Annotated in this window: 53 protein-coding genes, 1 tRNA gene and 3 rRNA genes (1 of these 57 running past the window's edge); 36 read left to right on the top strand and 21 right to left on the bottom strand. The window is 63.5% G+C overall.

Translation table 11 applies throughout. The annotated features are described in order from the left end of the window. The 4 genes in view from A5634_RS06870 to A5634_RS06855 are tightly spaced (each overlapping or abutting the next) and all read right to left on the bottom strand, a layout consistent with a single transcriptional unit that may run on beyond the window. Positions 1–1,278 carry the 5' portion of an ABC transporter family substrate-binding protein gene (locus tag A5634_RS06870; protein ID WP_065143305.1) on the bottom strand. The gene continues 393 nt to the left of window position 1, outside the view, so the window shows 1,278 of its 1,671 coding nt (coding positions 1–1,278); it begins with the start codon at positions 1,276–1,278; the stop codon falls past the left edge of the window. Further along, positions 1,271–3,106 (bottom strand): dipeptide ABC transporter ATP-binding protein, encoded by a 1,836-nt coding sequence (locus tag A5634_RS06865; RefSeq protein WP_065143304.1) that lies wholly within the window; start codon positions 3,104–3,106, stop codon positions 1,271–1,273. Before A5634_RS06865 ends, A5634_RS06870 begins: the two co-directional genes overlap by 8 nt. Continuing rightward, positions 3,103–4,002, bottom strand: coding sequence for an ABC transporter permease (locus A5634_RS06860; RefSeq protein ID WP_065143303.1), 900 nt, complete (start codon positions 4,000–4,002; stop codon positions 3,103–3,105). The genes A5634_RS06865 and A5634_RS06860 overlap by 4 nt, the downstream gene beginning before the upstream one ends. Continuing rightward, positions 3,999–4,976 (bottom strand): ABC transporter permease, encoded by a 978-nt coding sequence (locus A5634_RS06855; protein WP_065143302.1) that lies wholly within the window; start codon positions 4,974–4,976, stop codon positions 3,999–4,001. The genes A5634_RS06860 and A5634_RS06855 overlap by 4 nt, the downstream gene beginning before the upstream one ends. A 243-nt stretch (positions 4,977–5,219) precedes the next feature. On the opposite strand from A5634_RS06855, the gene A5634_RS06850 reads away from it, so the two are divergent. The 4 genes from A5634_RS06850 (at position 5,220) to A5634_RS06835 (ending at position 9,311) form a co-directional block, all read left to right on the top strand. Beyond that, complete coding sequence (locus tag A5634_RS06850; RefSeq protein WP_065143301.1) at positions 5,220–5,711, top strand: beta-class carbonic anhydrase; 492 nt, start codon at positions 5,220–5,222, stop codon at positions 5,709–5,711. Between the two features lie 310 nt (positions 5,712–6,021). Continuing rightward, positions 6,022–6,951, top strand: a complete 930-nt coding sequence (cysD, locus tag A5634_RS06845) for a sulfate adenylyltransferase subunit CysD (RefSeq protein ID WP_065143300.1) — start codon at positions 6,022–6,024, stop codon at positions 6,949–6,951. Then, on the top strand, positions 6,951–8,795 hold the full coding sequence (gene cysC / locus A5634_RS06840; protein WP_065143299.1) for an adenylyl-sulfate kinase: 1,845 nt from the start codon (positions 6,951–6,953) through the stop codon (positions 8,793–8,795). The genes cysD and cysC overlap by 1 nt, the downstream gene beginning before the upstream one ends. Positions 8,796–8,831: 36 nt before the next feature. Then, positions 8,832–9,311 (top strand): Rrf2 family transcriptional regulator, encoded by a 480-nt coding sequence (locus A5634_RS06835; RefSeq protein ID WP_065143327.1) that lies wholly within the window; start codon positions 8,832–8,834, stop codon positions 9,309–9,311. On the opposite strand, the gene A5634_RS06830 is transcribed toward A5634_RS06835, so the two are convergent. Together A5634_RS06830 and A5634_RS06825 are read right to left on the bottom strand one after the other, a co-directional pair. Continuing rightward, on the bottom strand, positions 9,308–9,697 hold the full coding sequence (locus tag A5634_RS06830; RefSeq protein WP_065143298.1) for a VOC family protein: 390 nt from the start codon (positions 9,695–9,697) through the stop codon (positions 9,308–9,310). The two genes, A5634_RS06835 and A5634_RS06830, sit on opposite strands and share 4 nt — an antisense overlap. Positions 9,698–9,862: 165 nt before the next feature. After that, positions 9,863–10,276, bottom strand: coding sequence for a VOC family protein (locus A5634_RS06825; protein ID WP_065143297.1), 414 nt, complete (start codon positions 10,274–10,276; stop codon positions 9,863–9,865). Positions 10,277–10,314: 38 nt separating this feature from the next. Here A5634_RS06825 and A5634_RS06820 point away from each other — a divergent pair, with 38 nt between their 5' ends. Further along, positions 10,315–11,193, top strand: coding sequence for an LLM class flavin-dependent oxidoreductase (locus A5634_RS06820; protein ID WP_065143296.1), 879 nt, complete (start codon positions 10,315–10,317; stop codon positions 11,191–11,193). A 7-nt stretch (positions 11,194–11,200) separates the two neighbouring features. Here the strand turns inward: A5634_RS06820 and A5634_RS06815 are convergent, their stop codons facing one another. Beyond that, positions 11,201–12,658 carry a DUF6777 domain-containing protein gene (locus A5634_RS06815; protein WP_065143295.1) on the bottom strand — a complete coding sequence of 486 codons (1,458 nt, stop codon included), beginning with the start codon at positions 12,656–12,658 and terminating at the stop codon, positions 11,201–11,203. A gap of 55 nt (positions 12,659–12,713) precedes the next feature. Further along, positions 12,714–14,213, bottom strand: coding sequence for an ArnT family glycosyltransferase (locus tag A5634_RS06810; RefSeq protein WP_065143294.1), 1,500 nt, complete (start codon positions 14,211–14,213; stop codon positions 12,714–12,716). Between the two features lie 101 nt (positions 14,214–14,314). Between A5634_RS06810 and A5634_RS06805 the strand changes: the two genes are divergently transcribed. Both A5634_RS06805 and A5634_RS06800 read left to right on the top strand, forming a co-directional pair. Next, entirely contained in the window at positions 14,315–14,800 is a 486-nt protein-coding gene (locus A5634_RS06805) for an NUDIX domain-containing protein (protein ID WP_065143326.1), read from the top strand. 57 nt (positions 14,801–14,857) lie between these two features. Next, positions 14,858–15,361 (top strand): hypothetical protein, encoded by a 504-nt coding sequence (locus A5634_RS06800; protein WP_216638716.1) that lies wholly within the window; start codon positions 14,858–14,860, stop codon positions 15,359–15,361. A gap of 77 nt (positions 15,362–15,438) precedes the next feature. Here the strand turns inward: A5634_RS06800 and A5634_RS06795 are convergent, their stop codons facing one another. Further along, positions 15,439–15,774, bottom strand: coding sequence for a DUF732 domain-containing protein (locus A5634_RS06795; RefSeq protein WP_065143293.1), 336 nt, complete (start codon positions 15,772–15,774; stop codon positions 15,439–15,441). 206 nt (positions 15,775–15,980) lie between these two features. Between A5634_RS06795 and A5634_RS06790 the strand changes: the two genes are divergently transcribed. After that, a complete protein-coding gene (locus tag A5634_RS06790) occupies positions 15,981–16,814 on the top strand; it encodes an alpha/beta hydrolase (protein WP_065143292.1) in 834 nt (277 codons plus the stop codon). Here the strand turns inward: A5634_RS06790 and A5634_RS06785 are convergent. From A5634_RS06785 to A5634_RS06775, 3 genes are read right to left on the bottom strand one after another with little or no spacing between them, the layout of a single operon-like run. Next, on the bottom strand, positions 16,769–17,353 hold the full coding sequence (locus A5634_RS06785) for a M15 family metallopeptidase (protein ID WP_065143291.1): 585 nt from the start codon (positions 17,351–17,353) through the stop codon (positions 16,769–16,771). The two genes, A5634_RS06790 and A5634_RS06785, sit on opposite strands and share 46 nt — an antisense overlap. Before the next feature lie 33 nt (positions 17,354–17,386). Then, positions 17,387–18,115: a thioesterase II family protein gene (locus A5634_RS06780; RefSeq protein WP_081290241.1), complete on the bottom strand. Its 729-nt coding sequence runs from the start codon at positions 18,113–18,115 to the stop codon at positions 17,387–17,389. Positions 18,116–18,126: 11 nt separating this feature from the next. After that, positions 18,127–18,699: a hypothetical protein gene (locus tag A5634_RS06775; RefSeq protein ID WP_065143290.1), complete on the bottom strand. Its 573-nt coding sequence runs from the start codon at positions 18,697–18,699 to the stop codon at positions 18,127–18,129. A 114-nt stretch (positions 18,700–18,813) separates the two neighbouring features. Here A5634_RS06775 and A5634_RS06770 point away from each other — a divergent pair, with 114 nt between their 5' ends. Beyond that, positions 18,814–19,791, top strand: coding sequence for a 2-hydroxyacid dehydrogenase (locus tag A5634_RS06770; protein ID WP_065143323.1), 978 nt, complete (start codon positions 18,814–18,816; stop codon positions 19,789–19,791). Here the strand turns inward: A5634_RS06770 and A5634_RS06765 are convergent. The 5 genes from A5634_RS06765 to A5634_RS06745 all read right to left on the bottom strand — a co-directional run bounded on the left by A5634_RS06765 (position 19,772) and on the right by A5634_RS06745 (position 23,596). Beyond that, positions 19,772–20,611: an alpha/beta fold hydrolase gene (locus A5634_RS06765; protein WP_065143289.1), complete on the bottom strand. Its 840-nt coding sequence runs from the start codon at positions 20,609–20,611 to the stop codon at positions 19,772–19,774. The genes A5634_RS06770 and A5634_RS06765 overlap by 20 nt on opposite strands. After that, complete coding sequence (locus A5634_RS06760) at positions 20,608–21,318, bottom strand: DUF998 domain-containing protein (RefSeq protein ID WP_172831642.1); 711 nt, start codon at positions 21,316–21,318, stop codon at positions 20,608–20,610. The genes A5634_RS06765 and A5634_RS06760 overlap by 4 nt, the downstream gene beginning before the upstream one ends. A 91-nt stretch (positions 21,319–21,409) precedes the next feature. Then, complete coding sequence (locus A5634_RS06755) at positions 21,410–22,399, bottom strand: alpha/beta fold hydrolase (RefSeq protein ID WP_065143287.1); 990 nt, start codon at positions 22,397–22,399, stop codon at positions 21,410–21,412. A 135-nt stretch (positions 22,400–22,534) separates the two neighbouring features. Continuing rightward, positions 22,535–23,098, bottom strand: a complete 564-nt coding sequence (locus tag A5634_RS06750; protein ID WP_155769390.1) for a hypothetical protein — start codon at positions 23,096–23,098, stop codon at positions 22,535–22,537. A gap of 117 nt (positions 23,099–23,215) precedes the next feature. Further along, positions 23,216–23,596, bottom strand: a complete 381-nt coding sequence (locus A5634_RS06745; protein ID WP_065143285.1) for a hypothetical protein — start codon at positions 23,594–23,596, stop codon at positions 23,216–23,218. A gap of 466 nt (positions 23,597–24,062) precedes the next feature. On the opposite strand from A5634_RS06745, the gene A5634_RS06740 reads away from it, so the two are divergent. Continuing rightward, a complete protein-coding gene (locus tag A5634_RS06740) occupies positions 24,063–25,460 on the top strand; it encodes an FAD-binding oxidoreductase (RefSeq protein WP_065143322.1) in 1,398 nt (465 codons plus the stop codon). Between the two features lie 18 nt (positions 25,461–25,478). Here the strand turns inward: A5634_RS06740 and A5634_RS06735 are convergent, their stop codons facing one another. After that, positions 25,479–26,003: a hypothetical protein gene (locus A5634_RS06735; protein ID WP_065143284.1), complete on the bottom strand. Its 525-nt coding sequence runs from the start codon at positions 26,001–26,003 to the stop codon at positions 25,479–25,481. A gap of 184 nt (positions 26,004–26,187) precedes the next feature. On the opposite strand from A5634_RS06735, the gene A5634_RS06730 reads away from it, so the two are divergent. Further along, a complete protein-coding gene (locus A5634_RS06730; RefSeq protein ID WP_081290239.1) occupies positions 26,188–27,576 on the top strand; it encodes a PPE family protein in 1,389 nt (462 codons plus the stop codon). Between the two features lie 110 nt (positions 27,577–27,686). On the opposite strand, the gene A5634_RS06725 is transcribed toward A5634_RS06730, so the two are convergent. Continuing rightward, entirely contained in the window at positions 27,687–28,082 is a 396-nt protein-coding gene (locus tag A5634_RS06725) for a nuclear transport factor 2 family protein (protein ID WP_065143282.1), read from the bottom strand. Positions 28,083–28,312: 230 nt separating this feature from the next. Next, positions 28,313–28,385, bottom strand: a tRNA-Arg gene (locus tag A5634_RS06720). 124 nt (positions 28,386–28,509) lie between these two features. On the opposite strand from A5634_RS06720, the gene argS reads away from it, so the two are divergent. The 21 genes from argS to A5634_RS06615 all read left to right on the top strand — a co-directional run bounded on the left by argS (position 28,510) and on the right by A5634_RS06615 (position 50,275). Further along, positions 28,510–30,162, top strand: a complete 1,653-nt coding sequence (gene argS / locus A5634_RS06715) for an arginine--tRNA ligase (protein ID WP_065143281.1) — start codon at positions 28,510–28,512, stop codon at positions 30,160–30,162. 80 nt (positions 30,163–30,242) lie between these two features. Continuing rightward, entirely contained in the window at positions 30,243–31,577 is a 1,335-nt protein-coding gene (lysA, locus tag A5634_RS06710; RefSeq protein WP_253861502.1) for a diaminopimelate decarboxylase, read from the top strand. Between the two features lie 2 nt (positions 31,578–31,579). Beyond that, a complete protein-coding gene (locus A5634_RS06705) occupies positions 31,580–32,914 on the top strand; it encodes a homoserine dehydrogenase (protein WP_065143321.1) in 1,335 nt (444 codons plus the stop codon). Continuing rightward, positions 32,911–33,993: a threonine synthase gene (thrC, locus tag A5634_RS06700; protein WP_065143279.1), complete on the top strand. Its 1,083-nt coding sequence runs from the start codon at positions 32,911–32,913 to the stop codon at positions 33,991–33,993. Before A5634_RS06705 ends, thrC begins: the two co-directional genes overlap by 4 nt. 83 nt (positions 33,994–34,076) lie before the next feature. After that, positions 34,077–35,009 carry a homoserine kinase gene (gene thrB / locus A5634_RS06695; protein WP_065143320.1) on the top strand — a complete coding sequence of 311 codons (933 nt, stop codon included), beginning with the start codon at positions 34,077–34,079 and terminating at the stop codon, positions 35,007–35,009. A gap of 274 nt (positions 35,010–35,283) precedes the next feature. Then, positions 35,284–37,218 carry a transcription termination factor Rho gene (gene rho, locus A5634_RS06690; protein ID WP_065143278.1) on the top strand — a complete coding sequence of 645 codons (1,935 nt, stop codon included), beginning with the start codon at positions 35,284–35,286 and terminating at the stop codon, positions 37,216–37,218. Between the two features lie 88 nt (positions 37,219–37,306). After that, positions 37,307–37,543, top strand: coding sequence for a 50S ribosomal protein L31 (gene rpmE, locus A5634_RS06685; protein ID WP_065143277.1), 237 nt, complete (start codon positions 37,307–37,309; stop codon positions 37,541–37,543). A gap of 92 nt (positions 37,544–37,635) precedes the next feature. Then, on the top strand, positions 37,636–38,712 hold the full coding sequence (prfA, locus tag A5634_RS06680) for a peptide chain release factor 1 (RefSeq protein ID WP_065143276.1): 1,077 nt from the start codon (positions 37,636–37,638) through the stop codon (positions 38,710–38,712). After that, positions 38,709–39,554 (top strand): peptide chain release factor N(5)-glutamine methyltransferase, encoded by an 846-nt coding sequence (gene prmC / locus A5634_RS06675; protein WP_065143275.1) that lies wholly within the window; start codon positions 38,709–38,711, stop codon positions 39,552–39,554. The genes prfA and prmC overlap by 4 nt, the downstream gene beginning before the upstream one ends. Then, positions 39,547–40,212 (top strand): L-threonylcarbamoyladenylate synthase, encoded by a 666-nt coding sequence (locus tag A5634_RS06670; RefSeq protein WP_065143319.1) that lies wholly within the window; start codon positions 39,547–39,549, stop codon positions 40,210–40,212. Before prmC ends, A5634_RS06670 begins: the two co-directional genes overlap by 8 nt. A 239-nt stretch (positions 40,213–40,451) precedes the next feature. Beyond that, positions 40,452–41,645 carry a UDP-N-acetylglucosamine--decaprenyl-phosphate N-acetylglucosaminephosphotransferase gene (rfe, locus tag A5634_RS06665; protein ID WP_172831641.1) on the top strand — a complete coding sequence of 398 codons (1,194 nt, stop codon included), beginning with the start codon at positions 40,452–40,454 and terminating at the stop codon, positions 41,643–41,645. A 227-nt stretch (positions 41,646–41,872) separates the two neighbouring features. Then, positions 41,873–42,352, top strand: a complete 480-nt coding sequence (locus A5634_RS06660; protein ID WP_065143274.1) for an ATP synthase subunit I — start codon at positions 41,873–41,875, stop codon at positions 42,350–42,352. Further along, entirely contained in the window at positions 42,345–43,100 is a 756-nt protein-coding gene (gene atpB / locus A5634_RS06655) for a F0F1 ATP synthase subunit A (protein WP_065143273.1), read from the top strand. The genes A5634_RS06660 and atpB overlap by 8 nt, the downstream gene beginning before the upstream one ends. Before the next feature lie 45 nt (positions 43,101–43,145). Next, positions 43,146–43,391, top strand: coding sequence for a F0F1 ATP synthase subunit C (locus A5634_RS06650; protein WP_003406686.1), 246 nt, complete (start codon positions 43,146–43,148; stop codon positions 43,389–43,391). Between the two features lie 19 nt (positions 43,392–43,410). Further along, positions 43,411–43,947: a F0F1 ATP synthase subunit B gene (locus A5634_RS06645; RefSeq protein WP_065143272.1), complete on the top strand. Its 537-nt coding sequence runs from the start codon at positions 43,411–43,413 to the stop codon at positions 43,945–43,947. A 7-nt stretch (positions 43,948–43,954) separates the two neighbouring features. After that, positions 43,955–45,295 carry a F0F1 ATP synthase subunit B/delta gene (locus A5634_RS06640; protein WP_065143271.1) on the top strand — a complete coding sequence of 447 codons (1,341 nt, stop codon included), beginning with the start codon at positions 43,955–43,957 and terminating at the stop codon, positions 45,293–45,295. 47 nt (positions 45,296–45,342) lie between these two features. Beyond that, complete coding sequence (gene atpA, locus A5634_RS06635) at positions 45,343–47,004, top strand: F0F1 ATP synthase subunit alpha (protein ID WP_065143270.1); 1,662 nt, start codon at positions 45,343–45,345, stop codon at positions 47,002–47,004. Positions 47,005–47,010: 6 nt separating this feature from the next. Then, positions 47,011–47,940 (top strand): F0F1 ATP synthase subunit gamma, encoded by a 930-nt coding sequence (locus A5634_RS06630; protein WP_065143269.1) that lies wholly within the window; start codon positions 47,011–47,013, stop codon positions 47,938–47,940. A 24-nt stretch (positions 47,941–47,964) separates the two neighbouring features. Then, the gene (atpD, locus tag A5634_RS06625; protein ID WP_065143268.1) at positions 47,965–49,428 is read left to right on the top strand and encodes a F0F1 ATP synthase subunit beta; all 1,464 of its coding nucleotides are present in this window, start codon (positions 47,965–47,967) and stop codon (positions 49,426–49,428) included. Between the two features lie 29 nt (positions 49,429–49,457). Further along, positions 49,458–49,823, top strand: a complete 366-nt coding sequence (locus A5634_RS06620) for a F0F1 ATP synthase subunit epsilon (protein WP_065143267.1) — start codon at positions 49,458–49,460, stop codon at positions 49,821–49,823. A gap of 8 nt (positions 49,824–49,831) precedes the next feature. Further along, positions 49,832–50,275 (top strand): DUF2550 domain-containing protein, encoded by a 444-nt coding sequence (locus tag A5634_RS06615; protein WP_065143266.1) that lies wholly within the window; start codon positions 49,832–49,834, stop codon positions 50,273–50,275. Here the strand turns inward: A5634_RS06615 and A5634_RS06610 are convergent. Beyond that, positions 50,272–50,856, bottom strand: a complete 585-nt coding sequence (locus tag A5634_RS06610; RefSeq protein ID WP_065143265.1) for a cob(I)yrinic acid a,c-diamide adenosyltransferase — start codon at positions 50,854–50,856, stop codon at positions 50,272–50,274. The two genes, A5634_RS06615 and A5634_RS06610, sit on opposite strands and share 4 nt — an antisense overlap. Positions 50,857–50,926: 70 nt before the next feature. On the opposite strand from A5634_RS06610, the gene murA reads away from it, so the two are divergent. The 4 genes from murA to rrf all read left to right on the top strand — a co-directional run bounded on the left by murA (position 50,927) and on the right by rrf (position 57,589). Then, on the top strand, positions 50,927–52,180 hold the full coding sequence (murA, locus tag A5634_RS06605) for a UDP-N-acetylglucosamine 1-carboxyvinyltransferase (RefSeq protein WP_065143264.1): 1,254 nt from the start codon (positions 50,927–50,929) through the stop codon (positions 52,178–52,180). A gap of 305 nt (positions 52,181–52,485) precedes the next feature. Then, positions 52,486–54,003 (top strand): 16S ribosomal RNA (locus tag A5634_RS06600). A gap of 281 nt (positions 54,004–54,284) precedes the next feature. Then, positions 54,285–57,394: ribosomal RNA gene (locus tag A5634_RS06595) — 23S ribosomal RNA — on the top strand. Positions 57,395–57,475: 81 nt separating this feature from the next. After that, positions 57,476–57,589: ribosomal RNA gene (gene rrf, locus A5634_RS06590) — 5S ribosomal RNA — on the top strand. The 16S, 23S and 5S rRNA genes sit together here, the layout of an rRNA operon. Positions 57,590–57,671: the final 82 nt, after the last annotated feature.

Below are 57,671 nucleotides of genomic sequence, written 5' to 3'. Positions count from 1 at the left end.
GATCTCGGCCAGACTGTGCTGTGCGGTTTGGGTGAATACCTTGGCGTTCGGCGATTCGTAGAACAGCAGCCGGACCGCGAGTTGTCGGCCGTCCTTCTCGCGGAACTGGCCGTTCAGTTTCCAGCCCAGCGAGTCGAGCTCTCGCCGTGCCTGTTCGGGGTCATAAGGCAGGCTGTTGTCTTGATAGCCTTCCTGCCCGGCCACGAAGATGTGGTTGTTCAGCGGTACCGGGTCGGCGGTCAAGCCGTTCAAGGCGACCTTGGCGATCGTCTTGCGATCAATCCCTTTACAGATGGCCAGGCGCAGCGCCGGATCGGCGAGAATCGACCCGTTTGCGCCGTTCATCGTGAAGTGCGTCCAGCTCGGCGCGGGCGCCCGCCGGATCGCTATGCCCTTGGTGTGCTCGGCGATGACCAGCTGATCCAGCGAGCCCGTTCCGGCGGCGTCGATGGTGTTGTTCTGTAGCGCGGGCAACCGGGCCATGTCATCGAGTACCAGGTAGGTGATCGATTCCAGGCGCGGCTTTCGGCCCCACCAGCTGGGGTTGCGGCTCAACGTGATTCGCTGCTTGGCCCGGTCGATCTTGGTCAGTATGAACGGGCCCGCGGACAAACCCGGCGCGTTCAGCCAGCCGGTGTTGAACGCTTCGGGGGTGCCGGTCACGCTGGCCGGCAACAGCATGCCGTTGCCGGCGAACATGCCCTGCCATTCGGCATAGGGCTTGGCGAAGGTCATGATGGCTTGCCGGTCGTCGACACCACGGGTCACCGACTCGACCCGCTCGGCACCGCCGGTCGATGCGATTTCGAACGCTTTGTCGGTGCCGCTCATGGCATGGATCTGACTGGCGATGTCTCGCCAGGTAATTGGCGTACCGTCGGACCACACCGCTTTGGGATTGATGGTGTAGGTAGCCACCTGCGGATTGGTCCCGGTGAGTTCGACGCTGGTGAAGTAATCGGTGTTGACCCTGGTGGAACCGTCCGGCCCGATAATGAACGCGCTCGGCAGGGTGGCCTTGAGCATGTTCGCGGTCTCGGCGCTGTTGCCGTCGATGTGCAGGATGTTGAAGTTCGGCGGTAGGTCGCTCAGCGAGAGTCGCAGATTGCCCCCGTCGCGCAGCGTTGCGGGATCCTGCGGGTTGATGTCGCTACTGGTGCCCACCATGGTGTTTCCGGAAATCGGCGGGGTGGTTTGGGTCTGCGCGGAACATCCGGACAACACCAGCGCGCCAATGAGCAGCGCATGGCCCAGCGCCCGCACCGCGCGGCTACGCATTACCAGGCTCCGGTTGAGGCACTGCGCTCAGCAACCGTCGGGTGTACTCGTGTCGTGGATTGCTGAACACCTCTTGACTGTCACCCTGCTCGACCACCTCGCCGCGAAACATCACCACCACCTGGTGGGCCAGGTGTTTGACCACCGAAAGATCATGGGACACAAACAGATACGACAAGCTGAACTCATCTTGCAGGTCGAGCAGCAGGTTGATGATGCCGGCTTGGATGGAGACGTCGAGCGCGGACACCGGTTCGTCCAGGGCGAGAATCTTGGGCCGTAGGGCCAGCGCACGTGCGACGCCGATGCGTTGCCGTTGGCCGCCGGAGAACTCGGCCGGGTAACGGTCGGCGTCGGCGCGGCGCAGTCCGACGATGTCGAGTAGTTCGGCGACTCGCGCGTTGGTGTCGCCCTTGCTGTACCCGTCGGCCAGCAACGGTTCTGCGATTAGATCGAAGACCGGAAGTCGCGGATCCAGCGACGCGGCCGGATCCTGGAACACCAACTGGATGTCGCGCCGCAACGATCGTCGACTCACCTTGGTCAGGGTAGCGAGGTCGCAGCCGAGCACCTCGATCGAACCTGATTGCGGCGCTGCAAGTTCCATGATCTGGTACAAAGTGGTCGACTTGCCCGAGCCGGATTCGCCGACGATGCCCAACGTGCGGCCTTGCGGCAGTTCGAAGCTCACGCCGTCGACCGCCCGAACCTCGCCGACCTTGCGGCGCAACACCACACCCTTGGTCAGCGGATAGGTCTTGACCAGATCGCGGACCCGCACGACGACGGCAGAGTCGTCAAATGCCGTACTGCCACGGCCGATGTCAACTCCGTAGATGTCGGCGGCAGTGCGCCCGACGACTTTTTCGGTGCGAATGCACGCCGCCCGGTGGCCGGGGGCGACTTCGATCAAAGCCGGTTCGGCGGTTCGGCATTCGTCGATAGCCAGCGGGCAGCGCGGCGCGAACGGGCAACCCGGCTCCAGGCCGGCCGCCGACGGGGGAGCGCCCGGTATGGGCACCAGTCGGGTGCCCTGGGCGGCGGACAATCGCGGAACCGACCCCAATAACCCTATGGTGTAAGGCATCTGACGATCATGGTAGAGATCGCCCACCGAAGCGGACTCGACGACCCGCCCGGCGTACATCACCAACGCCCGATCGGCGAACTCGGCCACCACGCCGAGGTCGTGGGTGATGATCAGCACCCCGGCGCCGGTGACGTCGCGAGCTTTCTTCAGCACTTCCAGTATCTGCGCCTGCACAGTCACGTCCAGGGCGGTGGTGGGCTCGTCACAGATCAACAGGTCCGGGTCGTTGGCGATCGCGATCGCGATCACCACGCGTTGTCGCTCACCGCCGGACAGCTCGTGCGGAAAGGCGCGGGCCCGCTGCTGCGGCTGTGAGAGACCAACCAGCTCAAGCAGTTCCACCGCGCGCTGCGCGGCGGCCTTCTTGCTCACACCGCGCTGGTGCACTCGGATCGCCTCCGCGATCTGATCACCGACGGTGTAGACCGGGGTCAGCGCCGACATCGGGTCCTGAAACACCGTGCCGATGGATTTGCCGCGGAACCGCGACATCGCGTCGTCGCCAAGGTCCAACAGTTCGTTGCCGTGCAACCGCACAGAACCGCCTACCTCGGCGTACTCCGGCAGCAGGCCCGCCACTGCCATCGCCGCAGCCGACTTACCCGAACCGGATTCGCCGACCATGGCGACCACTTCGCCGGAGTTGACGTGATAACTGATGCCGCGTACCGCAGCTATTCGCGCACCGTCGGTGGGGAATGTGACGGCCAGGTCAGTCACCTCGAGCAGCGGAGTCACGCGCCACCACGCCGCAAGGTTCTGGCGCCCGGATCGAACGCGTCCCGCAATGCGTCGCCGGTGAGGTTGGTGCACAACACAATCAGCACCAGCACCCCGGCAGGGAATAGGAATACCCAGGGGAAGGTGGTCGCGGACTGGCTGCTGTCGGCGATCAGGGTGCCCAGTGACACGTCCGGCGGCTGGACGCCGAAGCCGAGGAAGCTCAACCCGGTTTCGGACAGGATGGCGATTCCGACGTTGAGGGTGGCGTCGATGATCAGAATCGACGCCACGTTGGGCAGCACATGGCCGACGATGATCCGGCGACTGGACACCCCCATGTACCTTGCCGCGCGGATGAATTCGCGTTCCCGCAGGCTCATGGTCATCCCCCGCACCATGCGGGAGCTGACCATCCAGCCGAACCCGGCCAGCAACACGACCAGCGAGATGATGTTGGCCGAGTTCCTGGTGCGCGGGGAGATGATGGCGATCAGATAGAAGGAAGGCACCACCAGCATCAGGTCGACCACGAACATCAGCGACGCGTCACGCCATCCTCCGAAGTATCCCGCGATCGCCCCGACCGTGGCGGCGATTCCGGTGGAGATCACCGCGACGAAGACACCGATCAGCATCGACTTCTGCATACCGCGCAGGGTCTGGGCAAGCAGATCCTGACCAATCGTGTTGGTGCCCAACCAGTGTCGCGCGTCCGGCGGCTGCAGCAAGGCGTTGAAATCGAGATCCTGGTAGGAGTAGGGCAGCAACGGCGGCAACGCATAACAGCCCACGAATAACAGCACCAGCACTATCAGCGCGATCACGCCCGACCGGTTCCGCAGGAATCGGCGCAGTACCAATGTGCGACGCGAGGTGAACTCCGTCGGGGTCGTCTGCTTCACAACGGTCATGAGACTCGCACCCTCGGATCGAGTGCGGCATAGAAGATGTCGGACAGCAATCCAGCCAGCAGCACTGCGGAACCCGTGAACAGCGAGATCGTGACCGCGATGTTGGTGTCCTGGGTGGCCACCGCGCGGAGCAACCATTCGCCCATGCCGTGCCAGCCGAAGATCTTCTCGACGAAGACGGCTCCGGTGACGAGGCCGGCCACGCCGTAGGCGAACAGGGTGGCCAACGGAATCAACGCGGTGCGCAGGCCGTGCTTGACCAATGCGCGCCGACGAGTCAAACCTTTGGCGCGTGCGGTCCGGATGAAATCCTGCCCCAGCACGTCGAGCATGGCGTTGCGCTGGTAGCGGCTATAGCCGGCGGCGGCGCCCAGCGCCAGCGTCAGCGTGGGCAGCACCAAATGCTTCAACCTGTCGGCCACGGCCGCCCAGGTTCCGTCGTCCACGCCCGGCGACGTCTCTCCGGTGTAGTCGAATAGCTGGATGCCCAGCGCCCAGTTGATTCGCAGTGCGCCGATGATCAACAGCGTGGCAAGGACGAACGACGGCGTGCTGAGCGTGATGAACGCCCACATTGTGACGACGCGGTCGCTGAGTCGGTACTGGCGAATGGCGCCCCAGGCCCCCAGCGCCACGCCCAGCACCGTGCCGATCACCGATCCGATGACCACCAGGCGCAAGGTGACTCCGACGCGACGCCACAGTTCGGTGCCCACCGGCTGGCCGGTGACGGTCTTTCCGAAATCGCCGTGGATGGCGTGCGACACCCAGTTCGCGTAACGGATCGGAATGGGCTGGTCCAAGCCCAGATCGTGAGCCTTGGCGTCGATGACCGCCTGCGGAGGGCGAGGGCTGCGCTGCAGCAGGCTGTCTAACGGCGAAAACGAGAGCGAGGCGACGCAGTAGGTCAGAAACGTCGCCAGCGCCAGCAGCACGATGTACTTGAGCAATCGGCGCAGCAGAAACCGCGTCATGCCCTACCACCCTGCCGCATCTGGACAGGGTAGCGAGTCGTCGACGGTCCAAGGTCAGCCACACCAGCGCGTTTCGTGCCGGGCAGGACGGGTGGTCTCTTGGTGCGCTGAATGTATCGGCGCTCAGCCTTTGCGATCTGGCTGATCCTCAACCGTGAATCCGGCACGCTCGGTTGCTAAGATCGTGCGCGCATCGATCGGTGCGGCAAACGCCATACGGCGACACTCAAGGAGGTCCTGCGGGTGACGGTTACCGACGACTACCTCGCTAACAACGCCACCTACGCGAGCGACTTCAAGGGGCCGCTTCCGTTGCCGCCGAGCAAACACGTTGCGGTGCTGGCGTGCATGGATGCTCGCATTGACGTCTACCGCGTGCTCGGCATCAACGAAGGGGAGTCGCACGTCATCCGCAACGCCGGCGGTGTCGCGACCGACGACGCGATCCGCTCGCTGGCCATCTCTCAGCGGCTGTTGGGCACGCAGGAGATCATCCTGATTCACCACACTGATTGCGGGATGCTTACTTTCACCGACGACGACTTCAAGCGCAGCATTCAGGAAGACACCGGCGTCAAGCCGCCGTGGGCGGCCGAGGCTTTCCCGGACATCGCCGAGGATGTGCGCCAATCGTTGCGCCGCATCGAGAACAGTCCCTTCGTCACCAAGCACACCTCGCTGCGTGGGTTCATCTTCGACGTCGCGACCGGCAAGCTCGAAGAAGTCACGCTGTAGCAGACGGGGTTTCTTCCTCGGTTCGGTTCGCGAGCCCAACCACACCGCTGGCCGCGAGCCGAACCACACCGCTGAAATCCCCCCTCAAAACAGCAGCCAGGTTCGGTTCGCGAGCCGAACCACACCGCTGTCCCCGAACCGAACCACACCGCTGAAATCCCCCCTCAAAACAGCAGCCAGGTTCGGTTCGCGTGAGCAATCCTCGTCGACGCGTGACTAGTCCTCGTTGACAAGAGCAAGTCGCACTGATTTTATGTCAGGTAATATTCGTTAATCTGGCCAAATCTACCAACTTGACCGGGAAACTCAGATGAGCACTGACCTGACGGCCGGCCCCGCGGCCGGCCAGTACGAACTGAGCCACTTGCGCTCGCTGGAAGCCGAGGCGATCCACATCATTCGCGAAGTGGCCGCCGAGTTCGAGCGACCGGTGTTGCTGTTCTCCGGCGGCAAGGACTCGATCGTCATGCTGCACTTGGCGCTCAAGGCTTTTCGTCCCGGACGGTTGCCCTTTCCGGTGATGCACGTCGACACCGGCCACAACTTCGAGGAGGTGCTGACCACCCGAGACGAACTTGTCGCGGAGGCCGGGGTGCGTCTGGTGGTGGCCTCGGTGCAGGACGACATCGACGCCGGTCGCGTGGTCGAGACGATCCCGTCGCGCAACCCCCTGCAGACCGTGACGTTGTTGCGCGCCATCCGGGAAAACAAGTTCGACGCCGCTTTCGGCGGCGCCCGCCGCGACGAGGAGAAGGCCAGGGCCAAGGAGCGGGTGTTCAGCTTCCGCGACGAGTTCGGCCAATGGGACCCCAAGGCGCAGCGGCCCGAACTGTGGAACCTCTACAACGGACGTCACCACAAGGGCGAGCACATCCGGGTCTTCCCGCTGTCCAACTGGACCGAGTTCGACATCTGGTCCTACGTCGGCGCCGAGAAGGTCAAGCTGCCGTCGATCTATTTCGCCCACCGCCGCAAGGTTTTTCAGCGTGACGGGATGCTCCTAGCGGTAGATCGCCACTTGCAGCCCCGCGCCGACGAGCGGGTTTTCGAGACCTCGGTGCGGTTCCGCACCGTCGGTGACGTCACCTGCACCGGCTGTGTGGAATCCCGCGCGGCCACGGTCTCGGAGGTGATCGCTGAAACCGCGGTGTCCCGCCTGACCGAACGAGGGGCCACCCGGGCCGACGACCGGATCTCTGAAGCTGGGATGGAAGACCGCAAGCGGCAGGGGTACTTCTGATGACCACACTCTTACGCCTTGCCACGGCGGGTTCGGTCGACGACGGCAAGTCCACTTTGATCGGGCGTTTGCTCTACGACTCCAAAGCGGTAATGGAGGACCAGTGGGCGGCCGTGGAGCAGACCTCCCGGGAACGCGGCCACGAGTACACCGATCTGGCCCTGGTTACCGACGGCCTGCGGGCTGAACGCGAGCAGGGCATCACCATCGACGTGGCCTACCGCTACTTCGCTACTCCCAAGCGGAAATTCATCATCGCCGACACCCCAGGGCATATCCAATACACCCGCAACATGGTGACGGGCGCGTCCACGGCGCAGCTGGTGATCGTGCTCGTCGACGCACGTCACGGTCTGTTGGAGCAGTCTCGGCGGCACGCGTTCCTGGCGTCGTTGCTGGGTATTCAGCACATCGTGCTAGCCGTGAACAAGATGGACCTGATCGATTGGGACAGAGAGAAATTCGAGGCAATCCGGGACGAGTTCCACGCCTTCGCCGCGCGGCTGGATGTGCAGGACGTCGCCACCATTCCGCTCTCGGCTTTGCACGGCGACAACGTGGTGACCAAGTCGGAGAAGACGCCGTGGTACGAAGGGCCGGCGCTGCTGTCGCACCTCGAAGAGGTCTTCATCGCCGGTGACCGCAACCTGGTCGACGTGCGCTTCCCGGTCCAGTACGTCATCCGCCCGCACACTCACGAGCATCGAGACCACCGTAGCTACGCCGGCACCGTGGCCAGTGGCGTGATGCGCCCGGGCGACGAGGTGATTGTGCTGCCGCTCGGCAAGACCACCCGCATCACCGCGATCGAAGGCACCAATGGCCCTGTCGCAGAAGCATTTCCACCGATGGCTGTCGCGGTGAGCCTGGCCGACGACATCGACATCTCGCGCGGTGACATGATTGCGCGCACCAACAACCAGCCCCGGCTCGCCCAGCAGTTCGACGCGACGGTGTGTTGGATGGCCGATTCGTCGGCACTGGAACCGGGCCGCGATTACATCATCAAGCACACCACGCGGACCACCCGAGCACGCATCACAGCGCTGGACTACCGCCTCGATGTCAACACGCTGCACCGCGACAAGTCCGCAACGGCATTGAAGCTCAACGAGCTTGGGCGCATCACGATACGCAGCCAGGTGCCGCTGCTGCTCGATGAGTACTCCCGTAACGCCAGCACCGGTTCGTTCATCCTCATCGACCCCGACACCAACGGGACGGTGGCCGCCGGCATGGTGTTGCGGGATGTCGCCGCGCAGAAGGCCAGTCCGAACACGGTGCGGCACAAGTCGTTAGTCACTGCCGCCGACCGAGCGGTCCAGGGTAAGACGGTGTGGCTCACCGGCCTTTCCGGAGCCGGCAAGTCGTCGGTGGCGATGCTGGTCGAGCAGCGGCTGCTCGAAAGGGGCATCCCCGCTTACGTTCTCGACGGCGACAATCTGCGCCACGGCCTGAACGCCGACCTTGGCTTTTCCATGGCCGATCGGGCCGAGAACCTGCGCCGACTGGCACATGTGGCGACGCTACTGGCCGACTCGGGACAGATCGTGCTGGTGCCGGCCATCAGCCCCTTGGCCGAGCACCGCGAGTTGGCCCGTAAGGTCCACGCCGACGCGGGATTTGAGTTCTTCGAGGTGTTCTGCGATACACCTCTCAAAGAGTGCGAGCGGCGTGATCCCAAAGGCTTGTATGCCAAAGCCCGGGCGGGGGAGATCACGCACTTCACCGGGATCGACAGTCCCTACCAGCGGCCGAAAAAGCCGGACCTGCGCCTGACCGCTGATCGCAGCATCGAAGACCAGGCGCAAAGCGTGATCGACATGCTCGAAGTGCGCGCTTAGCCGGCGGTGGTGGCGGGCCTGGCAGAATCTAGCATCATGCGGATGTCGGCCAAGGCGGAATACGCCGTTCGGGCGATGGTCCAACTCGCGACGGTGCCCAGCGGCACCCTGGTCAAGACCGACGACCTGGCCCAGTCCCAGGGAATTCCGCCGCAGTTCCTCGTCGACATCCTGACCAACCTGCGCACCGACCGCTTGGTACGCAGTTACCGCGGCCGCGAGGGCGGTTACGAGCTTGCACGTCCGGGAAGCGAAATCAGCATTGCCGACGTGTTGCGCTGTATCGACGGGCCGTTGGCCAGTGTCCGCGACATCGGGCTCGGTGACTTGCCCTATTCCGGTCCGACCGTCGCGCTCACCGATGTCTGGCGGGCCCTGCGCGCCAGCATGCGCTCAGTCCTGGAGGAGACCACGGTCGCCGACGTCGCGGCCGGCAGTCTGCCCAAGCACGTCGCCCAGATGGCGAACGACTACCGCGCTCAGGAAAGCCAGCGGCACGGCGCTACTCGCGACTAGCCGCCCGAGCCGTAGGGCCGGGTCAGGATTTCCATGGCGTGCCCGCCCGGGTCTCGGAAATACACGCCTTTGCCACCGTCGCGGGTATTGATCTCGCCGGGGCGTCGGGCACCGGGGTCGGCCCAGTGCGGCATGCCGCGCGACTTGATCTTGCTGTAGATCGCGTCGAAATCGTCGTCGGAAACCAGGAATGCGTAGTGCTGCGGCCTGATTTCGTCACTCTCGGCGACGTCGGCGTAGTCGAGGCTGGCGCCGTGTTCGAGTGTGACAACCATGAACGGGCCGTACGGCATCGGTTCGGGCAGGCCGAACAATTCGGTGAGAAACTCCGCGGACCTCTGCTTATCGTGTGCCGCGACGATGGTGTGGTTGAAGCTGATAGGCATGGTGCTCCCATCCTCCTCTCTTTTCGGCGAGCGTGTGGGTACACCTACAGGCTGCCCTGGTTGGCATATGCGCGCCGTCGCCGACGAGTGTGGGGGGCCCGCCGACGGGTGCCGACAGACGCGCGACAGACCCCAAACAGGCGACCGCGCGCCCGACGACGTCCCTTACTTAGGCGCGGTGAGCTCCAGCGCAATGTTGTCTGGATCGCGAAACTCCAAAATGTAGGACGGCCCGATATCCTTGATCGGCTCGTGCGCGATACCCAATTCGTCGAGATGTTCTGCAGCGGAGTCTAATTCGGCCCTACTCCCGATCCGGAAGGCGATATGGTCGAGTCCGGTACGGTTCTCATCGAACTGGTCGTCAGCCACCGGCCGCAAACCGAGCAGCGCGCCGCCCATGTCGTAGATCACGCCGCCGAACAGGAAACCCAGGCGTTGGCGCAGTGCCTCGTCGGCGTTGTCGGGTGTCTCGATCAGCACCGGCCAGTCGAACACGCTCTCGTAGAACTGCCGGGATCGCTCGATGTCGGTGACAGTCAGCCGGACATGGGCGATCGACGTGCTGGTTAAGGCCATTCATCCCATGCTGCCAGAATCGCTGTGTGCAGACAGGTATGACCATGCCAGTGATGGAGCCCGCGCTCGACGCGGCCTTGCTCAGGGACTGGGCACGGGCGATAGACGAGGGACCGTTCTCTTCGCTGTGCTGGGGTGAGCGCATTGCGTTCGGAAACCCCGACAGCCTGACGCTGCTCGGTGCGGTGTCGGCCTGGACGCAAAGGGTGCGGTTGGTGACGACGGTGATCGTGCCCCAATTGCATGATCCGGTCATGTTGGCCAAGGCGCTGGCGACCGGCGACCTGCTCAGCAACGGGCGCCTGACGGTCGGAATCGGTGTGGGCGGCAGGCACGAGGACTACAACGCCGTCGGCGCGGACCCGAAGACCCAGACGATGCGGGGCATGGCCGAACGTGTGGCGGTGATGAAGCGGGTGTGGGCTGGCGAGAAGATCACCGAGTCGGTGCTGCCGGTGGGACCATCGCCGGTCCAGGCCGGGGGTCCGCCGCTGCACGTCGGCACCATCGGACCCAAGACCGTTCGCAGCGCCGCAGCTTGGGCTGATGGTATGGCCGGAACCACCTTGGACCTCGACGTCGCCAAGCAGAACGAGTTGTTCGATGTGGCGCGCACATCGTGGGCCGAGGCCAGCAAGCCCGCGCCGCACCTGGCGACCTCGTTCTGGTTCGCGTTCGGCTCGCCGGACGATGCGCGCGCCCAGGTGCATCGGCATCTGCGGCGCTATATGAACTGGATCCCGGCGGAGTTCGTCGACGCGATGGCCCCGACGACGGGCTGGGCTGGCACCGAACGAGAATTGGTGACGGTGCTGCGCCAGTTCGCCGAGATCGGCACCGACGAGGTACATCTCATCCCGACCAGCTCTGATATCGACCAGCTTCGCCGCGCGGCCGACGCCGTCGCGGCACTGTGAGCATGCGCTAGGTCGGTGGCGCGCCTGTCGGTCGCGGCGCCGCGGTGGGCCTAGGCGCGGCAGTGGGCTGGGGCGCGGCGGTGGGCCTTGGCGCGGCGGTGGGCATAGGCGCGGCGGTCGGTTGCGGTGCGGCGGTGGGTTGAGGTGCGGCGGTGGGCCTAGGCGCGGCGGTCGGTTGCGGGGCCGCCGTGGGCTGCGGTGCGGCGGTGGGTTGAGGTGCGGCGGTGGGCTGCGGTGCCGCGGTTGGTTGAGGTGCTGCGGTGGGCTGCGGTGCGGCAGTGGGCTGGACGCCGGTGGGTCGCGACGGCCGGCCCGTCGGTGGCGCGCCGGTCGGTTGCACGCCGGTTGGTTGCGCGCCGGTCGGTTGTACGCCAGTCGGTTGCGCGCCGGTCGGTTGCCCACGACTGGGCCGCGACGGCCGCCCCGTCGGTGGCGCGCCCGTGGGTTGGACACCGGTCGGTTGCGCTCCGGTGGGTTGCACACCGGACGGTTGCCCACGACTGGGCCGCGACGGCCGCCCCGTCGGTGGCGCGCCGGTCGGTTGAGCGCCAGTCGGCTGCGCCCCCGTCGAAGGCACCCCCGTCGACGGGGTCCGCGTCGGCCTGAGCAACGGACCGGTCGGCAACGAACCGGCAGGAGGCGGCGGTGCCGTTCGAGTCGACTGCACTGGAACCGTTTCGCCGACGGTGATGTCGGGCTGGTAGGGATTGGCCGCCTCCTCGCCGACCGGCGTTACGGCCAACAGCTGCATCGACTTAGCGGGTTCCGGCGCAGGTTGAACTGCCACCACCGAGGTCTGCGCGAACGTCGGCCACTTCTTCCCGCTATACGTGGGCACAACCTCGCGCTCTGGCTCGGACAACGGACTTCCGGATGTACCGCGCACCCTCGGCACGCCCCTGTCGTCGACCAACACGGGAGTGCCGGCCTGCAGCACCGACTGGAACGGTACCGACGCACCGTTCTGATAAGAGTGATCGGTCACCGCGGTGTCATGGATCAGCACCACCGGTGTCAACGAATCCACGTAGCCGTTGACATCCGAAACCCCGGCGGCATTGCCCCAAGCGGCCGCCAGCGGCGGATTCGAATCCAGTTCCGTCACCAGCTTGTCTCGGTCCAGAGCCGGGACGCCGGGCACGCCGCCATAAAGCTCCGGCTGGGTACCTGACACGTCGACCGGACTGGCGACTCCATCCGGCGGCGGGATCATTTCTCCTGCGGACTCGCCCTCGGTGGGTAGGGCCACCGTCGTCAGATCGCTGGTCCAGGGATGAGCACCGGGTGAATTGGCCGACTGCAGCACCACTTCGCGTTGCACAGCGCGCTGCTCGTCTTTGGCGCAGCTGGCCAGACCGAAGAATGCGGACGTAACCGCAAGGCCGATCACCACCGCCGCAGACGTTTGCTGGAGGCCGCCGCGCTGGGCCCGCTTGCTGTGCTGCGGTGGCGGTTGTGATGCCATATCGGAAAACCCCCGGTGAAAGTAGTTAGCCTAAGCCAATTCGCCGGAGTTTGCTCTAGTGATTTGCGAAGACGCTGATTACCCGTCGTGGACCGTCTGCGAAGCGGTCCACCACCCGTGCGCTGGGGAAGCCGAGTGCGCGCGCCTCCGCGGCCTCAGCCTGGCCGCCGCACGGCAGCACCGCCACCCGGAAGAACAACGGATCGCAGGTAACCACGAGGAACTCGGCGGATGCTGCGTCGTCGGCTGGCGTGTATTGGCGACGAAGCGGGAAGTCCAGTGCCGCACCTGTTTTCGCGACCGCGATGACGGCAACGGTGTGATCGCCGGTCGTCGCCCGGATCCGGGTTGCCGTGTCGGCGGCTCTGGGCCATCCGCCGTCCGGTGACGACGACGCGGGCAACGAAACCAGGGACAGCGCAACGCAAGTAGCCACGACCGCGACGGCGCCTGCCCGCGCTAACACCCCGGCTGTCCAGAGGCGGGCCGCACTGAAGCCGATGGCGGAGAACAGAATTGGATCCAGCCACGTGTGGTACTGGTCGGTGGGCAAGCCGACGAACGGTGTGGACAGCACCGGTGCGACGACACCGAGTGCCACCACCGCCCATGCCGTCGTCGCGGTCGCCCAACAGCCGAACTGCCGGCCCACCCCGCGGCCATACATTGTCCTCAAAAGTGCGCCCGCCGTTAGCAATAGCGCGGGCCAACCGGATAGCGGCGCCGAGGCGGCGTAGCCAGACACGGGCCAGATCAGCACCCGTCGGAATATGGTGCCCAGCCGATCCGGCAGCGGAAGACTGTCCTGGGTGTTCGTCGTATCCAGATAGGCTGCGATTGCGTGCAATTGGGGAAAGCCGTGGTTCAGGTCGTAGATCAGGTTCGGCAGATAGCCGGCCGCGATAATTACAAACGCTCCCAGCATCGGCGCCACGAGTCGCCACTCCCAGCGCCGGCGCCGAAGCATGTCGGCGACAGCCAATCCCGCAAATGGCGGCACCGCGAGCGCGGCCAGCAAGTGTCCGTTGAGCATCAGCACCCCACCGGTGGCCGCCAGCAGCCACCACCGCATGTGACGAGTCCGCCACGCATGCCACGCGGCGGCCGACGCCAACGCCGCACCGGGCGCGACGATATTGGCGTTCCAGACGAACGTTGACGCGTTCACGGCCGAAGGGCTGACCGCCATCAGCAGCGCAGCAATGTGCCCCGCTAGCGGACCGCCCACCGTGCGCCCGAGCCACCAAACCGCGGCTACTCCTCCCACGCCGATGACGGCCACGGTGACCAGAGCGGCTACCGGGTCCGCGTCGGTCGCGAATGCGCCGGGCGCCAATATCCAATAGAACAACGCGCCGTGGTGGACCGTCGGCGCCGAGCTCAGCGGCCCGACCAGGGGGACGTCACCGTCGCGAACCCACCGCAGCATCGTCAGCATTTCGATGCCCTGGTCGTCGTCCCATTCGCCGCGGCGCGGTAACGCGATCAGGCGCAGCGCGGCGGCAATCGCCAGGATCGCTACGAGTGCGAGCTGGTCACGTCGGTTCGATGTCACTGGCCGCCCCAGCGCACGACTGCGAGATTACCGGTAGCAATACTGATGACGTGGCTTTGATCGAAACCATCGCGTCGCGCGAGGCATACCGCAACGCGTGGATGGTGCTGCGTGAAGACGACATCCGTCGGCCTGATGGCAGCGCCGGTATCTACGCAGTGGTGGACAAGCCTACGTACGCACTTGTAATCCCCTACGACGACAACCGTTTTCGCTTGGTCGAACAATTTCGGTACCCGGTTGGCGCGCGCCGCTGGGAGTTCCCGCAGGGCACCGCTCCCGATTTGGCCGATCTCGAACCGTCCGCACTTGCCGAACGTGAGCTGCGCGAGGAGACCGGGCTGCGCGCAACGTCGTTCGAAGCTCTAGGGCAACTCGACGTCGCGCCGGGGATGAGTAGTCAGCGCGGTTGGGTATTTCTGGCCACCGGCATTTCGGAAGGGCGCGCCGATCGCGAACACGAGGAGCAGGACATGCGCAGCGAATGGTTCTCGCGTGCGAACGTCGAGCAGATGATGCGCGACGGCGTGATCACCGACGCGCAGTCAATCGCCGCCTACGCGTTGTTTCTGCTGCGTGGCAAGTGAAGCGATCGTAGCCTCGTCGATATCTGCCTGCGTCATCGGTGCGGAAGCATCGACACAATGCGCCCGGGATCCAGACTCGCGCTGCTCGTTTGCGTAGCGGCGGCGGTGTTCGGGACGCCGACGGTATCGGCGCACGCGGTGACACCGTCGTGGAATGGCAAGTACTCGTTGGTGAGATATGCCGTCGACAAAACCGGCACCAGCGTCGCCGCCAAGCAAGCTGAACAAACATTCAGCGCCGACTATGTCTTCTCCACGGTGTGCTCGACTGCGACATGCGTCGCCACCGCGAACAACGGTCCGACGCCGAAGAACCCGACGATCATCGTGCCGTCGCACTACACCTGGGACGGGTCCAGATGGGTGGAGCGCTTCGACTTTCAGTGGGATTGCTATATGGGAGAGGGGGTTTCGAAAGTGTGGGCGCCCGCTAAGTCGTGGGCGTTCTATACGCCGCAGGCCGACGGGTCGCTGCGGGGGACCTGGCATACCGATATTTCCAGCGGACCGTGCCAGGGCAGCGTCGAGATGCCGGTGGCGGCTTTTCGGGCGGGCTCGTAGCCGAACGAACCTGCCTTAGTCACGCACAAACCCCGGGTGGCAACGGTTTTCGTGCCACCCGGGGTTTGTGGGCGATGTCAGGTTGTGGTGACGTACTGCGGGCAGTAGGCGCTTGCGGCGTCGACGGCGAACGTGTGGGCCCCGCTGCTGCTCAGCCCGGTGCGCTCGGCAACGGAGGCGTAGACCTGCTTGGCGGATTGCCCCGCGTCCAGGGCGCTGCAGACGGCGTGCGCCTCGCTGATTGCGCGGGCGTTGCTGGGCGGAGTGATTCCGTCGGCCTTGATCTGAGCGATGAAGGCGTCGTCGACGGCGTTGGCGCTGGCGGTGCCGGCGAGGCCCAGGGCGGCCAGGCCGAGGGCGGCGGCGGTCAGGGTGGTGCCGGCCAGGGATGCGGTGATGCGGCGAGTGAACATTGGTGTCTCCGTGTACTGATGGTGGTGGTGGACGCTGGATTGCGTTAACAAAAGCTTCAGTTCCGCAGCTATGCGGATTCTTGATAAATCCTTGATGCGCCCGTATCCGCGTTCCCGGTAGACCACCGCGTCTCGGCAACACGCAAGCCGCGCAACGCACCCCGACGCGCGCTAATGTGACGGTCGGATGAGCGGAGGTGCCTTTCATGCTCGAGGTGATCGACAAGGGGCGCTGCAGTGATGAGCATCCGGTTCCATTGTTGTTCGTGCACGGTTCTTGGCATGGCGCGTGGTGCTGGGATGAGCATTTCCTGGATTTCTTCGCGGCCCGGGGATATCGGGCGATCGCGGTCAGCATGCGCGGCCACGGGGCCAGCCCCGGCCGGGATAGGTTGCGCTGGACACGAATTCGGGACTACGTCGCTGACGTCGCGCAGACGGCCGCGACGTTGTCAACCCCGCCGGTGGTGATCGGGCATTCGATGGGCGGCTTCATCGTCCAGCACTACCTGCGCCGCCACGCCGCGGCCGGGGCGGTTCTGGTCGCCGCCATCGCGCCGACCGGTGTGTACCGGGTGACGTTGCGCATTGCGCGCGATCACCCGCGGGAATTCGTTCACGTCAACGCCGCACTGCGGTTGGGACCGCTGGTCGCGACACCAGAACTAGCGCGAGAGTTGCTTTTCTCCGCCTCCATGCCCGACGCCACGGTCGACTCGTATCAGCGGCGATTGCAGGACGAGTCCTACCTAGCATTTCTGGACATGCTCGTCCTCGACCTGGTCAAGACCAAAGACGTCGACCGCGTCCCGATGCTGGTGCTGGGCGCCGAACACGACGCCATCGTCACCGTGCGCGAAGTCCACCGAACCGCCGAGGTGTACGGCGCCGAGATGCAGGTGTTCTCCGACATGGCACACGACATGATGCTCGAGCCGGGCTGGCAATTGGTGGCCGAACGAATCGACGACTGGCTCACTGCCCAGCGGTTCGGTCACCCGGCGGCATTGGGCCGCAACGGTGGGCAACCGCCGCCGTAGTCGGAAGCGAGTTCGAAATGCCAGATTTCGTTGGCGTAGATCTGGCACAGTCCGAAGGCCGTGCCGTTGCGCAGAAGCCAGTTGTCCGCTTCGGTAGGGCCGATGTCGACCGCCTTGCCGACGACGTGCTTGGAAACCTGTGGCGAGGCGACGTATTGGCTGGCCACGGCAACGCTGCCGTAGCGGGCGACGGCGTCATCGAACAATTGCTGCTGAAACTGCGGTGAGCGCCATCCCGACGTGAGGCCGAGGGTCACCCCGTCAACAGCGGCGGCGCGCGCGGCCCGCTCGATCGCGGCGAGCAGAGTCGGGTCGAGTCGGCTCACCGCAGGGTCGGCCAGGTCGAACGGGCTGAGCTCCTGGCCGTCCGGGACCCAACCCCCCGCGGTGTCGTGTGGCGGCGCAGCCGGGGCAGTGGTGTCGTTTGAGCCGTCCCCCGGTGCGGCGGTGGCCGGCGCGGCTGCGGCGACGCCGGTGAGCGTCAGCCCCACCGCCACCACCAGAAAACATTTCCGCAAGATCGTGCGGGCACTGTCCATCGGCCCAGTCTCGCGTACCGCGTGGTAGGCGAATCAGGCGGCCACCAGCGTCGACATCAGCGGCCGCAGCGATTCGAACAACCGCTGCCGGTCCCGCAGGTAGAAGTGCCCGCCGCGAAGCATCTGCACCGAGAAGTCGGCCTTGGTCCGCGAACGCCACTGGTGGAGATCGGATTCGCTCACGATGGGGTCCTCGCTGCCGCCGAAGACGTGGATCGGGCAGGGCAGTTCGGTCGCGTCGGCTTCCTGATCGGTCATGAGCAATTTCAGGTCGGTCCGGGTCAGGGTCACGGCTTGCTCGCGCAAGGTGGGCCACCGCGTCAGTCCGGCCGGCATCAAGCCCGTCGCCGCCAGGAATTCGGCCAGCTGGTTGTTGTCGAGTTGATCCACTACCTGCAGAGGCGGCGGAAGGTGCGGTGGGGCATAAGCGGACAGGAACAGCGCCCGCGGCGCCTCGAAGCCCGCGGCAGCACGCACGGAGGCCAACCGGTATGCCAGCAGCGCGCCGAAGCTGTGGCCGAAGAACATGTGCGGTTCGTCGAGCAGCGGTCCGAGTTGTTCGTTCACCTCGTCGACGAGGTCGCGCAGTGTGGCAAAGCGCTCCCGGTTGGGGATCTCGACGGGGACAACCTCGATGGCGGGCTGCAGCGCCTTGCGCCAGGCGTTGAAGGCCAGTGCGCCGCCGCCGGCGTGGTGAAAGCAGAACAACCGCATGGTGATCGTCTCCTGAGTGGCTGGTGAAATCAGAATCAGGGACGTCACTTGGCGGATTCTCAAGGGATTCTTGGAGGATCCTTGCGTTGGGACTGGTCTGGCGCAGGGTTCTTGTATTTCGGTGGATTCCGTTGCCTCCAGGCGGCATCACTCCACCGGTCCAGCAGCGACGTCAGGGCCGCCGCCGACATCCCGTAGCAGCTCGGCAGCCTCTGTCGCTGGCGGCCACGGAAGGGCCGATCGTCAGAGTCGATCGAGGCGAAACTCACCTCGTCTGGACCCTCGCTGCTCGCAGTGCAAAAGGTCCAGCCGTCTTGCCAGGCGAAGGCGCTATTTGGCCCGGTTCGGAAGCCGTCGGAATCCAAAACGAGTGTCGGCAGCTGCGACAGGTCAGCTCGCCGCGGCGCGATCACGATTACCAACACGCCCAACAGAGCCGACAGCACGCCGCCAATGATCTGACTTCGGATGCCATGGACGATGCCGGAGTACACGAACGCCAGGGAAGCCACGATCCATATGGCGCTCATAACCATGATCAGGACTGGTGAAATCGGGCGTTCGGTGAGCGTGATCGGACCCGGGAAGAGTTTGACGAGCTCGTCGACCCGTGCCTTCTCCTCGTCCCTCATGATCGGTCAGCCTCCATCGTCGGATGTGCTGTGATCAGTCTGAACGAAGAGACTTCTTCGTGGGTCGTAATTCCTCCTGAATGGTTCCCGACGGCTAAAGGAGATGATGTCAGCGTGACGGTGAAGCGACTCCATAACGTGCTGGGCATCGGTGGTTTCGAGCCGACGTTCAAGGCCGAGCTGGCGATCCGCTATGACATTCCCAAACTTCCGACGGGTCCGGAGCGGGCCCAGTTTCTGGCACAGCGTGCGGCCGATATCGAGGTGGTTGTGACCTCGGGTGGGCCCGGCGCGGACGCGGAAACCATTGCGGCGCTACCCAACCTGAAGGCGATCGTCAACAACGGCGCCGGTGTGGACGCAATCGATTTGGCGGCAGCCGAGCGCCACGGTGTCGGCGTGAGCAACACACCGGATGTGCTGTCGGATACTGTCGCCGACACCGCCCTGGGTCTGATCCTGATGACATTGCGCCGCTTTGGCGCGGCCGACCGTTATGTGCGGGCAGGCCGATGGGCCGTCGACGGCCCGTTTCCTTACGCCAGGGATGTGAGCGGCCTGCAGGTCGGCATTCTCGGGTTGGGCCGGATCGGTTCGGCCATCGCGACACGGCTGCTCGGATTCGATTGCGCCATCGCCTATCACAACCGACACCGCATCGACGGATCACCATTTCGCTACGCGGAGTCGGCGGTCGAACTGGCCGAATCCGTCGACGTTCTGGTGGTCGCCACGACGGGGGACCGCAGCGCTCGCCATCTGGTAGACCGGGCCGTGCTTGAAGCGCTAGGGCCCGAAGGGTATCTGATCAACATTGCCCGCGGCAGTGTGGTGGATCAGGACACGTTGGTGGAGTTGCTCGTTGGTGGCGGGCTGGCCGGAGCGGGGCTGGATGTCTTCGCCGACGAGCCGAACGTGCCGGCCGAGCTGTTCGCGCTCGACAACGTGGTGCTGTTACCGCACGTCGGCAGCGCGACGGCTCGGACGCGAAAGGCGATGGCGCTGTTGACAATACGCAACCTGGAGAGCTACCTAAACACGGGGGAGTTGGTGACGCCGGTGTTGCGCCCGGCTATGCAACCGCGCGAATGAGGTCGGCGGCGCGACGTGGCTGTTCGATCATGACCAGGTGTCCCGCTGGCGCGACGGTGATCTGCTCTGCTCCAATGTTTTTGGCCAGTCGGATCTGTTGGTTGCGCCAACCCCGGGTGCGCCACCCCGTGTGAGCGGTGGCGACCACGCGGCGGACCGGCGGCAGGGGATGATGGTGGCGCAGTGCGCACAGTTCGTCAGCCAGGTTGTGGTAGGCCACATATTCGGCGAGCAACGCGTCAATGAATCCGGGTTCGGTTGCGGCCCTGCGTATCTCGGATCGCATCTGAGCATCGAGGCCACCGGGACGTAGGCGCTGCACCAGGGTGAGGCCAGCGCGGCCCAGGGGCGTCTGCAAATGCAGTTTGTTCAACAGGCTTGCGGCGGCGTTGGTGATGGCCAGCTTGGTTCGTAGCGGCAGCGCGAGCCACTGTCGGTCGGGGGCGATGCTGGAATCGAGGAGCAGTAACGCGCGGGTTCGGTGAGGGTACAACCGTGCGAATGCCTCGGCGTAATAGCCGCCGACGGAATGCCCGACGAGCACCACCCGATCCGGCTGTCCCGCTGCGTCCAGCACGGCGGCGATCCGGTCGGCCTCGCCGCGCACGGTAGGTGCGTGTACCCGGTCGTCGGTCACGGGTGTGCCGGGACGGTCGAACCGCACGAGTGTGTGGTCATCGGCGAGGTATCTGACCGTGTCACCCCAGTGCAGCGCCCGGCCGCCGAGGCCGCTGCACAACACCACGACCGGGCCGGTGTTTCCGTCGATGAGGACCCGCACCCGATGGCCGTCGACTTCCACATCGACGAGATCGCTCATAACCGGCTGATGGTGCGTACCCGGGCGGTGCGCAGCGCGACATAGATCAGCCATCCGGCGAACACGGCCAGCTCGGCCCGCTGCGCAACCCCGACGACGCCGACGTCGTCAGCGCTGTCGAGCAGGATCGCGACGCCGGTCAGTATCGCCGTGCCGATCAACGCTCCCAGCATGAACAGCCCCATGCGGCGGATCGGCGAAGGGGCGTCTTCACGGACGTCGGCGATGGCAAAGGCCAGCAGTGATGCAATCGCGGCGGCCAGCACGACTCCGCTGCTCAACCAGTGCAACTGATGCCCGATTGGCACCGTGCCTGTTGCTTCACGGGCTTTGCAAACGGCATCCGAACTCGGCGCGCACACCAGCCGCCACACCGTGCTGTCGAAGACGGTCGCCACCGCAAAGACAACTAGTGCCCACCAGCCTCGGCTGCTCCACCGGGAGCGCGGCACGCCGACGAACGCGGCCGCGGCCGCGACGACCAACACGATGGACGCTGCCACATCGCCGGCGCGGAACCATTCGCCGTGCGGCTGGTCCGCGGCGGCGAGTTCACTGATGTAAAGGTCGGGGTCGGGCAGGGTGCGGGTGAAGGCGACTTCCAGTACCCAGTTGGAGTACAGCGCCGCTCCTAGCAGGGCGCCGGCGACGGCGACCCAGCGCAGCGCGGGCAGAAGTGACCGCCGCTGTCGGAGGGTGTCTGCCACCGAGTCAGAGCGTTGCGGCGCGGCCATAGAGCAATCATGCCGTGCTCGTCACCGAGTCGGCGCCAAGCCGCGTAGCGTTGTTGCTCAGGCGCTACGCGAGGTCCTTTGTGATCTCGACGGAGGTGTCGTATTGGCGCACGCCCGTCTGCAGCGCCCGGCGCACCGTTTCTGGCTGGTATTCATACGGCTCGGTGGAGTCGATGAACTGGTGGATGATGTCCACGAAGCGCTCCGGGTGATCGCCGTGGGGCATGTGTCCGGACTCCTCGAAGATTTCCAAGCGCGAACCTGGGATCTGCTGGTGGGCCAACCGGGCGTGGCTGACCGGGATGATCAGGTCGTCCTCGCCCCAGATGATTTGCAGCGGAAGGCCGTGCATCAGGTAGCTGCGGTCCAACATGGTGACGTACTGACCCCGGGTGTCGACCACCCCGCGCAGGGTACGGGCGAATGCTTCTACGGCACCGGGTTTGCGCAAGCCGCCGATCAGGCGCGGCAGGCTTGCCACGTCGCGGGTGAAGCGGGTGGAGCCCCATACGGTTCCGACGGCTCGGCTGACGGCTTCCAGGGCTGGGACCGCGCCAGGCACTCGCAACACCGAGAGCGCCTCGGCGCCCAGGGGCATCGCGGCCACGCGCAATGCAGGGCTCACGTCTTTCGTCACGCCTCCGGCGCTAACCAACACCACGCGCTCGACGAACTGCGGGTACTGGTAGGCGAATTGCGCTGCGACACCGCCGCCCAGCGAATGCCCGACGAGGGTGACGCGGTCGATTTCGAGCGCGGTGAGCAGGTCGCGCAGCCCGTTGGCGAACGAGGCCAACGAGTAGTCAGCGCGCGGCTTGTCGGACTCGCCGTGACCCAGGAAGTCGGGCGCGATAACGGTGAAGCGCTGGGCGAGCTTGGCGTGCACCGGCTCCCAGGTCGTGGAGCTGTCGCCGACGCCGTGCAGCAGCACGATGACCGGGCCCGAGCCGGCGATGCGGAAGGCGCGACGGTGGCCGTGGATCATGCGGTATTGCAGTGTCGGCTCGGTGATATCCCGCACGGGCCGCAGGTGGCGGCGTGATCGGTTCGTCATGGTGTCGTCCCTCCCTGATCTGCTTCTCCACCGCCGAAGCGGGGTGTTGCAGACAAGCTTTCAGTGGGGACCTTGTGGACTTCTTGGAATATTCTTGGCGGCCCAGGTTTGTGCCGTCCAGCCGGCGCGCAGCGATCAGGAATCGACGGAACGATCTTCTGCCGCGGTACCCTTACGGCGCTGTGCCGGCGGCGTTTTCGGCTTTCGTGGCCGCGGGCAGGCCAGCCTTCGCCAGTCGTTCATCAAGGAAGCCAGTTCCTTCTCCGACATTTCGTAGGTCTTCGGGAGCTTGTAGTCGTAGTCTGTGCCGAAGAATTTGGCCACCCGCCCGCGCGTCTTCTTGCCGGCGCCGACGCGATCGAACACGACGCTGGACGTGTCTTCTTCGTGGCGGACCCGGAAGTTGCCCACCTCGCGCCACGGATATGTCTTGCCGTGGTTGCCTTCGATGACCTCGAAATGGTCAGCCGTAAGAACGAGCCCGTCGGCAGAAGTGTCCTTGCGCATGGCTGCCCAGATCGTCAGGCCGGCTATCGCAATGCCGATGGAGACGATGACCATGACTGCAACAGTCGTGCGGGCGTACAGTGCCAAAATGGCCGTCGCGACGGCAATCACGAGAACGATATTCCAGTTGATTGCCTTCGGGCGCAATGTGATTGGTCCGGGGAAGTGGGCCAGAACCTCGTCCGGCGACATCGCTGAACTCATAGCGGCGCCCACGTTCTCCTTCGTCCGGGTCAGTGTATAGCGGTGATACTGCCGCCGGTGCCTTGAAGGATTCTTGGAGGATCGTGCGAAGTCTTGGGGCCGGTTCTAGCCGACCTTGGTGAGGGTGAAGGTGTCGTGCGGGTCCGGGATGCCGCAGGGCGCCGGGCTGTCGACGAAGTCGACTTCCCCGACGAGCGTGCGAGGGTCCCAGGATTGATGGACGGTGACCGGATGCATCCCGCCGCCCCACGTTGAACCGTTGTCGCCGAGGAAATATTCGGGACATGTCACGCCATCGGGAACGGTGCGCGTGACGGTGTGACGGCCGTTGATAAGCGGCGCAGCGAAACCGTGCCCCGGAGTGGTGGTCACCTGGGCGACGCAGTCTGGGCTGCACGTAGTCCGGACAGTCCATGTCGCAGCAAAGCCGTCATCGTCGAGATAGGTGTAGACGCCGTCCATCGCCGGGCTGTCGGCCCGGGCCATTGGTATCGCCGGGGAAAAACAAACGCCGCATGATAGCGCAACAGCTGCAGCGAGTGCGTTCGTCCTCATGTCTTCACCTTCTGTCGTCGGCGTCGTTGCCTATGGACAATGTGGACGAAGTGTATCAGCTAAAAGTGCAGGTTAAGCCCTATTTTCTGGACGGAGGGCGCAAGATGTCTGCAAGTCTGGGCACCGCATGGCGCTGGCCTGCGGAATTACACTCACCATGCGTATTAAATGAGTTTGCCTAGGCAGGGCACCTGGACGGTTCCAGATCGCGCACGGTCTGCCTGCCCACCGGCTCACAGCACGGAAGCGCGCAACGCGGAAATCCTGGCAATTGCTGATCGCCAATACCGAAGCTGCCTATCATCTACTCGTTCCGGCAATTGCCGCCACGAAGAAATGTCCGCCACGAAGAATCGGAGTGCTCGATGTCGGTAGCGAGCACGGCGGATTCCGCGGCATGACGTTCACAGGTGCCGGCCGGGCCGAGCTCACCGGTCGAGTGATCCGCCCTGAAGATGCCGATTACGCCCCGGCGAGTGCTGGCTGGAATTTGCTTTTCACGCACGAACCCGCGGTGATCGTGTTCGCCCAAGAAACACAGGATGTCGTCAACGCGTTGGCCTGGGCCCGACAAAACAACGTTGTGCCACGGGTGCGCAGCGGCCGGCACTGCCTGGAGGGCTGGTCCAGTGTCGATGGCGGCATCGTCATCGATGTCAGCGACATGAAGTCGGCGACCATCGACACGGAATCCAACGTTGCGACCGTCGGCCCGGGCTTCAATCAGCTTGAAGCCGTTACGGCGCTTGGCAAGTCCGGCGTTGCGGCAGCGACCGGCACCGAAGGAACCGTTGGGCTGGCCGGTGCAACGCTAGGTGGCGGATTCGGGTTGCTGACGCGTGCTTTCGGCATGGCTTCGGACAACCTGCTTGCGGCGGAAATCGTCGTCGCATCGGAAAACGCTGGGGCACAGGCGATCATCGCCGACGAGACCGAAAACTCGGATCTGCTCTGGGCGCTGCGCGGCGCCGGCAACGGCAACTTCGGAATCGTCACGTCGCTGACCTACCGGGTCCATCCACTGACGCAGACAATCTACGTCGTCGCGGCGTGGTCCGGACTCGATGATCTGGTAACGGTTTTCGACGTCTGGCAGCGCTCGGCACCGTATACCGACGACCGACTCACCAGCCAGCTGGAGATCACCGGCGACGAAATCGTGCTGATAGCTGCCCTCGCCGGCGGGTCAGAGGCAACGGCGCGAGAACTGCTTGGCCCTATCCTGTCGGTCGGCAGTCCAGATGTGTCGATGACGAATGCACATTGGTCCGACACCTACACGGCATTTCAGATACCGACCGCCGATGAGCCGTCGAACTGGAAGTTCTTCTCGCAGTTCATTTCTGATCCGTTCCCGGTGGAAGCCATCGACCTGGTCGGCTCGTTTATGACGAAAGCCCCCACGCCGAAATGCAACTACTTCACCAACGCGCTAGGGGGTGTCGTCACGCGCAGTGAACCCGGCGGCGGCTCGGCCTACGCGCACCGCAACGCGCTGTTCTATGCCGAGCCAGGCGCCGGCTGGGGCACCCGCGGCGATGGAATACCTGCCGCGGCCGACCCGCTGACCGGGCCGTGTCTGGCGTGGATCGCGGAGTTCGCGCAAGCGTTAGAGCCCTACGTGCAGGGCGCTTACGTCAACGTTCCGAACGCCGGGATGCCGGACTGGGAGACCGCCTACTGGGGAGCCAATGTCGCGCGGCTACGCAGCATCAAGGCAAAATACGACCCCCACAACGTCTTTCACTTCGAGCAAAGCATCTCACCAGCGACACCACCGTCGGCGGCAATGTGACCGGGTGGACGCGAATGTTCAGACGGTGTTGGGGTCGGCTACCTGAACGTCGGGTGACACGTCGCCCACCCGTGTCGCGGTGAACGGGATGACGATCGGCGGGCACGGTGCCTCTAACTGAGTGCTGACTCCCACGAAGGTTCCGTCGGGTTTCACTTGAAAGGCAAGCGTTTCGGTGCCCTGCTTGATGGAGCCGTTGCAGGTGAACATCTTCCACCTGGTCGCCACCCACTGATCTCTGTTCTCGCGGAACACCAGCGCACCTTCCTCGGGCGGCTGCAGCCAGGTAGGCCCGATCGAGGTGTCCCATCCCGTCGCAACGCACCCGGATGGCGGGCACGCCGAACGCATCGCTATCGACCTCGAATACGACCCGGTCGGCTTTGCTACGCCGTCGATCGTCTGCTTGCTCCCGTCGAAGGCAAACCGGTAGGTGCCCTCAGCTAACGCCGACGCCGAAGCTGTGCCGGGCGTAATCAGGATGCCTGCCGTCCCGACGGTTACGGCGAAAGTTGCCGCTAGAAGTATTCGAGAGATGCTCATGTGCCGGCCCTTTGATAGTTGCCCAGAGGCCAATCGTGGGTGCACGAGCTAACTAACGCAAGAGCTTGGGTCGGATCCGGCTTCGAAGCTGACCAGGCCATTCATCAAATCGTCAACGTTCCTACAGGTGGATTCGGGCAGCGTTCGGCGAGGACGTCTCGAACGACTTGGAAAGGGCACAGCGATGAGTTTCTTGGTCTCGCCTCCGGAGGTCATATCAGCATTGATTTCTTCTGGTGCGGGTTCGGGTCCGATGTTCTCAGCGGCGGCGGCGTGGACCGGGTTGGCCGCTGAGCTGGACTCGGCGGCGGACGCGTTTGTATCGGTGACTTCAGGTGTGGCTGGCCACGCGTGGCAAGGGGCGGCGTCTCAAGCAATGGCGGCGGCGGCGGTCCCTTACGCCGGCTGGCTTAGTGCTGCCGCGGCTCACGCGTCCGGATCGGCGGCACAGGCCAGCGTCGTCGCGGGTGTGTTCGAGTCGGCGCTGGCAGCCACGGTGCATCCGGCGTTGGTAGCGGCCAACCGTTATGACTTGGTGTCCCTGGTCATGTCGAACCTGTTCGGACAGAACGCACCCGCGATTGCGGTCACCGAAGGGCTGTACGAGGAGATGTGGGCTCAGGATGTGGCCGCCATGGTGGCCTATCACAGTGGGGCGTCGGCGGCAGCGGCCGAACTGGCGTCGATGACGACGGCAATACTGCCCAACTTCGGTCAAAACGGCGCACCGCCTGCCGCCGCGCTGCCGACCGACGTTCTGTTCAGCCGCGCCGGGATCGGCTATGGCAACGTCGGCAGCTTGAACTTTGGCCTCTACAACAACGGGACTGCCAACTTCGGTATGAACAACACTGGGACTGCCAATCTCGGGATGGGCAACGTCGGCACGGGCAACACCGGCTTTTTCAACCGCGGCAACGGCAATCTGGGGCTGCCGTTAGGCGGCTCGCTACCGTGGTTGGGCGTAGGAAATACAGGCAATTTCAACCAGGGCTTGTTCAACACCGGCAGTTACAACATCGGCATCGGGCTCACCGGTGACCACCTGACGGGGATCGGCCCGCTGCACTTCGACAACAATGCGTTGCCCGCCGCTGCCGAAGCTGTCCGCAACTACGGTTACGGCAATATCGGCCACCAGAATGTCGGCTTTTTCAACACCGGCAGGGTAAACGTCGGTTTGTTCAACACTGGCGATTTGAACATCGGCATCGGCAACACCGGCAGCGTCAACTTCGGCTTTGGGAACACCAGTCCCTATTTCAAGGTCGAACCCAACTTCACCACGTTCGGTTCCTACGGTGTCTTCAACAACGGCAGTGAGCTCATCGGCGGATGGAACACCGGGTTTCATAACATCGGTATCGGCAATGTCGGCACCTACAACTCGGGTTTGCCGATCGCGTACCTCAACGCGCTTGGTGTCGGCAACCATGGCGACTTCAACTCGGGATTTTTCAACACCGGCTCCCATAATCAGGGCCTGTTCAACACCGGTAGTTACAACGTCGGCATTGGGCTCACCGGTGACCATCTGATCGGCATCGGCCCGTTGAACACCAGCAGCAGATAGGTTGAATGTTGTTGTCCAGCAACCAGATTCCTGTGCATGGTTATCCCGATCAGTGACCGTTGCTGCGCGCGCTTCCGCCGTTCAAGCATGGCTCTTGGGTTGCTACTCGTTCAAAGGAGAGCTGCTACCGCTCCTGGGTCTTTATAGAACACATCCAGTTCCACGATCAGGCCGTCGCGTACGGAGAATACCTCGGCTAAGTTCATCGCCACATTCTCACCGGACGCGCGCGCAGTGAATGTCAGGCGGTAGTAAAGCACGACCTTATCGCCGTCAACGATGTAGCGCATTTCCGGGCTCGGCACGAGGTCAAGCAAGGGCATCATTTTTCCGATCAATTCGGAGAAGCCCACGGCGCCAAAATAATCGCCACTGTATGGCACGCCGCCCGCCGCGTGAATAACGAAGTCGGCGTGTAATAGGGCAAGCACGTCATCGAGCCTTCCCTCGCCGAATGCGCGGACGAAGGTCTCGACGGCTGTGCGGGAATCGTTGGTTTGGAGCATTCACCTAACCCCATTCGTTCGGAGCTACACCGAATGTGAACGGTACCCGTTGGCCGAGAACATCCGCCGCTTCGGACATAGGGCTATTCCATACGGCAATGCCTTATCAGCACGCCGACGACGACAGCGGTAAGAAACTAGCTGCCGATCCGCCGGCGCACGGCTCAACGGAGGTAGGTAGCGATAGGTACACGGCCCACTACGAGCGCTGTTTCCACTGGTAGACGCTGTGCCCCCGGCAGGATTCGAACCTGCGGCCTTCTGCTCCGGAGGCAGACGCTCTATCCCCTGAGCTACGGGGGCGCTCGAAAACCATCTTGCGCCATGGGCATCAAACAGCCTCGCAAGAGTAGCGCATCTCGGTAACCGCCCGACCACCGGTAATGGATTCGAGGCGCAAGCACCTCAGCCAATAGGATGGACGCTCGTGACCCCCGCCGACCTCGCTGAGCTGCTCAAAATCACCGCCGCCGCGGTGCTGGCCGAGCATGGCCTCGACGTGTCCGCGCTGCCTCAGACGGTCACTGTGGAGCGGCCGCGCAACCCCGAGCACGGCGATTACGCCTCCAACCTGGCCCTGCAACTGGGCAAGAAGGTCGGTGCAAACCCCCGTGAGCTGGCCGGATGGCTGGCCGAGGCGCTGACGCAGGCCGACGGGATCGCATCGGCCGAGGTGGCCGGTCCCGGCTTTATCAACATGCGTCTGGAGGCTTCAGCCCAGGCCAAGATCGTCACCAGCGTCATCGATGCAGGTGACAGCTTCGGCCACTCTGATGCGCTGAAAAGCCAGAAGGTCAATCTGGAATTCGTCTCGGCCAACCCCACCGGGCCCATCCACATCGGCGGCACCCGCTGGGCCGCCGTCGGCGACGCCTTGGGGCGACTGCTCACCACGCAGGGCGCCGACGTGGTCCGCGAGTACTACTTCAACGACCACGGCGCGCAGATCGACCGGTTCGCCAGTTCCCTGGTGGCCGCGGCGAAAGGCGAGCCGACCCCAGAAGACGGCTACGCCGGCACCTACATCAGTGACATCGCCGCGCAGGTCCTGCAGAAGGTGCCCGACGCGCTGGACCTGCCCGAGACAGAAGTGCTCGATACCTTCCGCGAGATCGGCGTCGACCTGATGTTCAACCACATCAAGGAGTCGCTGCACGAATTCGGCACCGACTTCGACGTCTACACCCACGAAGACTCGATGCACACCAGTGGACGAGTGGACGAAGCCATCGCGAAACTTCGTGCCACCGGCAACATTTACGAGAAGGACGGCGCGACGTGGTTGCGCAGCAGCGCTTTTGGTGACGACAAAGATCGCGTCGTGATCAAAAGCGACGGCAAGCCGGCCTACGTCGCCGGAGACCTGGCGTATTACTTGGACAAGCGGGCACGCGGATTCGACCTGTGCATCTACATGCTCGGTGCCGACCACCACGGCTACATCGCCCGACTTAAAGCCGCCGCAGCCGCTTTCGGTGAGGACCCGGCCACTGTCGAGGTGCTCATCGGGCAGATGGTCAACCTGGTCCGCGACGGCCAGCCGGTCAAGATGAGCAAGCGGGCGGGCACGGTGATCACGCTCGACGACCTGGTCGAGGCCATCGGTGTCGATGCGGCACGCTACAGCTTGATCCGCTCCTCGGTGGACACCCCGATCGACATCGATCTGGCGCTGTGGTCTTCGGCTTCGAACGAAAACCCGGTCTATTACGTGCAATACGCGCATGCCCGCCTCTCGGCACTGGCGCGAAATGCTGCCGAACTCGGCCTGATCGCCGATACCGGGCATCTTGGATTGCTCAGCCATGACAAAGAGGGCACCCTGTTACGCACTATCGGCGAGTTCCCTCGGGTGCTTGAAACGGCCGCCGCCCTGCGTGAACCGCACCGGGTCTGCCGTTACCTGGAAGACCTCGCGGGCGACTACCACCGGTTCTACGACGCCTGCCGGATTCTGCCGCAAGGCGACGAAGAACCCACCGAACTCAACATCGCACGGTTGGCGCTGTGCCAGGCCACCCGCCAGGTCGTCGCCAACGGGTTGGCCATCCTCGGAGTCAGTGCCCCGGAGCGAATGTGAACGTCCACCCCGCCGGTCCCCGGCACGCCGAGGAGACCCGACACGCCGGCAGCCCGCCTCGTCCGCAGTCGGCCGAGGAGCTGCTGCGGTTGGCGCCAAATGTCTGGCCGCGCAACACCGTTCGCGATGAGACAGGGATAGCCTCCATTGCGGGTGTCAAGCTGACCGATCTCGCTCACGAGTATGGAACGCCCCTGTTCGTCATCGACGAGGACGACTTCCGGTCGCGTTGCCGGGAAACCGCCGCCGCGTTCGGCGGGGGAGGGAACGTGCACTACGCGGCTAAGGCGTTCCTGTGCAGCGAGATTGCGCGGTGGATCGAGCAAGAGGGCCTGTCGCTGGACGTATGCACCGGTGGTGAACTGGCCGTCGCGCTGAACGCCGGCTTCCCCCCGGAGCGAATCACGCTGCACGGCAACAACAAATCCGTCACCGAACTGACCACCGCGGTGAAAGCTGGTGTCGGCCATGTCGTTCTGGATTCGATGATCGAGATCGAACGACTCGACGCGATCGCTGGCGAAGCCGGCGTGGTGCAGGATGTCTTGGTACGACTTACCGTCGGTGTGGAAGCGCACACCCACGAGTTCATTTCCACCGCACACGAGGACCAGAAGTTCGGGCTGTCGGTGGCCAGTGGCGCGGCGATGGACGCGGTTCGACGCGTGTTCGCCGCCGATCACCTACGACTGGTCGGTCTGCACAGCCACATTGGTTCGCAGATCTTCGACGTCGCTGGGTTCGAGATCGCCGCCCACCGGGTCATCGGCTTGTTGCGCGACGTCGTCGCGGAGTTCGGCGTCGACAAGACCGCTCAGGTGTCGACCGTGGATCTCGGTGGCGGCCTGGGCATTTCGTACCTGGCTCCGGACGATCCCCCGCCGATCGCCGAACTGGCGGCCAAACTGAGCGCCATCGTCAGCAACGAATCGGCTGCCGTCGGACTGCCCACGCCCAAGCTGGTGGTCGAACCCGGGCGTGCCATTGCCGGGCCGGGCACCGTCACGCTGTACGAGGTCGGCACCGTCAAGGACGTCGACATCAGCGCCAGCGCGAACCGACGCTACGTGAGCGTGGACGGTGGCATGAGCGACAACATCCGCACCGCGCTCTACGACGCGCAGTACGACGTGCGCCTGGTTTCGCGCCTCAGCGATGCGCCGTCCACCCAGGCCCGTCTGGTCGGAAAGCATTGCGAGACTGGGGATATCATCGTGCGCGATACGTGGGTGCCCGACGACATCCGGCCCGGCGACCTGGTCGCGGTGGCCGCGACGGGTGCGTACTGCTATTCCCTGTCGAGTCGTTACAACATGGTCTGCCGTCCAGCTGTAGTCGCGGTGCGAGCGGGGGAGTCCCGCTTGGTCCTGCGTCGCGAGACGGTCGACGATCTGCTGAGTCTGGAGGTGAGGTGACCGTGCCCGATAACGACAAGGACGAAAAGGCCGTCGGCGTAGCGGTACTCGGGTTGGGTGTAGTCGGCAGCGAAGTCGTTCGCATCATCAATGAGAGCGCTGACGACCTGGCCGGCCGAATCGGCGCGCCCCTGGTGCTGCGTGGCATCGGGGTGCGCCGCGTCGAGACCGACCGCGGCGTGCCGATCGAACTGCTGACCGACGACATCGACGAACTCGTTCGGCGCGAGGACGTCGACATCGTCGTGGAAGTGATGGGACCTGTCGAACCGGCGCGCAAGGCCATCCTGGCCGCCCTCGCGCACGGCAAGTCCGTGGTCACCGCGAACAAGGCGTTGATGTCTATAGCCAGTGGGGAATTGGCGGCAGCCGCCGAAAGTGAAGCTGTCGACCTGTATTTCGAGGCCGCGGTTGCCGGTGCGATCCCGGTCATCCGTCCCCTGACCCAATCGCTGGCCGGCGATACCGTGCTACGGGTCGCCGGCATCGTCAACGGCACCACCAATTACATCCTCTCGGAAATGGGCAGCACCGGAGCCGATTACGAGAAGGCGCTGGCCGACGCGAGCGCGCTCGGTTACGCCGAGGCTGACCCGACTGCCGACGTCGAAGGTTACGACGCCGCCGCCAAGGCCGCGATCCTGGCATCCATCGCCTTTCACACGCGGGTGACCGCCGACGACGTCTACCGCGAGGGCATTACCAAGATCACCCCGGACGACTTCGAGTCCGCCAAATCGCTGGGCTGCACCATCAAGCTGTTGTCCATCTGTGAGCGCATCACCACCGACGAAGGGCAGCAACGGGTTTCGGCCCGCGTGTATCCGGCCTTGGTGCCGCTGTCGCATCCACTCGCTTCGGTCAACGGCGCCTTCAATGCCGTTGTCGTCGAGGCAGAGGCCGCTGGCCGGCTGATGTTCTACGGGCAGGGCGCCGGCGGTGCCCCCACTGCGTCGGCGGTTACCGGCGATCTGGTGATGGCGGCCCGCAACAGGGTGCTTGGCAGTCGTGGGCCGCGTGAGTCGCGCTACGCCCGTCTTCCCGTCGCACCAATGGGTTTCATCCCCACCCGCTACTACGTAAGCATGAACGTTGCGGACCGGCCGGGCGTGTTGTCCGCGGTGGCAGCAGAATTCGCCAAGCGTGAGGTCAGTATCGCCGAGGTGCGCCAGGAAGGCGTGGTAGGTGAAGGCGGCCAGCGGGTGGGGGCGCGGATTGTGGTGGTCACCCACCAGGCAACCGATGCCGCGCTGTCGGAAACCGTTGACGCGCTGGCCGACTTGGACGTGGTGCAGAGTGTGGCAAGTGTGCTGCGACTGGAAGGGACGGACCTATGAGTGCCCCACGGACGACGGTCCACCAACCCTGGCCCGGCCTGATCGCGGCCTACCGGGACAGGCTCCCAGTCGGCGACGATTGGACGCCGGTCACCCTGCTCGAGGGCGGCACACCCTTGATCGCAGCGCCTCGGTTGTCCGAGAAGACTGGTTGCACAATCCATCTCAAGGTCGAGGGACTCAACCCCACCGGGTCGTTCAAGGACCGTGGCATGACGATGGCCGTCACCGATGCGCTGGCCCGTGGTCAGCAGGCGGTGTTGTGCGCGTCCACCGGCAACACGTCCGCCTCTGCTGCCGCCTACGCCGCGCGCGCTGGTATCACCTGCGCGGTGCTCATTCCGCAAGGCAAGATCGCGATGGGCAAACTGGCGCAAGCGGTCATGCACGGCGCCAAGATCATTCAGATCGATGGCAATTTCGACGACTGCCTGGAACTGGCTCGCAAGATGACTTCGGACTTCCCGACGATCTCGTTGGTCAATTCGGTGAACCCGGTCCGCATCGAAGGCCAGAAGACTGCGGCCTTCGAAATCGTCGACGCGCTCGGCGTCGCACCGGACGTGCACGCGCTCCCAGTTGGCAACGCGGGCAACATCACCGCTTATTGGAAGGGCTACACGGAGTATCACCGCGATGGCGTGATCGACAAGCTGCCTCGGATGCTGGGCACGCAGGCCGCGGGTGCGGCGCCCCTGGTACACGGTGAGCCGGTAGCCAACCCCGAAACCATTGCCACGGCAATCCGCATCGGCGCTCCGGCGTCCTGGACCGCGGCCGTCGAAGCGCAGCAGCAATCCAACGGCCGCTTCCTAGCTGCCACCGACGAAGAGATCCTCGCCGCCTACCACCTGGTCGCAAGCGCCGAAGGAGTTTTCGTCGAGCCCGCATCGGCCGCCAGCATCGCCGGCCTGCTCAAGTCCATCGACGATGGCTGGGTAAAGCGCGGCTCGACGGTGGTGTGCACGGTAACCGGCAACGGGCTCAAGGATCCCGACACCGCCCTTAAGGACATGCCGAAAGTCGAAGCGCTGCCGGTTGACCCGGTCCTGGTAGTCGAGCAGCTGGGGCTGGGATAGTGACGTTCGCCGGCGCGGCGCAGTCGGGCGCAGCGGGGGGCCACGAATCGGCCCTCTCGGCCGGGCCCGGAGCCGGCCCAACCCTGCCCGCGGGTCTGTCGGCAACCGCCGTGGTTTCGGCATCCAGCGCCAACCTCGGGCCGGGGTTCGACAGCCTGGGTCTGGCCCTGAGTTTGGTCGACGAAATCATTGTCGAGACAACGGATTTCGGTCTCGTCGTGACCGTCGAGGGTGAGGGCGCCGGCCAAGTCCCGCTGGGCGCCGATCACCTGGTGGTGCGGGCCATTCAGCGCGGATTACAGGCCGGGGGAGTCACCGCCGCAGGACTAGTGGTGCGCTGCCGCAACGACATCCCGCACTCCCGTGGTCTGGGTTCTTCGGCAGCCGCGGTGGTGAGCGGCATCGCCGCGGCCAACGGCCTTATCGCACAGACCGATTTGGCACCACTTTCCGAGAGTCAGCTGATCCAGCTGTCGTCTGAGTTCGAAGGTCACCCCGACAACGCCGCCGCCGCCGTGCTGGGTGGGCCGGTGGTCTCCTGGGCTGACAACAGCAGTGGCCGGCCCGAGTACGCCGCCGTGCCCCTGCGTCTGCATCCCGACATCCATCTGTTCGCTGCGATTCCCGAGGAGCGCTCCTCCACGGCGGAGACGCGAGTCCTGTTGCCCCCGCAGGTGAACCATGAGGACGCGCGGTTCAATCTCAGTCGGACGGCGTTGCTGGTGGTCGCACTCACCCAGCGACCCGATCTGCTGATGCCAGCCACCGAGGACGTACTTCATCAACCGCAACGTGCACCGGCGATGCCCGCTTCGGCGGAATATTTGAGGCTGCTGCGGCGTCTTAATATCGCGACGGTCCTTTCCGGGGCTGGTCCTTCGCTGCTAGCGCTCAGTACCGAGCCGGAATTGCCCGCCGAGGCGGTGCAGTATGGAACCGCGAATGGATTCATGGTGAAGAAGATGACGGCCGGCCAAGGAGTTCGCTGGAGGCCGGGAGTGAAGGTCCCCGGTTGATCGACAGCGTGGCGGCGGGTTTGCTTGCTTCCCGCAGGGAAGCGGGTTATCCTCGGAGCCGTCCAGCAATTGCAGCATCTGCTCTGCACAAACTGCCTTGACGCTAGGACAAACACCAATTCTTCTCGTGAACGAGGTTCGCTGTTTCGTCGCCGATCCTGGCGATCACCGTTGAAGAGTCGATGATTGGGCGCACTCAGCAACTTGTCTGATTGCTTGACCTGATGCAGGAAACCCCCGTTTGACGTGATCACCGGGGCGAGAAAGGAAATCCGTGACTGATACGGACCTCATCACGGCTGGCGAAAGCACCGACGCCGAGAAGACGTCGAACTCCGTGACCACTGATACTTCCGACGTCTCAGACGTCAAATCCAATGCGCCCGCGAGTTCGCTGGCCACCATGGTGCTGCCCGAACTGCGTGCGCTGGCTAACCAAGCCGGCGTCAAGGGGACGTCGGGTATGCGTAAGAACGAACTGATCGCCGCGATTCAGGAAAGCCGGGGCCAGGCCAACGGCAAGTCATCTGGCAAGCCTGCCGAGGATGCCGCGCCACAAGACTCCGCTCAAAGCGACGCGACCCAAGCTCCGTCCGGCCAGGAGGCGCAAGCCACGGAAAAATCCGGACAGCAGCCGGCGGCACAAGACGAGCAGAACGCGACCGAAACCCCGCGGCGGGAACGACGCGGTGCCTCTCGGGGGGCAGGAGCGGCCGGCGGCAACAAGGGTGACAACCCCGGCGAAGCCGAGACCCGCGAGCAGGCCCAAGAAAAGGCCCAAGAAAAGGGCCAAGACAGAAACCAAGGCAAGAACCAAGACAAGGGCGAACGCGAGCAGAAGTCCGAGAAGAACGACGACCGCTCGGCGGACTCCGGTGCCAACCGCGACAATGACCAGGGCGGCGATGCCCAAGGCGGCCAGCAGCGCGGTGGTTCCAACCAGCAAGATGACGACGGCGACGGGCGTCAGGGTCGGCGGGGACGTCGGTTCCGCGACCGCAGGCGTCGCGGTGAGCGGTCCGGTGAAGGCGGGGGCGAAGCCGAACTGCGCGAGGATGACGTCGTCCAGCCGGTAGCCGGAATCCTGGACGTCCTGGACAACTACGCCTTCGTGCGCACGTCCGGTTATCTGGCCGGCCCGCACGACGTCTACGTGTCCATGAACATGGTGCGCAAGAACGGTCTGCGTCGCGGTGATGCGGTCACCGGCGCGGTTCGTGTGCCCCGCGAGGGAGAATCGGGCGACAAGAATCCGCGGCAGAAGTTCAACCCGCTGGTCCGGCTGGACAGCATCAACGGCGGATCGATCGAAGACGCCAAGAAGCGACCCGATTTCTCTAAGCTGACCCCCCTCTATCCCAACCAGCGGCTGCGTCTGGAAACCACACCCGACCGGCTGACCACCAGGGTCATCGACCTGATCATGCCCATCGGTAAGGGACAGCGTGCGCTGATCGTTTCTCCGCCCAAGGCCGGTAAGACGACGATCCTGCAGGACATCGCCAACGCGATCACCCGCAACAACCCCGAATGCCACCTCATGGTGGTGCTCGTCGACGAGCGGCCTGAAGAGGTCACCGACATGACCCGCTCGGTCAAGGGTGAGGTCATCGCCTCCACCTTCGACCGGCCGCCGTCAGACCACACCTCGGTCGCCGAATTGGCCATCGAGCGCGCCAAGCGCCTCGTGGAGCAGGGCAAAGACGTCGTGGTGCTGCTGGACTCGATCACCCGTCTGGGCCGCGCGTACAACAACGCGTCGCCGGCCTCGGGCCGGATCCTGTCCGGTGGTGTCGACTCGACCGCCCTCTACCCGCCCAAGCGTTTCCTGGGTGCCGCCCGCAACATCGAAGAAGGTGGCTCGCTGACCATCATCGCCACCGCGATGGTCGAGACCGGTTCCACCGGCGACACGGTCATCTTCGAGGAGTTCAAGGGCACGGGTAACGCCGAACTCAAGCTGGACCGCAAGATCTCGGAACGGCGGGTATTCCCCGCGGTCGACGTGAACCCCTCCGGCACCCGCAAGGACGAACTGTTGCTCTCGCCCGACGAGTTCGCCATCGTCCACAAGCTGCGGCGCGTGCTGTCGGGTCTGGATTCTCACCAGGCCATCGACCTGCTGATGTCGCAGCTGCGTAAGACGAAGACCAACTACGAGTTCCTGGTGCAAGTGTCCAAGACGACACCTCAGATGGATAACGACTAGCGCACCGGAATAGCCGCGGGCATCCCTGCGTTTTGGGATAGCAGCGGTTGACCTGGCATAATCGCGGCCAACGATCGAAGAGGACAGTATGAAAACCGACATCCATCCCGCCTACGAGGAGACCACCGTGGTCTGCGGTTGCGGGAATTCGTTTCAGACCCGCAGCACCAAGCAGGGTGGCCGCATCGTGGCCGAGGTCTGCTCGCAGTGCCACCCGTTCTACACCGGAAAGCAGAAGATTCTCGACAGCGGCGGTCGCGTCGCCCGCTTCGAGAAGCGGTACGGCAAGCGCAAGGTCGGCACCGACCAAGCTGCCGACAAATAGTTGGCTTTCCGACGCCCGAACTGTGCACCGAAGCGCACAGGCCGGGCGTCGGTTTGCGTTCGGGGTAAGGGCCCGCGGTAGGAAGGTATGACGTGACGCAGCCGGTGCAGACGATCGACGTCTTGCTCGCCGAGCACGCTGAGCTTGAGCAGGCGTTGGCCGATCCCGAGCTGCACAGCAAACCTGACGAGGCGCGCAAGGTCGGACGTCGATTCGCTCGGCTGGCTCCGATCGTCGCGACGCACCGCAAGCTGGTGGCGGCCCGCGAGGACCTGGAGACCGCCCGTGAACTGGCCGCCGACGACGAGTCATTCGCCGAAGAGGTCACCGAATTGGCGGCTCGGGTCGCCGAACTGGACATCCAACTCACCGACATGCTGGCGCCGCGCGACCCGCACGACGTCGACGACATCCTGCTCGAGGTGAAATCCGGTGAGGGAGGCGAGGAATCGGCGCTGTTCGCCGCCGACCTGGCCAGGATGTACATCCGCTATGCCGAGCGGCATGGCTGGAATGTGACGGTACTGGGCGAAACCACGTCGGATCTCGGCGGTTACAAGGACGCCACGCTGGCCATCGCGAGCAAGGGCGATTCAGCCGATGGAGTGTGGTCGCGGATGAAATTCGAGGGTGGCGTGCACCGTGTGCAGCGGGTGCCGGTGACGGAATCCCAAGGGCGCGTGCATACTTCGGCTGCCGGCGTGCTGGTATACCCGGAGCCCGAAGAGGTCGGCGAGGTGCAGATCGACGAATCGGATCTGCGTATCGACGTCTACCGGTCCTCGGGCAAGGGCGGCCAAGGTGTCAATACCACCGACTCCGCGGTGCGTATCACCCATCTGCCCACCGGAATCGTCGTCACCTGCCAAAACGAACGGTCGCAGCTACAGAACAAGACCCGTGCGCTGCAGGTGTTGGCGGCGCGTTTGCAGGTGCTGGCCGAAGAGCAGGCACTTGCCGATGCCTCGGCCGATCGGGCCAGCCAGATCCGCACGGTGGACCGTAGCGAACGCATCCGGACCTACAACTTCCCGGAAAACCGGATCACCGACCACCGAATCGGTTTCAAGTCACACAATCTCGACCAGGTACTCGATGGCGACCTGGACGCGCTGTTCGACGCGCTGAGCGAAGCCGACAAGCAGGCCCGTCTGCAGCAGGCGCCGTGAGCCTGCGCAACGCCATCGACTCCGCTGCGGTGCGACTGGCCGAAGCCGGAATCGACTCTGCGCGTTTTGATGCCGAGGAACTAGCCGCTCATGTGGCGGGCACCGACCGCGGCCGGCTGGCTCTCATGGAACCGCCCGGCGACGAGTTCTTCGGGCGATATCACGACGCCGTGTCCGCGCGCTCCCGGCGGGTGCCGTTGCAGCACCTGCTCGGCACGGCCGCATTCGGTCCGGTGTTGCTGCACGTCGGACCGGGGGTATTCATACCCCGTCCGGAGACCGAAGCCATCCTGGAATGGGCTGGGGAGCAACCACTTTCGGACCAACCGATGATCGTCGATCTGTGCACCGGGTCCGGTGCTTTGGCGATTGCGCTGGCGCGGCACTGGCCAGGCGCCCGGGTGATCGGCATCGACGACTCCGAGACTGCGCTGAGCTACGCACGTCGCAACACCGAGGGCAGCAGGGTAGAACTCGTGTGCGCCGACGTCACCACCGCGGGACTGCTTCCCGAACTGGACGGCCGGGTCGATCTGGTCGTCGCGAACCCTCCCTACGTTCCGGATGGCATCAGGCTGGAACCTGAAGTAATGCAACATGATCCGCTGCACGCGGTGTTCGGCGGCCCGGATGGTATGGCGGTGATCCCCGCGGTGGTCGCACTGGCCGGACGCTGGCTGCGTCCCGGTGGCCTGTTCGCCGTAGAGCACGACGACACCACCTCGGCGCTCACCGTCGAATCCGTAACCACGACAGGGCTTTTCAACGACATCACAGCCAGAGACGATTTGGCCGGCCGGCCACGGTTCGTCACGGCCCGAAGGAATGCCGCGCATGGGTGACGTCTTCGACTGCGGTGACCCGGACCAACGTGCCCGCGGAATTGAATCGGCGGTAGGCGCCCTCAAGGCCGGCCGGTTGGTAGTCATGCCGACGGACACCGTCTACGGCATCGGCGCCGACGCGTTCGACCGCACCGCGGTGGATGCGCTGCTGGCCGCCAAGGGGCGGGGCCGCGACATGCCCGTGGGTGTGCTTGTCGGTTCCTGGCACACGATCGAGGGCCTGGTCTATGGGATGCCCGACGGCGCGCGTGATCTGGTTCGGGCGTTCTGGCCGGGTGCGCTCAGCCTCGTGGTGGTGCAGGCGCCGTCGCTGCAATGGGATCTCGGGGATGCACACGGCACCGTGATGCTGCGGATGCCTTTGCATCCGGTCGCCATCGAGTTGTTGCGCGAGGTCGGGCCCATGGCGGTCTCCAGCGCCAACGTCTCCGGCCAGCCCGCCGCCGTCGACGCCAGCGAGGCGCGTCGCCAACTCGGTGCCAGCGTGGACGTCTATCTCGATGCCGGACCCTCTGCTCAGCAGGCCGCGTCGACGATCGTCGACTTGAGCGGAAACGCGCCGCGCATCCTGCGGGAGGGGCCGGTAAGCACCGCGCGCGTCGCCGAGGTGCTCGGCGTGGACCCCGCCACCCTGATCGGCGAGCCCCCGGTCTGACGAACCCGAGAGCGTCGCCGAGGTGCTCGGCGTGGGCCCCGCCACCCTGATCGGCGAGCCCCCGGTCTGACGAACCCGAGAGATAAACCACGCACACCTGTGACGGCGTGTCGTGTGCGTGGGTTATCTGTCGCGGCACCGGCGGCACCGGCGGCAACCCGCGACACCGGCGGCAACCCGCGGGCAACCCGCGGCAACTAGGCCAAACAAGCACACTCAGGTCCGTGAAGTAAGGTCTCGTGGTGTCCAGCGACGTGACCAGCCTTGCCGGTGGTTTGCTCGCCCTCTCGGATCGCGGCGCCGGCGTCCCGTTGCGTGAGCTAGCCCTGGTTGGCTTGACCGCCGCGATCATCACGTACTTCGCCACCGGGCCGGTACGCGTGCTGGCCACGCGGTTGGGTGCCGTGGCCTATCCCCGGGAACGCGATGTGCACGTGACGCCCACCCCGCGCATGGGCGGACTGGCGATGTTCACCGGCGTGGTCTCCGCCGTCTTTCTGGCTTCGCAACTGCCCGCTCTCACCCGGGGGTTCGTCTATTCCACCGGCATGCCCGCAGTGTTGGTCGCGGGTGCGGTGATCATGGGCATCGGTCTGATCGACGACCGGTGGGGACTGGATGCCTTGACCAAGTTCGCCGGACAGATCACCGCGGCCAGCGTCCTGGTCACCATGGGGGTGGCCTGGAGCGTTCTGTACATCCCGGTGGGCGGCGTCGGCACCATCGTGCTGGACCAGGCTTCCTCGATCCTGCTCACGTTGGCGCTGACCGTCTCGATCGTGAACGCGATGAACTTCGTCGACGGGCTCGACGGACTGGCCGCCGGACTGGGACTGATCACTGCGCTGGCGATCTGCATGTTCTCCGTAGGACTGCTGCGCGACCATGGCGGCGACGTGCTGTACTACCCGCCGGCGGTGATTTCGGTCGTTCTGGCGGGAGCTTGCCTCGGCTTTCTGCCGCACAACTTCCATCGCGCCCGGATATTCATGGGGGACTCGGGTTCGATGCTGATCGGGCTGATGCTCGCGGCGGCGTCCACGACCGCTGCCGGCCCGATTTCCCAGAACGCCTACGGCGCCCGCGACGTGTTTGCTCTGCTGTCGCCGTTTCTCCTCGTGGTCGCGGTCATGTTCGTGCCGATGCTCGACCTGCTGCTGGCGATCGTTCGGCGTACCCGGGCCGGCCGCAGCGCCTTCACTCCCGACAAGATGCACCTGCACCATCGGCTGCTGCAGATCGGCCATTCGCACCGGCGGGTGGTTCTGCTCATCTATCTGTGGGTGGGCATCGTTGCGTTCGGTGCGGCGAGCACAATCTTTTTCGACCCTCGGCACACGGCGGCGGTGATGTTGGGAGCGATCGCGGTCGCGGGCGTCGCGACGGTGATTCCACTCTTACGCGGCCGCGACGAGGACTACGACGACGAGTAGTAGTGCCGTCGACCCTGTGGTACGGTGCTGGTAGAACCCCGAAATAAACCTCGCGGGTTGCCGGCCCCCCGGCCCGTCGGATGCCAATCCGGCCGCGCCGAATGAAGACCGACACAGGGAGCTACCCCTTGGGTAAGTTCAGCGCGACCCTTGCGATACGCTCGGCGAGCCACGGGTCAGTAGGTCAAGTGGTTTCCGCTCCACAAACTTGGGATTGAGGTGCTGCAGTGACGACACCAGCGCAAGACGCGCCGTTGGTGTTTCCCGCTGTTGCGTTCCGTCCCGTGCGGCTGTTTCTCATCTGCCTCGGGGTGAGTGCGGTGGCGACGTTGATTGCCGCTTACGCCGGCCACCCGATCGTCGGGGCGTTCTTTGGAATCGGGTTGCTGCTGGGTTTGCTCAACGCCCTCATGGTGCGCCGCTCGGTCGAGTCGATCACCGCGCGTGATCATCCGCTGAAGCGGTCGATGGCCATCAATTCGGCGTCGCGCATCGCGATCATCACCATCCTGGCGCTGATCATTGCGTTCACTTTCCGGCCCGAAGGGTTGGGCGTGGTGTTTGGTTTGGCGCTCTTCCAGGTAATTCTGGTGGCGTCGACGGCGCTGCCGGTGTGGAAGAAATTGCGGACCGGCGACCCGGATGGCCAACAAGGGGCAGTACTGACCGGATCGGAAGGCACGGAAAGGGGCGCCGGCGATGACTGAGTCGATCCTGGCCGAAGGCGCAATTGAGGTCGGCCATCACGACACCGCCACCTGGTTTGGCCTGACGGTCAACACCGACACAGTGCTATCGACAGGGATCGCCGCGTTGATCGTGATCGCGCTGGCGTTCTGGTTGCGCAGCAAGGTCACCTCGAGTGACGTGCCGGGTGGCGTGCAGTTGTTCTTCGAGGCGATCACCATTCAGATGCGAGGCCAGGTCGAGGCCGCAATCGGGATGCGGATCGCACCTTTCGTCCTGCCGCTGGCCGTGACGATCTTCGTCTTCATCCTGATTTCCAACTGGCTGTCGGTGTTGCCGCTGCAGTACCAAAACCACGAGGGCAAAACCAGCGAGTTGCTCAAGTCGGCGGCGGCCGACATCAATTACGTACTCGCCCTGGCTCTGTTTGTCTTTGTCTGCTATCACGCGGCGGGAATCTGGCGCCGCGGCATCGTCGGGCACCCAATCAAGGTGGTCAAGGGCCACGTGGCGATCTTGGCGCCGATCAATGTCGTAGAAGAACTGGCGAAGCCAATCTCGTTGTCGCTCCGACTTTTCGGCAACATCTTCGCCGGTGGCATCCTGGTCGCCCTGATCGCGATGTTCCCGCCTTACGTCCTGTGGCTGCCGAATGCGATCTGGAAATCGTTCGACTTGTTCGTCGGCGCGATTCAGGCGTTTATCTTTGCGCTGCTGACGATCCTGTACTTCAGCCAAGCGATGGAACTAGAAGAAGACCACCACTAAAAAAATCCTGGTGCACCGTCACCAGAGTTATCAAGGAGGATAAGAATGGACCCCACTATCGCAGCCGGCGCCCTCATCGGCGGTGGACTGATCATGGCCGGTGGCGCCATCGGCGCCGGTATCGGTGACGGTGTCGCGGGTAACGCGCTGATTTCCGGTGTGGCCCGTCAGCCCGAGGCGCAGGGACGGCTGTTCACCCCGTTCTTCATCACCGTCGGTCTGGTCGAGGCGGCCTACTTCATCAACCTGGCGTTCATGGCGCTGTTCGTATTTGCCACGCCCGTCAAGTAATTAGGTTGTGACGGGTCCAATGAGCGGCACGAGCTCGCTTGCTTCGGCTGTGCGTTTCACAGCGGAGGAAGGCGGTCAAAGCAACTTCCTCATTCCTAACGGCACCTTTTTCTTCGTGCTGGCCATCTTCCTGACGGTGCTCGGGGTAATCGGCAAGTGGGTTGTGCCGCCAATCCTGAAGGTGCTCAAGGAACGCGACGCGATGGTCGCGAAGACGCAGTCCGACAGCAAGAAAGCGGCCGAGCAGTTCGCCGCCGCCGACGCCGACTACGAAGAGGCCATGAAGGAAGCCCGGCTCGAAGCCGGTTCGTATCGTGACAACGCTCGGACCGAAGGCCGCAAGGTCATCGACGGCGCCCGCGCCAAGGCCGAGCAGCAGGTGGCCGAGGCGCTGGCGCAGGCCAACGAGCAATTGAAGCGGGAGCGCGACGCCGTGGAAATGGATCTGCGCCAAAACGTCGGAGCGATGTCGGCGACGCTGGCTAGTCGGATCCTCGGAGTCGAAGTCACCCCTACAGCTGCGACGTCGAAGGCGACTTCAGGAGGGGCGAGGTAGCCACCACATGTCGACATTTATCGGACAGCTGATCGGATTCGCGGCCATCGTGCTGCTGGTCTGGCGATTCGTCGTGCCACCCGTGCGCAGACTGATGACCGAACGCCAAGAGATGGTGCGGCAACAGTTGAAAGATTCGGAAAAGGCAGCCAAGCGCCTCACCGATTCGACGACGGCGCACAGCAAGGCCGTGCAGACCGCCAAGGAAGAGGCTGAGCGCCTAGTCGAAGAGGCCAAAGCTGACTCCGAACGGATCTCGGAACAGATGCGGGCGCAGGCCGAGTCCGAGGCGGAACGCATCACGGTGCAGGGGACCCGGCAGACCGAACTGCTGCGGACGCAGCTGACCCGGCAGCTCCGGCTGGAGCTCGGCCACGAAAGTGTGCGTCAGGCGCGCGAATTGGTGCGCAACTACGTCGCCGACGAGGAGCAGCAGGCCGCCACCGTCGATCGCTTCCTGGACGAACTCGACGATATGGCGCCGGAAGCCGCCGAGGTCGAGTACCCACTGCTGGCCAAGATGCGCTCGGCCAGCCGGCGCGCGGTGGGCAGCGTGGTGGACCAGTTCGAGACGATCGCGAAAGATCTCGACAAGCAGGGGCTGACCAAGCTTGCCGACGAGCTCGTGTCGGTAGCCAAGCTGCTGCACAACGAAGTCGTGGTTACCCGGTATCTCACTGTGCCCGCTGAAGATTCAGCACCGCGGGTGCGGTTGGTCGAACAGATCCTGGAAGGCAAGGTTGGCGATGCCACCCTCGACATCCTGCGCGCCGCCGTCTCCGAACGTTGGTCGGCCAACAACGACCTGATCGACGCGATAGAACACGTGTCGCGCCAGGCTCTGCTCGAGGTCGCCGACCAGGACGGCAAGATCGACGACGTCGAAGACCAACTGTTCCGCTTCTCCCGCATCATCGACACCCAGCCCCGGCTTGCCATCCTGCTGGGTGACCAGACCACCCCCGCCGAGGGGCGAGTCAAGTTGTTGCAGAAGGTGCTCAAGAGTTCCAGCGGTCAGGTCAGCCCGGTCGTGGCAAATCTGTTGTCCCACACCGTGGAGCTGTTGAGAGGTCAGCCCGCCAACGAGGCCGTGCAGTTCCTGGCCGAAGTTGCAGTGGCCCGCCGCGGCGAAGTCGTCGCGCAGGTTACCGCTGCGGCCGACCTCAGCGATGCCCAGCGCACGCGTCTTACCGACGTGCTGAGCCGCATCTACGGACACCCGGTGGCGATCCAGCTGCAGATTGACGCCGAACTGCTTGGTGGCCTGTTGATCTCCGTGGGCGACGAGGTGATCGACGGCTCGCTCAAGTCACGGTTGGCCGCCGCCCAGGCGCAGCTACCCGACTGAAAACACGAACAAGCCAGCACAAACCTTAAGTAGGAAGACGAAAAGCCATGGCCGACTTGACAATTTCCGCTGATGACATTCAGAGCGCGATCGAGGAGTACGTAAAGTCCTTCAGCTCGGACACCTCCCGGGAGGAGGTCGGTACGGTCGTCGACGCCGGGGACGGTATCGCGCACGTCGAGGGCCTGCCGTCGGTGATGACGCAGGAACTGCTGGAATTCACCGGCGGTGTCCTCGGCGTCGCACTGAACCTGGACGAGCACAGCGTCGGCGCCGTGATCCTGGGTGACTTCGAGAAGATCGAAGAGGGCCAGCAGGTCAAGCGCACCGGTGATGTGCTGTCGGTGCCGGTCGGCGATGCGTTCCTGGGCCGGGTGGTCAACCCGCTCGGTCAACCGATCGACGGTGGCGGCGACATCGAGACCGACACCCGACGGGCGCTGGAGTTGCAGGCGCCGTCGGTGGTGGAGCGCCAAAGTGTGAAAGAGCCACTGCAGACAGGCATCAAGGCCATCGACGCGATGACCCCGATCGGCCGTGGCCAGCGTCAGCTGATCATCGGTGACCGCAAGACCGGCAAGACCGCGGTCTGCGTCGACACCATCCTCAACCAGCGCCAGAACTGGGAGACGGGCGACGAAAAGAAGCAGGTGCGCTGCGTCTACGTAGCTATTGGCCAAAAGGGCACCACCATCGCTTCGGTCCGGCGTGCGCTGGACGAAGGTGGCGCGATGGACTACACCACCATCGTCGCTGCGCCCGCATCCGACTCTGCCGGCTTCAAATGGCTTGCGCCGTATACGGGTTCGGCCATCGCCCAGCACTGGATGTATGAGGGCAAGCATGTATTGATCGTCTTCGACGACTTGACCAAGCAGGCCGAGGCATACCGTGCCATCTCGTTGCTGCTGCGCCGTCCGCCCGGCCGCGAGGCCTACCCGGGCGACGTGTTCTACCTGCACTCCCGGCTGCTGGAGCGCTGTGCGAAGTTGTCCGACGAGCTCGGCGGTGGTTCGTTGACCGGACTGCCGATCATCGAGACCAAGGCCAACGACATTTCGGCCTACATCCCGACCAACGTCATCTCGATCACCGACGGCCAGTGCTTCCTGGAAAGTGACTTGTTCAACCAGGGCGTCCGGCCGGCGATCAACGTCGGTGTGTCGGTGTCCCGAGTCGGCGGCGCGGCACAGATCAAGGCGATGAAAGAGGTGGCAGGAAGTCTCCGCCTGGACCTGTCGCAGTACCGCGAACTGGAATCCTTCGCCGCGTTTGCTTCTGACCTGGACGACACGTCGAAGAAGCAGCTGGAGCGTGGTGAACGCCTGGTCGAGCTGCTCAAGCAACCGCAGTTCGCGCCACTGCCCGTCGAGGAGCAGGTGGTTTCGATCTTCCTGGGCACCGGTGGCCACCTGGACTCGGTACCAGTGGACGACGTCAAACGGTTCGAGGCCGAACTGCTGGACCACATGCGGGCATCGGAGGAGAAGTTCCTCGAAGGCATCCGCTCGAGTCAGAAGCTGGGTGAAGAAGAGGAAGAGAAGCTCACCGAGATAATCAACCACTTCAAGAAGGGCTTCGCGGCGAGCTCCGGGGAGTCGGTGGTACCCGACGAACACGTCGAGGCCTTGGACGAAGAGGAACTCGGCAAGGAGTCGGTGCAGGTCAAGAAGGAAAAGCCAAAGAAGCCCAAGAAGGACAAGAAGTAGCTACCAATGGCTGCCACACTTCGCGAACTACGCGGGCGGATTAAGTCCGCCGGGTCGATCAAGAAGATCACCAAGGCCCAGGAACTGATTGCGACATCGCGCATCGGAAGGGCGCAGGCTCGGCTGGAAGCCGCGCGGCCCTACGCCTTTCACATCACCACGATGCTCTCCACGTTGTCCGCTGAAGCCGCGCTGGACCATCCGCTGCTGGTCGAGCGGGCCGAGCCCAAGCGCGCTGGCGTTCTGGTGCTCAGTTCCGACCGTGGACTGTGCGGCGCATACAACTCGAGCATCTTCCGTCGCTCCGAGGAGCTCTTTTCCCTGCTGCGAGACGAGGGCAAGGAGCCGGTGATCTACACGGTGGGCCGGAAAGCCTTGAACTACTTCTCATTTCGTAATTGGGACATCAAAGAGTCCTGGACCGGCTTCTCCGAGCAACCCAAGGTCGAGAACGCCACCGAGATTGGCGAGACCTTGGTTTCTGCCTTCATGGCCGGCACCGATGACGACGACGAATCCGACAGCCAGCTCGACGAGGACACCGGTGTCGACGAATTGCACATCGTCTACTCGGAATTCAAGTCGATGATGTCGCAGACGGCAGTTGCGCACCGGATCGCTCCGTTGGTAGTGGAGTACGTCGAAGAAGAAGACACCGGACCGCACACCCTCTACTCGTTCGAGCCCGATGCGACGACGCTGTTCGACGCGCTACTGCCGCGGTACTTAACCACGCGGGTGTACGCGGCGCTGCTCGAATCGGCAGCCTCGGAATTGGCTTCGCGCCAGCGCGCGATGAAATCGGCCACCGACAACGCCGACGACCTCATCAAGGATCTGACGCTGCAAGCGAATCGCGAGCGGCAGGCCCAAATCACCCAAGAGATCAGCGAAATCGTCGGTGGCGCAAACGCGCTCGCCGACGCCTCCAAATAGGCCCCACGAGGAAGCGAAGAGAGTATGGCTGCGACATCAGAAGCTACTGAGAAGAAGGACAAGAAGTCGGGAAGCTCCGACACCAACGGTCGCGTGGTTCGGATCACCGGCCCCGTCGTCGACGTCGAGTTTCCGCGTGGTTCCGTTCCGGAATTGTTCAACGCGTTGCACGCCGACATCCCATTCGAGTCGCTGAAGAAGACCCTCACCTTGGAGGTGGCGCAGCACCTCGGCGACAACCTGGTGCGCACGATTTCCATGCAGCCCACCGACGGTCTGGTCCGTGGCACCGAGGTCAGCGACACTGGAGACTCGATCTCGGTACCGGTTGGTGAGAAGGTCAAGGGCCACGTATTCAACGCGCTGGGGTACTGCCTCGATGACCCTGGTTACGGAGAAGACTTCGACCACTGGTCGATTCACCGCAAGCCGCCGGCGTTCGAAGACCTCGAACCGCGTACCGAGATGCTCGAGACCGGCCTCAAGGTCGTCGACCTGCTGACTCCCTACGTGCGTGGCGGCAAGATCGCCCTGTTCGGTGGTGCCGGCGTGGGCAAGACGGTGCTCATCCAGGAGATGATCAACCGTATTGCGCGAAACTTCGGTGGTACTTCGGTTTTCGCCGGGGTGGGGGAGCGCACCCGTGAGGGCAACGACCTGTGGGTCGAACTCAAGGAAGCCGACGTGCTCAAGGACACCGCCTTGGTGTTCGGCCAGATGGACGAGCCGCCCGGCACCCGTATGCGGGTGGCGCTGTCCGCGCTGACCATGGCCGAGTGGTTCCGCGACGAAGCCGGCCAGGACGTGCTGTTGTTCATCGACAACATCTTCCGGTTCACCCAGGCCGGCTCGGAGGTGTCGACGCTGCTCGGTCGGATGCCTTCCGCGGTGGGCTACCAGCCGACGCTGGCCGACGAGATGGGTGAGTTGCAGGAACGGATCACCTCGACGCGAGGCAAGTCGATTACCTCCATGCAGGCCGTCTACGTGCCCGCCGACGACTACACCGACCCGGCGCCGGCGACCACCTTCGCCCACCTGGACGCCACCACCGAGCTGTCGCGTTCGGTGTTCTCCAAGGGCATCTTCCCGGCGGTGGACCCGCTGGCTTCGAGCTCGACCATTTTGGACCCGAGCGTCGTGGGCGACGAGCACTACCGGGTGGCCCAGGAGGTCATTCGAATCCTGCAGCGCTACAAGGACCTTCAGGACATCATCGCGATCCTCGGTATCGACGAACTGTCCGAAGAGGACAAGCAGTTGGTCAACCGGGCCCGGCGCATCGAGCGGTTCCTGTCGCAGAACATGATGGCGGCCGAACAGTTCACCGGCCAGCCGGGTTCGACGGTCCCGGTGAAGGAAACGATCGAGGCCTTCGACAAGCTGGCCAAGGGCGACTTCGACCATGTGCCCGAGCAGGCCTTCTTCCTGATCGGTGGACTCGACGACCTGGCCAAGAAGGCGGAGACCTTCGACGTCAAGCTCTAGTATCCGGCTGAATCGAAAGGTGGTGTGGCATGGCTGAATTGAACGTTCAGATCGTTGCCGTCGACCGGGAGATCTGGTCGGGTGAGGCGACGTTCCTCTTCACCCGCACGACGGCGGGGGAGATCGGCATTTTGCCCCATCACATTCCCCTGGTCGCGCAGTTGGTCGAGGACGCAATGGTGCGTGTCGAACGAGAAGGCGACGAAGACCTGCGGATCGCGGTCGACGGCGGCTTTCTGACGGTGACCGAAGACGGCGTCAGCGTCCTGGCCGAGTCGGCAGAATTCGAGAAGGACATCGACGAGAGCGCGGCGAGGCAGGATTCGGAGTCCGACGACGAGAAGACCGCCGCTCGGGGTCGCGCGAGATTGCGCGCCCTCGGCGCGATCGACTGATTCGTCAGATGAGCGCGCCCATGATCGGCATGGCCGTGCTCTGCATCGTGTTGGGGATCGCAGTCCTCGGCCTGAGTTTTCGGCTGTGGAAACTGCGTCAGGGTGGGACCGCGGCCATTATGCGTGACATCCCGGCGGTTGGTGGCCATGGCTGGCGTCACGGTGTGATCCGCTATCGCGGCGGAGAGGCCGCGTTCTACCGGTTGTCCAGCGTGCGGCTGTGGCCGGATCGTCGGTTGAGCAGGCGTGGGGTGGAGGTCGTCGCCAGGCGTGCACCACGAGGCGACGAGTTCGACATCATGACCGACGAGATCGTCGTCCTCGAGTTGCGCGATACCACCCAGGAGCGCTGCCTGGGTTATGAAATCGCTTTGGACCGAGGCGCTTTGACCGCATTCCAGTCATGGCTGGAATCCCGCCCGTCGCCGCGCGCCCGTCGGCGCAGCGTCTAGGCCGACCCGTCCCTACCGCCACCCGGGCGCCACAGCACGTCGCCGTCCGGGTTGGCCAACCGGGACAGGATGAACAACAGATCCGAGAGTCGGTTGAGGTACTTCGCGGGCAATACACTTACCCCGTCCGGATTGGCGGCTACGGCGGACCACGCCGAGCGCTCGGCCCGTCGCACCACGGTGCGTGCCACGTGCAGCAATGCCGACAGCGGTGAACCACCGGGCAGCACAAAGGAATTCAGCGCGGGCAGACCTTCGTTGTAGGTGTCACACCAACCTTCGAGGCGATCGATATAGGGCTGGGTGACGCGCAGCGGCGGATACTTTGGGTTTTCTACAACGGGAGTCGACAGGTCCGCGCCGGCATCGAAGAGGTCGTTCTGGATCTGCCGCAGTACCTCGGCAAGCTGATCGTTCGGCCCGCCCAGCGCAATGGCCACGCCGATCGCCGAATTGGCCTCGTCGCAATCCGCGTAGGCCACCAGGCGCGCATCGGTTTTGGCGACGCGTGAGAAATCGCTCAATCCCGTCGTGCCGTCGTCGCCGGTGCGGGTGTATATGCGGGTCAGATGGACTGCCATAGGCAAACCGTACCCGGCTGACCGGGTCGGCTGACTGACAAGGCGATACCGCTTTACTAGACTTGCCCGGGTGGCGGAGCGATTCGTGGTGACTGGTGGCAACCGGTTGTCCGGCGAAGTCGCTGTCGGTGGCGCCAAGAACAGCGTGCTGAAGCTGATGGCCGCGACCCTGCTGGCCGAAGGCACCAGCACGATCACCAACTGTCCGGACATTCTGGATGTTCCGCTGATGGCCGAGGTGCTGCGCGGCTTGGGCGCCACCGTCGAACTCGACGGCGACGTTGCCCGAATCACCTCGCCGGACGAACCCAAGTACGACGCCGACTTCGCCGCGGTGCGCCAGTTCCGGGCGTCAGTCTGTGTCTTGGGACCGTTGGTTGGTCGGTGTAAGAAGGCCAGGGTCGCGCTCCCCGGCGGTGACGCGATCGGATCACGGCCGCTCGACATGCACCAGGCCGGTCTGCGTCAACTGGGCGCGCAGTGCAATATCGAGCACGGCTGCGTGGTCGCACAGGCAGATACGTTGCGCGGAGCCGAGATTCAGCTGGAGTTCCCCTCGGTGGGGGCTACCGAAAACATTTTGATGGCCGCGGTGGTGGCCGAAGGTGTGACCACCATCCACAATGCGGCGCGCGAACCTGACGTCGTGGACCTGTGCACGATGTTGAACCAGATGGGTGCCAAGGTCGAGGGTGCCGGTTCGCCGACGATGACCATTACCGGAGTGCCGCGACTGCATCCGACCGAACATCGCGTCATCGGTGACCGCATCGTGGCCGCGACGTGGGGGATCGCCGCGGCGATGACCCGCGGCGACATCACCGTGACGGGAATAGATCCCTCCCATCTGCAGTTGGTACTGCACAAGCTGCATGACGCGGGAGCCACCGTCACTCAGACCGACGACAGTTTCCGCATCGCTCAATACGAGCGACCCAAGGCCGTCAATGTCGCGACCCTGCCGTTTCCCGGGTTCCCGACTGACTTGCAGCCCATGGCGATTGCGCTCGCATCGATCGCCGACGGCACTTCGATGATCACCGAGAACGTGTTCGAGGCACGGTTTCGATTCGTCGAGGAAATGATCCGGCTCGGAGCGGATGCCCGCACCGACGGGCACCACGCCGTGGTGCGCGGTCTGCCCCAATTGTCGAGTGCCCCGGTGTGGTGTTCGGACATCCGCGCCGGCGCCGGCCTGGTGCTGGCAGGCCTTGTGGCAGACGGAGATACCGAGGTCCACGACGTTTTCCACATCGACCGCGGCTACCCGTTGTTCGTTGAGAACCTGGCGATTTTGGGCGCCGAGATCGAGCGGGTACAGTAGCGAGTGTTCAACGCCCACCAGGCGCGATCACTCCCCAAAAGATGATCGAAACCGGGGCCTTGACTCTCCTGCCGGATCTGTATTAAGCTGGCAGGGTTGCCCCGAAGCGGGCGAAACAAAAGCAAGAAGTGTTGTTTGAGAACTCAATAGTGTGTTTGGTGTTTTGTTTGTTGTTGTTTTTTTGACTACATCCAACACTCCCCGTGTGTGGGTGTAGTCGCATTTTTTTAGATGCCAGTTTTGGCGTCTTTTTGTTAGATCAGATTTTCTCTGATTGTAAATTCACCTCGTTAGCGAGGGGTTTTTGTTTGGAGAGTTTGATTCTGGCTCAGGACGAACGCTGGCGGCGTGCTTAACACATGCAAGTCGAACGGTAAGGCCCTTCGGGGTACACGAGTGGCGAACGGGTGAGTAACACGTGGGTAATCTGCCCTGCACATCGGGATAAGCCTGGGAAACTGGGTCTAATACCGAATAGGACCACATAACACATGTTTTGTGGTGGAAAGCTTTTGCGGTGTGGGATGGGCCCGCGGCCTATCAGCTTGTTGGTGGGGTGATAGCCCACCAAGGCGACGACGGGTAGCCGGCCTGAGAGGGTGTCCGGCCACACTGGGACTGAGATACGGCCCAGACTCCTACGGGAGGCAGCAGTGGGGAATATTGCACAATGGGCGAAAGCCTGATGCAGCGACGCCGCGTGGGGGATGACGGCCTTCGGGTTGTAAACCTCTTTCAGCAGGGACGAAGCGCAAGTGACGGTACCTGCAGAAGAAGCACCGGCCAACTACGTGCCAGCAGCCGCGGTAATACGTAGGGTGCGAGCGTTGTCCGGAATTACTGGGCGTAAAGAGCTCGTAGGTGGTTTGTCGCGTTGTTCGTGAAATCTCACGGCTTAACTGTGAGCGTGCGGGCGATACGGGCAGACTTGAGTACTGCAGGGGAGACTGGAATTCCTGGTGTAGCGGTGGAATGCGCAGATATCAGGAGGAACACCGGTGGCGAAGGCGGGTCTCTGGGCAGTAACTGACGCTGAGGAGCGAAAGCGTGGGGAGCGAACAGGATTAGATACCCTGGTAGTCCACGCCGTAAACGGTGGGTACTAGGTGTGGGTTTCCTTCCTTGGGATCCGTGCCGTAGCTAACGCATTAAGTACCCCGCCTGGGGAGTACGGCCGCAAGGCTAAAACTCAAAGAAATTGACGGGGGCCCGCACAAGCGGCGGAGCATGTGGATTAATTCGATGCAACGCGAAGAACCTTACCTGGGTTTGACATGCACAGGACGCCGGCAGAGATGTCGGTTCCCTTGTGGCCTGTGTGCAGGTGGTGCATGGCTGTCGTCAGCTCGTGTCGTGAGATGTTGGGTTAAGTCCCGCAACGAGCGCAACCCTTGTCTCATGTTGCCAGCGGGTAATGCCGGGGACTCGTGAGAGACTGCCGGGGTCAACTCGGAGGAAGGTGGGGATGACGTCAAGTCATCATGCCCCTTATGTCCAGGGCTTCACACATGCTACAATGGCCGGTACAAAGGGCTGCGATGCCGCGAGGCTTAGCGAATCCTTTTAAAGCCGGTCTCAGTTCGGATCGGGGTCTGCAACTCGACCCCGTGAAGTCGGAGTCGCTAGTAATCGCAGATCAGCAACGCTGCGGTGAATACGTTCCCGGGCCTTGTACACACCGCCCGTCACGTCATGAAAGTCGGTAACACCCGAAGCCAGTGGCCTAACCCTTTGGGAGGGAGCTGTCGAAGGTGGGATCGGCGATTGGGACGAAGTCGTAACAAGGTAGCCGTACCGGAAGGTGCGGCTGGATCACCTCCTTTCTAAGGAGCACCACGAAAAGCACCCCAACTGGTGGGGTGCAAGCCGTGTGGAGTTCTCGTCTGTAGTGGACGAGGGCTTGGTGCACAACAACAAGCAAGCCAGACACACTATTGGGTCCTGAGACAACACTCGGGCGCTAGCACGAAGTGTTGTCCCTCCATCTTGGTGGTGGGGTGTGGTGTTTGAGAACTGGATAGTGGTTGCGAGCATCAACTGATCGCGTCGCCGTTCGCGGTGACGTGTTCTTTTGTGCAATTTTATTCTTTGGTTTTTGTAGTGTTTGTAAGTGTCTAAGGGCGCATGGTGGATGCCTTGGCATCGAGAGCCGATGAAGGACGTGGGAGGCTGCGATATGCCTCGGGGAGCTGTCAACCGAGCGTTGATCCGAGGATTTCCGAATGGGGAAACCCAGCACGAGTTATGTCGTGTTACCCGTACCTGAATATATAGGGTACGGGAGGGAACGCGGGGAAGTGAAACATCTCAGTACCCGTAGGAAGAGAAAACAATTGTGATTCCGCTAGTAGTGGCGAGCGAACGCGGAAAATGGCTAAACCGCATGCATGTGATACCGGGTAGGGGTTGTGTGTGCGGGGTTGTGGGAATGATCTTCTCAGCTCTACCTGGCTGAGGGGCAGTAAGAAAGTGTCGTAGTTAGCGGAAGTGGCCTGGGATGGTCTGCCATAGACGGTGAGAGCCCGGTACGCGAAAACTCGACACCTGCCTTGATCAATCTCCCGAGTAGCAGCGAGCCCGTGGAATTTGCTGTGAATCTGCCGGGACCACCCGGTAAGCCTAAATACTTCTCGATGACCGATAGCGGATTAGTACCGTGAGGGAATGGTGAAAAGTACCCCGGGAGGGGAGTGAAAGAGTACCTGAAACCGTGCGCCTACAATCCGTCAGAGCCTCCTTGTGGGGTGATGGCGTGCCTTTTGAAGAATGAGCCTGCGAGTCAGGGACATGTCGCGAGGTTAACCCGTGTGGGGTAGCCGCAGCGAAAGCGAGTCTGAATAGGGCGTATCCCCGTAAGGGGTGTAGTGGCGTGTTCTGGACCCGAAGCGGAGTGATCTACCCATGGCCAGGGTGAAGCGCGGGTAAGACCGCGTGGAGGCCCGAACCCACTTAGGTTGAAGACTGAGGGGATGAGCTGTGGGTAGGGGTGAAAGGCCAATCAAACTCCGTGATAGCTGGTTCTCCCCGAAATGCATTTAGGTGCAGCGTTGCGTGGTTCACCACGGAGGTAGAGCTACTGGATGGCCGATGGGCCCTACTAGGTTACTGACGTCAGCCAAACTCCGAATGCCGTGGTGTCAAGCGTGGCAGTGAGACGGCGGGGGATAAGCTCCGTACGTCGAGAGGGAAACAGCCCAGATCGCCGGCTAAGGCCCCAAAGCGTGTGCTAAGTGGAAAAGGATGTGCAGTCGCAGAGACAACCAGGAGGTTGGCTTAGAAGCAGCCACCCTTGAAAGAGTGCGTAATAGCTCACTGGTCAAGTGATTGTGCGCCGATAATGTAGCGGGGCTCAAGCACACCGCCGAAGCCGCGGCACATCTACGTATGTAGGTGTGGGTAGGGGAGCGTCCCTCACTCAGCGAAGCTGTCGGGTAACCGATGGTGGAGGGTGGGGGAGTGAGAATGCAGGCATGAGTAGCGAATAGGCAAGTGAGAACCTTGCCCGCCGAAAGACCAAGGGTTCCTGGGCCAGGCCAGTCCGCCCAGGGTGAGTCGGGACCTAAGGCGAGGCCGACAGGCGTAGTCGATGGACAACGGGTTGATATTCCCGTACCCGTGTGTGCGCGCCCGTGATGAATCATCTGTGCTAACCACCCAAATGGTTGCTGATCAATCCCTTCGGGGAGCGACGGTAACCGGCTGCGTGGGACCCCGGGTGGTAGTAGTCAAGCGATGGGGTGACGCAGGAAGGTAGCCGTACCAGTCAGTGGTAATACTGGGGCAAGCCCGTAGGGAGAGCGATAGGCAAATCCGTCGCTCATTAATCCTGAGAGGTGACGCATAGCCGATTGAGGCGAATTCGGTGATCCTCTGCTGCCAAGAAAAGCCTCTAGCGAGTTCACACACGGCCCGTACCCCAAACCAACACAGGTGGTCAGGTAGAGAATACCAAGGCGTACGAGATAACTATGGTTAAGGAACTCGGCAAAATGCCCCCGTAACTTCGGGAGAAGGGGGACCGGCATGCCGTGAACACCTTTTCGGTGGGAGCGGAAACCGGTCGCAGAAACCAGTGAGAAGCGACTGTTTACTAAAAACACAGGTCCGTGCGAAGTCGCAAGACGATGTATACGGACTGACGCCTGCCCGGTGCTGGAAGGTTAAGAGGACCCGTTAACTCGTAAGGGTGAAGCGGAGAATTTAAGCCCCAGTAAACGGCGGTGGTAACTATAACCATCCTAAGGTAGCGAAATTCCTTGTCGGGTAAGTTCCGACCTGCACGAATGGCGTAACGACTTCTCAACTGTCTCAACCATAGACTCGGCGAAATTGCACTACGAGTAAAGATGCTCGTTACGCGCGGCAGGACGAAAAGACCCCGGGACCTTCACTATAGCTTGGTATTGTTGTTCGGTACGGTTTGTGTAGGATAGGTGGGAGACTGTGAAACTCTGACGCTAGTTAGAGCGGAGTCGTTGTTGAAATACCACTCTGATCGTATTGGACACCTAACGTCGAACCGTATATCCGGTTCACGGACAGTGCCTGGTGGGTAGTTTAACTGGGGCGGTTGCCTCCTAAAATGTAACGGAGGCGCCCAAAGGTTCCCTCAACCTGGACGGCAATCAGGTGTTGAGTGTAAATGCACAAGGGAGCTTGACTGCGAGACCTACAAGTCAAGCAGGGACGAAAGTCGGGATTAGTGATCCGGCACCTCTGAGTGGAAGGGGTGTCGCTCAACGGATAAAAGGTACCCCGGGGATAACAGGCTGATCTTCCCCAAGAGTCCATATCGACGGGATGGTTTGGCACCTCGATGTCGGCTCGTCGCATCCTGGGGCTGGAGCAGGTCCCAAGGGTTGGGCTGTTCGCCCATTAAAGCGGCACGCGAGCTGGGTTTAGAACGTCGTGAGACAGTTCGGTCTCTATCCGCCGCGCGCGTCAGAAGCTTGAGGAAACCTGTCCCTAGTACGAGAGGACCGGGACGGACGAACCTCTAGTGCACCAGTTGTCTCACCAGGGGCACTGCTGGATAGCTACGTTCGGACAGGATAACCGCTGAAAGCATCTAAGCGGGAAACCTTCTCCAAGATCAGGCTTCTCACCCTCTAGGAGGGATAAGGCCCCCTGCAGAACACAGGATTGATAGGCCAGACCTGGAAGCTCAGTAATGAGTGTAGGGAACTGGCACTAACCGGCCGAAAACTTACCAACACAACCAATCGCAACCACTATCTGTCTCTCGGCATTTGTCGAGGGCACCACACCCCCCACCAACACAAATTTAAATAGAGTTACGGCGGCCACAGCGACAGGGAAACGCCCGGTCCCATCCCGAACCCGGAAGCTAAGCCTGTCAGCGCCGATGATACTGCCCTATTCGGGTGGAAAAGTAGGACACCGCCGAACACACAAAAACACCCCCATTCATTTGGGGGTGTTTTTGCATTTCCATTGCGCGAGCAGACGTAAACGCACCCGGGCGTGCGGG

This window comes from Mycobacterium asiaticum, assembly GCF_001673365.1.
In the GTDB taxonomy this organism is placed as follows: Bacteria; Actinomycetota; Actinomycetes; order Mycobacteriales; family Mycobacteriaceae; genus Mycobacterium; species Mycobacterium asiaticum_A.
The sequence above is the reverse complement of the archived record's forward strand: the minus strand, read 5'-3'. Positions and strand labels throughout refer to the sequence as shown.

Bases quoted from the DNA above. Each gene is read 5' to 3' on its own strand.
- A5634_RS06860 (WP_065143303.1), bottom strand. From the start codon at position 4,002: ATGACCGTTGTGAAGCAGACGACCCCGACGGAGTTCACCTCGCGTCGC.
- A5634_RS06855 (WP_065143302.1), bottom strand. From the start codon at position 4,976: ATGACGCGGTTTCTGCTGCGCCGATTGCTCAAGTACATCGTGCTGCTG.
- cysD (WP_065143300.1), top strand. From the start codon at position 6,022: ATGAGCACTGACCTGACGGCCGGCCCCGCGGCCGGCCAGTACGAACTG.
- cysC (WP_065143299.1), top strand. From the start codon at position 6,951: ATGACCACACTCTTACGCCTTGCCACGGCGGGTTCGGTCGACGACGGC.
- A5634_RS06835 (WP_065143327.1), top strand. From the start codon at position 8,832: ATGCGGATGTCGGCCAAGGCGGAATACGCCGTTCGGGCGATGGTCCAA.
- A5634_RS06830 (WP_065143298.1), bottom strand. From the start codon at position 9,697: ATGCCTATCAGCTTCAACCACACCATCGTCGCGGCACACGATAAGCAG.
- A5634_RS06825 (WP_065143297.1), bottom strand. From the start codon at position 10,276: ATGGCCTTAACCAGCACGTCGATCGCCCATGTCCGGCTGACTGTCACC.
- A5634_RS06820 (WP_065143296.1), top strand. From the start codon at position 10,315: ATGACCATGCCAGTGATGGAGCCCGCGCTCGACGCGGCCTTGCTCAGG.
- A5634_RS06815 (WP_065143295.1), bottom strand. From the start codon at position 12,658: ATGGCATCACAACCGCCACCGCAGCACAGCAAGCGGGCCCAGCGCGGC.
- A5634_RS06805 (WP_065143326.1), top strand. From the start codon at position 14,315: ATGGTGCTGCGTGAAGACGACATCCGTCGGCCTGATGGCAGCGCCGGT.
- A5634_RS06800 (WP_216638716.1), top strand. From the start codon at position 14,858: ATGCGCCCGGGATCCAGACTCGCGCTGCTCGTTTGCGTAGCGGCGGCG.
- A5634_RS06795 (WP_065143293.1), bottom strand. From the start codon at position 15,774: ATGTTCACTCGCCGCATCACCGCATCCCTGGCCGGCACCACCCTGACC.
- A5634_RS06790 (WP_065143292.1), top strand. From the start codon at position 15,981: ATGCTCGAGGTGATCGACAAGGGGCGCTGCAGTGATGAGCATCCGGTT.
- A5634_RS06785 (WP_065143291.1), bottom strand. From the start codon at position 17,353: ATGGACAGTGCCCGCACGATCTTGCGGAAATGTTTTCTGGTGGTGGCG.
- A5634_RS06775 (WP_065143290.1), bottom strand. From the start codon at position 18,699: ATGAGGGACGAGGAGAAGGCACGGGTCGACGAGCTCGTCAAACTCTTC.
- A5634_RS06765 (WP_065143289.1), bottom strand. From the start codon at position 20,611: ATGAGCGATCTCGTCGATGTGGAAGTCGACGGCCATCGGGTGCGGGTC.
- A5634_RS06755 (WP_065143287.1), bottom strand. From the start codon at position 22,399: ATGACGAACCGATCACGCCGCCACCTGCGGCCCGTGCGGGATATCACC.
- A5634_RS06750 (WP_155769390.1), bottom strand. From the start codon at position 23,098: ATGTCGCCGGACGAGGTTCTGGCCCACTTCCCCGGACCAATCACATTG.
- A5634_RS06745 (WP_065143285.1), bottom strand. From the start codon at position 23,596: ATGGCCCGGGCCGACAGCCCGGCGATGGACGGCGTCTACACCTATCTC.
- A5634_RS06740 (WP_065143322.1), top strand. From the start codon at position 24,063: ATGACGTTCACAGGTGCCGGCCGGGCCGAGCTCACCGGTCGAGTGATC.
- A5634_RS06735 (WP_065143284.1), bottom strand. From the start codon at position 26,003: ATGAGCATCTCTCGAATACTTCTAGCGGCAACTTTCGCCGTAACCGTC.
- A5634_RS06730 (WP_081290239.1), top strand. From the start codon at position 26,188: ATGAGTTTCTTGGTCTCGCCTCCGGAGGTCATATCAGCATTGATTTCT.
- A5634_RS06725 (WP_065143282.1), bottom strand. From the start codon at position 28,082: ATGCTCCAAACCAACGATTCCCGCACAGCCGTCGAGACCTTCGTCCGC.
- thrC (WP_065143279.1), top strand. From the start codon at position 32,911: ATGAGTGCCCCACGGACGACGGTCCACCAACCCTGGCCCGGCCTGATC.
- rpmE (WP_065143277.1), top strand. From the start codon at position 37,307: ATGAAAACCGACATCCATCCCGCCTACGAGGAGACCACCGTGGTCTGC.
- A5634_RS06670 (WP_065143319.1), top strand. From the start codon at position 39,547: ATGGGTGACGTCTTCGACTGCGGTGACCCGGACCAACGTGCCCGCGGA.
- atpB (WP_065143273.1), top strand. From the start codon at position 42,345: ATGACTGAGTCGATCCTGGCCGAAGGCGCAATTGAGGTCGGCCATCAC.
- A5634_RS06650 (WP_003406686.1), top strand. From the start codon at position 43,146: ATGGACCCCACTATCGCAGCCGGCGCCCTCATCGGCGGTGGACTGATC.
- A5634_RS06645 (WP_065143272.1), top strand. From the start codon at position 43,411: ATGAGCGGCACGAGCTCGCTTGCTTCGGCTGTGCGTTTCACAGCGGAG.
- A5634_RS06640 (WP_065143271.1), top strand. From the start codon at position 43,955: ATGTCGACATTTATCGGACAGCTGATCGGATTCGCGGCCATCGTGCTG.
- atpA (WP_065143270.1), top strand. From the start codon at position 45,343: ATGGCCGACTTGACAATTTCCGCTGATGACATTCAGAGCGCGATCGAG.
- A5634_RS06630 (WP_065143269.1), top strand. From the start codon at position 47,011: ATGGCTGCCACACTTCGCGAACTACGCGGGCGGATTAAGTCCGCCGGG.
- atpD (WP_065143268.1), top strand. From the start codon at position 47,965: ATGGCTGCGACATCAGAAGCTACTGAGAAGAAGGACAAGAAGTCGGGA.
- A5634_RS06620 (WP_065143267.1), top strand. From the start codon at position 49,458: ATGGCTGAATTGAACGTTCAGATCGTTGCCGTCGACCGGGAGATCTGG.
- A5634_RS06615 (WP_065143266.1), top strand. From the start codon at position 49,832: ATGAGCGCGCCCATGATCGGCATGGCCGTGCTCTGCATCGTGTTGGGG.
- A5634_RS06610 (WP_065143265.1), bottom strand. From the start codon at position 50,856: ATGGCAGTCCATCTGACCCGCATATACACCCGCACCGGCGACGACGGC.